Consider the following 54,609-nt stretch of genomic DNA (forward strand, 5'->3'; position numbering starts at 1 on the left):
CGCGGCAGCGGGTGAAAAACCTGTCGCGCCGCGCTATACTGGTCGCGCCATTCGGGGCGCATGGCTGGCCCGTGCGCGCCGGCCAACAGGGGTAAGCCATGTCCGGCACGATCAATCTGCGGCAGGTCCGCAAGCAGCGTCAACGCGCCAAAAAGCGGGCGCAGGCCGACGCGAACGCCGCAAAGTTCGGCGAGTCCAAGCCGATCCGCGCCGCGCGCGCGGCCGAATCGGCCCGCGCCGCGCGCGATCACGACGCCCACAAGCGCGATGACGACTGACCTGCCGCCGATGACCCCGCCGATCAAGCGATCCGTCACCATCGACGGGCATCGCACCTCGGTCTCGCTGGAGGATGCGTTCTGGGCGGCCCTGGGCCAGGCGGCGAAATCCCGGTCTGTCACGCGCGCGGTGCTGATCGGGCGCATCGACCACGCCCGCCCGCCCGAGGTCGGACTGGCCACCGCAATCCGGCTGTTCGTCCTGGCCGACATCCAGAAGACCGCAGGCCCCGCCAGCGGGTGACAGCCCGGACCCGGCCACTTTCCCCTGCCCCCGCGCCGGCCTAGGCTGGTGTCCGGATTGACAGTGAGGGACCGATGGGCGACCGCGAACCACCCCGCAGCCGCGCGGGTTATGCGGTGTTCCAGCCGATGCAGACGCGCTGGAACGACAACGATCAATACGGGCATCTGTATAACGCCACCTATGTCGAGCTGTTCGATGAGGCGATGAACATGAGCCTGCTGGATCTGGGCTTTCTGGATCATCGTGCGGGCGGGCCGATCCAGGTCGTGGTCGAGAATGGCTGCACCTATTTCCGCGAGGTCGCCTATCCCGACCGGCTGGAGATCGGTCTGCGGATCGCGCATGTCGGCCGCAGCTCGATCCGGGTCGAGTTGGGGATGTTCCGCGCGGGTGAGGAAACCGAGGCCGCGCGCGCCCATTTCACCCTTGTGACGGTGGACAACGCGACCCGCCGCCCCCTGCCCACGCCGCAGGCGCAGCGCGAGGCGTTGCAGGGTCTGCGCCGGCCGACCGACGGCTGATCCGGCCGCGCGGACCCTGCCGGGTCAATCCGGCGTCACCTCGGGCGGCACATGATCGCCGAACCGCTCGCGCAGGGTCAGCTTGCTGATCTTGCCGGTCGCGGTCAGCGGCATGTCCTCCACGAAGACCAGATCGTCGGGAAACTGCCACGAGGCCAGATGCGGGGCCAGCAGGTCGCGGATCTCGTCCAGTGTGGGCCGGTCGGCGTCATCCTCGGGCTTGACGACCAGCAGCGGGCGTTCGCCCCATTTCGGATGCGGCATCGCGATCACCGCGCATTGCGCGATCTTGGGATGCGCGATGGCCAGGTTCTCGACGTCGATGGAACTGATCCATTCGCCGCCGGACTTGATCAGATCCTTCGCCCGGTCGCGCAGCGTCAGATACCCGTCGGCGCTGATCGAGGCGATGTCGCCGGTGCCGAACCAGCCGTCCTCGTCGATCACCTTGCGGCTGGCTGTCTCGTTGTCGAAATACCCGCTGGCGACGGTGTTGCCGCGCACGAACAGCTCGCCCATCGCGTCGCCGTCATGGGGCAGCCGGCGGCCGTCCTCGTCCACGATCTTCAGATCGACGCCAAAGACGCGCCGCCCCTGCGTGGCCTTCAGCGCCATGCGCCGGTCGAACGGCAGGTCGCGCTTGTCTACCGGCAGCGAGCCGTGGCTGCCAAGCGGCGAGGTCTCGGTCATGCCCCAGGCGTGGTTCACGTCGATGCCCAGCTTTTCGAAACCTTCGGTCAGGCTGCGCGGCATCGCGCTGCCGCCGACGACGATATGGCGCAGCGCGGCGGGTTTGGCCCCGCGCTTGCGGATCTCGGCGAAAAGCCCCTGCCAGATGGTCGGCACGCCCCAGGCGCTTTCCACCCCCTCATCCTCGCAAAGCTGCCACAGGCTGGCACCGTCCAGGTTCGGCCCCGGCATGATCAGCGACGCGCCGATCAGCGGACCGGCGAATGGCAGACCCCAGGCGTTGACGTGAAACAGCGGAACGACGGGCAGGATGCGCGGCTGCGGCCCCAGATCCGGCGACAGCGAGGCCGCGATGCTGAGCGCGTGCAGCACGTTCGAGCGGTGGCTGTACAGCGTCCCCTTGGGATCGCCCGTCGTCCCCGAGGTATAGCACAGACCTGATGCGGTGGTTTCGGGAAATTCGGGCCAGTCGCGGTCGGTGGGGCGGCCCGCCAGAAGATCCTCGTAACACAGCGCATCGAGACTGTTGTCCGGCATGTGGTCGCGGTCGGTCATCAGCACATAGTGCATCTTCGGCAGATGATCCTTCAGCTTCTCGACCGCCGGCAGGAAGGTGAGGTCCAGAAACAGCACCTTGTCACCGGCATGGTGGGCGATGAAGATCAGCTGTTCGGCCGACAGGCGCGGATTGATCGTGTGGCAGATCGCGCCGATATTCGGGACGCCGTAATACAGTTCCAGATGGCGATAGCCGTTCCAGGCCAGCGTCGCCACCCGGTCGCCTGCGCCGATCCCCATCTCCTCCAGCGCGAATGACAGCTGCACCGCCCGCGCCCGCGTCCGGGCATAGCCCTGTCGGTGGATGTCGCCCTCGACCCGGCGCGACACCACCTCGGCGGCCGGAAAACTGTCGGCTGCGTAATCCAGAAGGCCGCTTTGCAGCAGCGGGCGATGCATCATCAGTCCGTCCATCGAACTCTCCCATTCGTTCGCGGACCAGAGTGCGGTCTTGTCAGCCGCCGATCAAGCGTCGCGTGCGGTGTTGGCGTGGCTGGAGGTCAGGTCCAGCAGCACGGTTCCGTCCTCGTCCGTGACCGTGGTGCGGACCGTCGCCACGCGCGGGCCGCGCCGCAGCCAGACCGCGCGCGCCGTCAGCGTGCCCTGCTGCCGGTTGGTCAGCATCTGCGCGGTCAGCGATTCCGCGACGGGAAAGCTGTCCATGCTTTCCTCGACCTGTTCGCCGCCCAGCACCAGACTGGTCGCCACCACATCGGCAAACCAGATCAGCGCGCCGGCATGGACGGTGCCCAACGGGCTGAGGATGCCGGGGCCGATCTGCATCTCGCCCTCGGCCTCGGTGTCGCTGAGCGAGACGATATCGAATTCTATCTGGCCGATCAGTGTCCTGTTGGACATCAGGATGCTCCTTTCCGGAACTTTTGCTGCCAGTCCGTTTCGGGTGCCGCGCCCGTCACCGGATCGCGATCCCATATGGCCAGCGGACAAGGCTGGCCCTCGCCCGTCTGCATGTCGGGGGTCGCGCCGCCGGGATAGGCCCCGACGACGCCGAAATCGGCCGACGATTGCAACCGCTTGTGCGCCAGCCCCGCCGGGATCACCAGCACGTCACCGGCCTCGATCCGGATGGTCCGCCCGCCCTCACCGCCAAGCTGTAGCACTGCCCAGCCCGCGAAACATCCAAGAACCTCGTGGGTTGTCATATGATAGTGATGCCAGTCGAAGACGCCGCCGCTCCATGCGCCCGTCCATCCGTTCGCGGCAAAGCGGTCCGTGAACCATGCCGGACCCGGATCGGGACAGACCGCGCGGTGCAGGACCGGATTCACCGGGTCAGCCGCGCAATCAGCGACGAGGTATCCCACCGGTTCCCGCCCATCGCCTGCACGTCCTTGTAGAACTGATCGACCAGGGCCGTGACCGGCAGCGGCGCGCCGATCTCATCGGCGGCGGCAAGACAGATCGCCAGATCCTTGCGCATCCAGTCCACCGCGAAACCGTGATCGAACTGGCCCGCCGCCATGGTCTTGTGGCGGTTGACCATCTGCCAGCTTCCGGCCGCGCCCTGACTGATCACCTCGACCACCTTTTCCACGTCCAGCCCGGCCTTCTGCGCGAAGGCCAGCGATTCCGACAGCCCCTGAACCAGCCCCGCGATGGCGATCTGGTTGCACATCTTGGTCATCTGGCCCGCGCCCACATCGCCCATGCGACGGCAGATCTTGGCATAGGCGTCGATCACCGGGGCGGCGAGGTCGAAATCCGCCTGCGCGCCGCCGCACATCACCGAAAGCTGGCCATTCTCGGCCCCCGCCTGCCCGCCCGAAATCGGCGCATCGACATAACCGATGCCCGCCCCGCCCGCTTCATCGGCCAGCTCGCGCGTCACGGCCGCCGACACCGTGGTGTGATCGACAAAGACCGCGCCTTCGGCCATGCCGGCGAATGCGCCGTCCTGACCCAGGCAGACCGACCGCAGATCGTCGTCATTGCCCACGCAGGCCATGACGAAATCGGCCCCGGCGACCGCCTGCCGCGGCGTGTCGGCCCGCGCGCCGCCATGATCGGCCACCCAGGCATCGGCCCGCGATGCGGTGCGGTTATAGACGGTGACATCGTGACCCTTGGCCTTCAGATGCCCGGCCATCGGATAACCCATCACCCCCAGACCCAGAAACGCCAGTTTCGCCATCATCTTGCCTCCAGTGTTGCCGCGTCCCGACAGTTGCGGCGGTTATGCCCTGCCGCGCCGCGCGCGCGTTGAAAAGCAACCGCGGCTGTCTTATGCAGCACCCCACCACCCGGGCGCGTGATGGTCAAGATGCATGCGCCCCCTTCAAGGCGCGCAGCCCGGCCCATGGACCAACTTCCGTCATGCTGACCCTTTTCCGCTGGCTGCTTCGGCTGACCGTCGCGCTGATCGTGCTGCTTGTGCTGGCGGCGGTGCTGGCGTGGTATTTCGCCGTCCGCTCGTTGCCCGATTACGGCGCGAAGTTCGAAATGCAGGGCCTGTCCGCCCCGGTCGAGATCGTGCGCTCCACCGAAAACGTCCCCCACATCTTCGGGCAAAGCGATGCCGACATGTTCTTCGCGCTTGGCGTCGCGCATGCGCAGGACCGGCTGTTCCAGATGACCATGCTGCGCCGCGCCGCGCAGGGCCGGCTGTCCGAGATCGCGGGCCCGCGCAGCTTTGCCGGCGATGCGCTGGCGCGGCGGCTGGAATTGTATCGCAACGCCTCGGCCTCGCTTGAGGCGCAGGACGCCGACACGCGCGCGGCGCTGGAGGCCTATGCCGCCGGGGTGAACCAGTGGATCGCCGAGGTGAACCGGAACGCGCGCGGACGTGGCGCGCCCGAGTTCTTCCTGTTCCCCGACCAGATTGCCTATTGGCAGCCGGCCGATTCGCTGGCGATCCTGAAACTGCTGGCCGCCGCCTCCAGCCATGCCGCCGCGGACGAGATCCTGCGCGCCCGCCTGTCGCTGGCCTGGCCGGATCACGGTCCCGAATTGCTGGACGGGGTCGGCGGACCCGCCCTGCCCGCCTATGCCTCGCTGTTTGAGGGCGTGCGTATGGGCGCGCCCGAATCCCACGCCGATCCGGCACCGACGCGCGATCCCATCGGGTTTCTGGCGCCGGGGGCGGGGCTGGGCGCGAACGCCTTTGCCGCGGCGCCCGACCGGACGGCGGCGGGCGGCGCGCTGCTGGCCAACGATCCGCATGTGCCGCTGACCGCGCCCTCGCTTTACTATCTGGCGCGCCTGCAACTGTCGTCGGGCGGCGTGATCGGCGCGACGATCCCCGGCATCCCGGCGATCCTGTCGGGCCGCAATCCGCGGCTTGCCTGGGGGATGACGCCCGCGCCGGTGGACGACGCCGATCTGGCGATCGAGGAAATCCAGCCCGGCAATTCGGGCCGCTATCGCGGTCGTGCCGGCTGGACCGACTTCCAGACCCGGTCCGAGGTGATCCGGGTTCTGGACGGCAACGCGCAATCGATCACCCTGCGCCGGACCGAAAACGGGCCGCTGGTGCCCGGTCTGGACCCGGCGCTGCGCGATGTGACCCCGCCCGGCCATGTCGCGGCGCTGCAATGGACGGGGCTGTCGCGCAGCGACACCACCATGTCGGCGCTGATCGGGGTGATGCGCGCGCCCGACACGCAAAGCGCGGCATCGGCGCTGTCGCGCGTGGTCGCGCCGGCGATGACGGTCACGCTGGCCGATGACGACGGCGTGCGCCAGCTGGTCGCGGGCACCGTGCCGCAGCGCGACGAGGCGCATCCGACCCGCGGCGCCATGCCCGCCGCCGGCTGGCTTGAGACCGCGGGCTGGGCCGACAGCGCCGGCGACATCCGCGACGCCGATGCCCGGGACGGCATCCTGATCGCGACCGAGGAACGCGGCCGGCTGGCGATGCGCGATCTGCGGCTGGAACGGCTGTTGCAGGATCGCGAGGTGCATTCGCGCGACAGCTTCATTGCCGCGCAGCTGGACACGGTCAGCCCGGCGGCGCGCGCGCTGCTGCCGCTGGTGGGTGCCGATCTGTGGTTCACGGGCGAGCCCGCCCCGGCCGGCACACCGCAGCGTCAGCGGCAGGATGCCCTTGATCTTCTTGCGGAATGGGACGGCGAGATGAGCGAGCATCTGCCCGAACCGCTGATCTACGCGGCGTGGATGCGGGCGTTGCAGGACCGGCTGATCCGGGACGAGCTAGGGCCGCTGGCCGATGACGTGCGGAGATTGCATCCGGGCTTCATCGACGCGGTGTTCCGCAACCGGCGCGGGGCGGCGCGGTGGTGCGACATCGTGCAAAGCGCGCCGGTCGAGGATTGCACGACCATCGCGCGACAGGCGCTGGACCGGGCGATCCTGGACCTTGGCGAACGCTTTGGCCCCAATGTCACAAGCTGGAGATGGGGCGACGCGCATCAGGCGCGCCACCTGCATCCGGGGTTGGGCGATCTGCCGGCGCTGGGCTGGATCGTGAACCTGGTCCAATCAGTGTCGGGCGGCGATTTTACCATTGCCCTCAGCGGGTTGCTGGGCGGCGGCGCGCAACCGTTCGAGGCCGCGACCGGGGCGGGATATCGCGGCGTCTATGATCTGGCGGACCCGGACAGCTCGGTCTTCATTACCTCGACCGGGCAATCGGGGCATCCGTTGTCACGCCATTACGACGATCTGGCGGGGCTGTGGCGGCGGGGCGAGTATATCGGCATGTCGCTGGACCCCGACCTCGCCCGCGCCGCGGCACTGGGCGTCACGCGGCTGTTGCCGGAGGGAGAGTGAGGCCCGCGCAACAGCGGCGCGCGTTGCGCGGCGCAACAGCGGCGGGGCCGGGCGGGCTGCGGCCAGCGTTTGCTGGGTTTCGGGCGGCACAGCGCGTGCACCGGGGCGGCACGGGATGTGCACAGGGCGTGCACAGGGTGCGGGCGGTGTGTTGCGGGGAAGAAGTGTCTATACGCGGAAGCGCATGCACTAAAAGGATCAAATTCTACTCGGCTTCCGGTCGGCGCTGGACCGTAAGAGGGAGGAGAAGGGATAACCGTATCAAACCTTAGTCACCTGCGATTGAAGTTACGTAAATGGCTTCGCCGCAGCGTCTGGCGCAAACCGAAATTCCAAATGATCATCGTCTTCATCGACACCAGCGCGGATAATTCTTGCACCACTGATCGTCAGGCCAGCATCTAGCAGCCCCGCAATAGACGGTCGATCCTCCCGGTCGCCTATGAAGTGGCGAAACTGCTTTTCGGTTATGCAGCCCGATAGAAAGTCCTGAAATGCTCGAGCTGAAATTCTATAGGTTGTTTCGCGACTATCAGTTGTCATAACTGAACCCAAATATTGTCCACGAGCGTTAGGAGAAAAAGCCCCTTGTCGAAATAGCGACCTAGCTTGCGGCCCCGAATAACGGGGTGACGGTAGCTGCGCCTTAAGTTCGATTAATCCCTCTTCTAGCTGCTTCCATACATGCGTGCTGAAAGGAACTACGGTCCAGGCTGCACTCTTATTCCTCCCGATGTGAAGGGGCTTCTGTCCAGGAGAGAAGACTACAACTGCGTCGACTCGATCAACTCTGTCTTTCAGGAATCTAGAAATGATTGCGCTCGCAGTAGCATTCGCCTCCGTGTCCGGGCCCCAGTTCCGTTTACCGATCTCAGCGAGAGTCCGCGACCCCACGTCAGCCAGAAAGATAATGCGTTTAGTGCCAGAAGGCGCTCTTTCTACCTGAGAGGCTTTCTTCTTTAGCAGGTTGTAAATGGAATTATTCGTTTCAGAGTATGTTCGCGGTGGACGAGAAGTCCAGAAGTTGTGAAATCTTATTTGCTTAAAGGGCTTCATCTCAATTACAACAGAAAGCCCGGCATCATCAATCACTAGCGGGATCTTGTGCGCATCATGTGATTTCAGCCACCGTCTAATCTCGATTTTTGCACTAGCTGATAGCTTGTAATTTTTTGGAGCGGCAATACCTCGAATGCTGCGCCCGCGCACCGACGATCGCGTTTCGGAAAACGAAAAGTATAAGAAATCTCCGCTGCCCTTCAATATTTTATTGGCAAAATCTATAACCTCTCTAACACATCCGTCCATAACGTCTTCACCAGAAATAGACTGATCGTTGGTTGCGGCAATTTCAACTACTGTGGGTGTATCTTTTATAAAGCCTTCAACGTAAATATCAGGTCTTTTCCCATCAACCCACCAATGAGGTTCGACCTCAAGACAGTCTAGGTCGCGCATCGCCCATATAAGAGCGAGTTCCATTTCTGCGGGCAAAGCCTGTTCGACGCGTTTGTTATTGAGACGACCAACAAGGTCAGCTCTTTTTGAAGCATCAAGCAGATGCTCTATGTCATCTAGCATAGTCTGCATCCGCCTTCGGCTGAACATTGCCATGGCAATTCTTACGCCTTACCTTCGAAGACAAAAAACCGGCCACTTCCGAGGCCGGTTTCCTCTCTCGCCAGTCACCTCACCTCAAAAATGGATCGCCCGCCCATAGGCGTCCAGCACCGATTCGTGCATCATTTCGGACAGGGTCGGGTGCGGGAAGACGGTTTCCATCAGTTCGGCCTCGGTCGTCTCAAGCGTGCGGCCGACGATGTAGCCCTGGATCAGTTCGGTCACCTCGGCGCCGATCATGTGGGCGCCCAGAAGCTCGCCGGTTTTGGCGTCGAAGACGGTCTTGATCATGCCCTCGGGTTCGCCAAGCGCGATGGCCTTGCCGTTGCCGATGAAGGGAAACTTGCCGACCTTGATCTGATAGCCCTGTTCCTTGGCCTTCGCCTCGGTCAGGCCGACGCTGGCGATCTGGGGCTGGCAATAGGTGCAGCCGGCGATGGAGGAGGGTTTGACCGGGTGCGGGTCGCCGCCATGGATCAGTTCGGCCACCATCACGCCTTCATGGCTGGCCTTGTGCGCCAGCCACGGCGCGCCGGCGACATCGCCGATGGCATACAGCCCCTCGACCCCGGTGCGGCAATATTCGTCGGTGACGATATGGCTGCGATCGACCTTGACGCCCATCTCTTCCAGGCCCAGCCCCTCGACATTGCCGACGATGCCCACGGCCGAGATGACGGTGTCGAATTCCATCTTCTCGGTCTTGCCGCCGGTTTCGACATGGGCGGTGACCTTGTCCTTGGCGCGGTCCAGCTTCTTGACCGTCGCCTTTTCCATGATCTTCATGCCCTGTTTCTGGAACGCCTTTTTCGCCATGCCGCTGATCTCGGCATCCTCGACCGGCAGGACGCGGTCCATCACCTCGACCACGGTGGTATCGGCGCCCAAGGTGTTGAAGAAGCTGGCAAATTCGATGCCAATTGCGCCCGATCCGATGACCAGCAGCTTTTTGGGCATATGCGGGGGTTTCAGCGCGTGCTTGTAGTTCCAGACCAGCTTGCCGTCGGGTTCCAGCCCCGGCAGTTCGCGGGCGCGCGCGCCGGTGGCGATGACGATGTTCTTGGCCGTCACCTCTTCGGTGCCCTTGTCGGTCTTGACGCTGACCTTGCCCTTGCCGGTCAGTTTCGCCTCGCCCATGATGGTGGTCACCTTGTTCTTCTTGAACAGATGGCCGATGCCGCCGGACAGCTGCTTGGCCACCCCGCGCGAACGGCCCACGACCTTGTCCAAATCATAGCCGATGCCGTCGGCGGACAGGCCGAAATCCTTGGCGCGTTCCATCAGGTGGAAAACCTCGGCGCTGCGCAGAAGGGCCTTGGTCGGGATGCAGCCCCAGTTCAGGCAGATGCCGCCCAGATGTTCGCGTTCGATGCAGGCGACCTTCATGCCAAGCTGCGCGCCCCGGATCGCGGCCACATAGCCGCCGGGGCCCGCGCCGATCACCACCAAGTCGAAATTCTGGGCCATTGCGTCCCTCGCCCCCGTTTGCTGAAACTAGTTCAGCGTTAAACGATTTGGCACGGGTCAGCAAGCGCGCGCGGGCGCGGCGATCAGGCGGCGGGCTGCGGATCGCCGTCGCCGCCCGAGGACTGGGCGTCGTCCAGGGCCGCCTCGACCGCAAGCGAGGTGGCACTGGGGGTGACGACGGCATAGTTGCCCTGATCGGCAGCCGGCATCGCGGCGCGCCGTGTCATGCGCCAGCCGGCATAGGCGCTGAGCATGGCCAGCAGCACGCCCATATAGATCCAGAACCCGTTCGGTCCGACCAGGCTCATCAGCCAGCCGGTGATCAGCGGCCCGCCCATCGAGCCCAGCCCGTTGATGAACAGAAGCCCGGCCGAGGCGGCGGCCATGTCCGCCTGGTCCAGATGGTCGTTGGTATAGGCCAGCAGCAGCCCGTAGACCGGGTTGGCGACGCCGCCGACCAGCGCGCCGGCCAGGGTCAGCCACAGGATGCCGGGCTGGGCCACGACCGTCGCCACGATCACCACCGTGCCCATGACCGACAGCGCCAGCACCAGCTTGCGCCGGTCCATGCGGTCCGACAGCCAGCCCAGCGGGAATTGCAGCATCAGCCCGCCGATATAGATCGCCGCCACGAAAACCGAGATGTCGCGCACCGTCATGTTCATCGCCGCCCCCCAGACCGAGGACATGCCGAACAGCGCCGAGAATACGCCGCCCATCAGGAAGATGCCGATGCATCCCAAAGGCGAAGCGCGATAGAGGCGCGAGAACGACATCCGCTTGATCGTGGCGAAGGCGGGGGCGGGCTGGGCCGACAGCAGGATCGGCGTGAAGGACAGCGACACCAGCACCGAGGGGATGACGAACAGCAGAAACCCCGCCGGATCGCCGGTGTTCAGCAGCAGTTGCGCCACGATGATCCCCAGCATCTGCACGATCATATAGGCCGCCAGCGCCTGGCCGCGCGTCTCGTTCGTGGCGCTGGCGTTCAACCAGCTTTCGGCGGTGATATAGACGCCGCAGAACGAGAAGCCGATCACGAACCGCATGATCGCCCAGAAGATCCAGTCCGGCGCGACCGCATACAGCACCAGCACCGCCGAGATCAGCGAGCCGAGCGCGGCGAAGACGCGGACATGGCCGACGCTTTGGATCATCCGCGGCACGACCAGGCTGCCCAGCAGGAAGCCGCCGAAATAGGCGGCCATGACGACCGACATCTGCGAGGTCGGAATCCCCTCGATCCCGCCGCGGATGCCCAGCAGCGTCCCCTGCATCCCGTTGCCGACCATCAGCAACAAGATCCCCATCAGCAGCGGCCATGTGCTGCGCATCACCGACGCCATTCCGGCACCTCGTCTCGTCTTGATTGTCCGCTCAGTCCGTCACCCAGCCCCTAGTCCCGATGGCGCCGGGATGCCAGCCGGATTCCGACCCTAAACCAGCAGAAGCGACGCATCGCCATAGCTGAAGAACCGATACTGCCCGGCGACCGCATGGGCATAGATTTCCTTGATCCTTTCGCGTCCCATCAGCGCCGAGACCAGCATCAGCAGGGTCGATTTCGGCAGGTGGAAATTCGTCATCAGCCCGTCGGTCACCCGGAAGTGATGGCCGGGATAGATGAAGATGTCGGTCGTGCCCTGGAAGGCGCGCATCGTGCCGTCCGCGGCGGCCGCCGATTCGATCAGCCGGAGCGCCGTGGTGCCGACGGGGATGATGCGCCGTCCGGCGGCGCGGGCGGCGTTGATGCGGGCGGCGGCGTCATCGGTCACCTCGCCCCATTCGGCGTGCATCCGGTGGCTGGTGACGTCATCGACCTTGACCGGCAGGAACGTGCCCGCGCCCACATGCAGCGTGACATGCACGAATTCGACCCCGCGCGCCGCCAGCGCGTCCAGCAGCGGGGCATCGAAATGCAGGCTGGCGGTGGGGGCGGCGACCGCGCCGCGATGGCGCGCCCACACCGTCTGGTAATCGTCGCGGTCCTGCGCGTCGGGGGCGCGCAGGCTGGCGATATAGGGCGGCAGCGGCATCGCGCCGACCCGGTTCAGCGCCGCATCGAACGCCTCGCCCATCGCGTCGAAGCGCAGGCGCAGGCCGGTGGTGCCGATCTCGGCCACCTCGGCCGACAGCGCGTCGCCGAAGCGGATCACCTCGCCCACCCGCAGCTTGCGCAGCGGTCGGGCCAGAGCCTGCCAGCCATCGGCGGCGGGTTCCAGCAGCGTCACCTCGATCCGGGCCGCCGCATCGCCCTGCGGGGTCGCGCGCGTGCGCGTGCCGGTCAGCCGCGCCGGGATCACCCGCGTGTCGTTCAGGACCAGCAGATCGCCCGGACGCAGGATCTGGGGCAGATCGCTGACCCGGCGATCCGCGATCGTGCCGGCATCGGCCACCAGCAGCCGGGCCGAGCTGCGCGGCCGGGCGGGGCGCGTGGCGATCAGATGTTCGGGCAGGTCGAAATCGAAATCGGACAGTTTCATGGTCGTGGCTTCTGCGCCGGCCCGGCGCACAAATCAAGCGCGGCTGACCCAAGCGTGAGGACGGGCCGAAAGCTTTTTCTTTACATGCCTGACAGTTTTGCTAGGTTTCGCGGCAACAGGGAGTCGCTTCATGATCGTCTGTCACTGCACGCAGATTTCGGACCACGAGATCCGGGCCGCCATCGACTGGATGCGGGCCTCGGACGCGCACACGATCATCACCCCCGGCAAGATATATCGCGCCCTTGGCAAACGCGCCGATTGCGGCGGCTGCATGCGCCTGTTTCTGGACACGATGCGCGGTTGCGATAGTGTGGGCGTCGCCCCGCCGATCCTGCGGGTGACATCGGACAAGACGAAAGGCGATGCGAATGAAGGGCGACGCGAAGGTCATCGAGTATCTGAACGCGGCACTGCGGTCTGAACTGACGGCGGTCAGCCAATACTGGCTGCATTACCGTTTGCAGGAGGATTGGGGTTACGGTCACGTCGCCGACAAGTCGCGCGCCGAATCCATCGAGGAAATGCACCACGCCGACCGGCTGATCCAGCGAATCATCTTTCTGGAGGGGCATCCGAACCTGCAAAAGCTGGACCCGCTGCGCATTGGCCAGAACCTCAAGGAAACGCTGGAGGCGGATCTGGCCGGCGAACACGACGCGCGCAACCTGTATATCGAGGCGCGCGATCACTGCGACAAGGTCGGCGACTATGTCAGCAAGAACCTGTTCGAGGAACTGATCGCGGACGAGGAAGGTCATATCGACTTCCTCGAAACCCAGCTTGAACTGCATGACACCATCGGCGGCGAAAGATACGGCCTGCTGAACGCAAAGCCCGCCAGCGACGCGGACTGAGCGCCGCGATCGCGCCCGCCCCGTCCCGACTGGCAGATCGGGCGGGGCGGAACGCGCCGCCTGGTCTGCGCACGGATGCCTCAACCCGCGCGCAGCGGAATGGTTAACCGCGATTCGTTAACGAAGGCTTAACGCGCGCGGGTCGGCGCGGGATTTTCTGGCGCTGACGTTCCGGCTTGTGTCGCCTGTCTCAGCCCAGCCAGCGCCGTGCCAGATCGGGCAATTCCTCGAAACCTCCGATCAGCGCGTCGGGCGCGAGGCGCGAAATCGCCTCGCCCTCGGGACCGAAGGACACCAGCGCCACGCGCACCCCTGCGGCCGACGCCGTGCGCCGGTCGGTTTCGGTATCGCCCAGCAGGAAGGATCGCGCGACCGTGCCGCCCGCCCCTTCGACCGCGGCGCGATAGGGTCGCGGGTCGGGCTTGCGCACCGGCAGCGTGTCGGCGCCGACCACCGCGCCGAAAAACCCGTCGATATCCAGTTCGCGCAGCAGGATCCGGGCCAGCGATTCGGGCTTGTTGGTGCAGATGGCCAGCCGGAACCCGTCATCCGACAATGCGCTCAGCGCTGCCCGCGCCCCCGGATACAGCCGCGTGTGCACGGCGATGTTGTCCCCGTAATGATCCAGCAGGGTCGCGTAATCCGCATCCTCGGCGTCGGGCGGCAGCAGCGTGTCGCCGTCCATCCGCGCATAGCCCGCGCGCAGCATGGCGCGCCCGCCGTGAAACGCGATCAGCGCATCCGCCACCGGGTCCAGCAACGCGCCAAGCCCGCGCGCCTGGAAACAGGCATTGGCCGCCGCGACCAGATCGCCCGAGGTGTCGGCCAGCGTGCCGTCCAGATCGAAAACCACCGTGCCCGTCATGCCTTGCCCCCTGTTCCGCGCCCGCGAAACGATCCGACACCAAAGGTGAACGCAACAACCCTTTTCGTCGCGCCCAGCCCCGACTAGAACGCCTGACAACAAGAGGAAACAGGCTTTGGGGGCAGAGATGGCGGAAATGGCGGTCGCGGTGGTGATCCTGGCGGCGGGACAGGGCAGCCGGATGCAGTCCGACCTGCCCAAGGTGCTGCATCGTCTGGCGGGGGTGCCGCTGGTCGGGCACGCGCTGCGCACCGCCGGGCAGTTGCAGCCGGAACTGACCATCGTGGTGGCCGGTCACGGCGCCGAGGCGGTCGGACGCGCCGTCACAAGGCTGGAGCCCGAGGCGCGGATCGTGTTGCAGAGCGAACAGCTTGGCACCGGCCACGCCGTGCGCCAGACCCTGACCGAGCTTGAGGGGTTCGAGGGCAAGGTGATCGTGCTGTATGGCGACACTCCCTTCATCGGCACCGACACGCTGGCGGCGCTGGCCGATCATCCCGCCGATCTTGTCGTGCTGGGATTCGAGGCCGCCGATCCGGGCCGTTACGGGCGGCTGGTCGTCACCGAACGCGGGCTGGAACGAATCGTGGAATACAAGGACGCGGACGAGGCGACGCGGCGGATCGGGCTGTGCAATTCGGGGGTGATGGCGCTGGATGCGGGGTTGCTGCGGCAACTGGTCGTGCGGCTGGGCAGCGACAACGCCTCGGGCGAGTATTACCTGACCGATCTGGTCGCGCTGGCCCGGGCCGAGGGGCGGCGCGCCGAGGTGGTGATCTGCGACGAGCGCGAGACCCTGGGCATCAACACCCGCACCGAACTGGCCGCGGCCGAGGCCGCGTTCCAGACCCGCGCCCGCCGCGATGCGATGGAAAACGGCGTCACGCTGTGCGATCCGGCGACGGTCTGGTTCGCGCTGGACACCTGGATCGGACGCGACGCGGTGATCGGCCAGAACGTCGTGTTCGGCCCCGGCGTGACCGTCGAATCGGGAGCCGAGATCCTGCCGTTCTGCCATCTCGAGGGCTGCCATGTCTCCTCCGGGGCGACGGTCGGGCCGTTCGCGCGGCTGCGCCCCGGCGCCGAGTTGGGCGGCGATGTCCATGTCGGCAATTTCGTCGAGATCAAGAACAGCGTTCTGAACCAGGGCGTCAAGGTCGGGCACCTGACCTATCTGGGCGATGCCAGCATCGGCGAGCACAGCAATATCGGCGCGGGCACCGTCACCTGCAACTATGACGGCGTCGGCAAGCACCGGACCGATATCGGCGCCCGCGCCTTCATCGGCAGCGACACGATGCTGGTCGCGCCGGTGCGGGTGGGCAACGACGCGCTGACCGGATCGGGATCGGTCATCACCCGGGACGTGCCCGATGGCGCGCTGGCCGTGGGACGGGCGAGACAGGAAAACAGGCCGGGACTGGCGGTGCGGATGATGGCCGCGCTGCGCGCAGAAAAGGACAGAAAATAATGTGCGGAATCATTGGCATCCTTGGCAATCATGAAGTGTCGCCGCAACTGGTCGACGCGCTGCGCCGGCTGGAATATCGCGGCTATGACAGCGCCGGGGTGGCGACGGTGGACGATTCCGGACGGCTGGACCGGCGGCGCGCGGTGGGCAAGCTGGTCAACCTGTCCGACCGGCTGGTCCAGGACCCGCTGCGCGGCCATGCGGGCATCGGGCATACGCGGTGGGCCACGCACGGCGCCGCGACCGAGGCCAACGCCCATCCCCATCGCCACGGCCCGGTCGCCGTCGTCCATAACGGCATCATCGAGAATTTCCGCGACCTGCGCGACGAGCTGATCGCCGCCGGGTTGCAGCCGCAATCGCAGACCGACACCGAGACCGTGGCGCTGCTGGCGGGGCGGTTCATGGCCGACGGGATGAACCCGGTCGAGGCGGCGCGCGCCACGCTGGCGCGGCTGCGCGGCGCCTTTGCGCTGGCCTTCCTGTTCGAGGGCGAGACCGATCTGATGGTCGTCGCGCGCAAGGGCAGCCCGCTGGCGATCGGTCATGGCGAGGGCGAGATGTTCGTGGGATCGGACGCCGTCGCCCTGTCGCCCTTTACCGACCGGATCACCTATCTCGAGGATGGCGATCACGCGGTGCTGACCCGCGCCGGCGTCCGCATCCACGACGCGGACGGCCAGCAGGTCGCGCGGACGCAGGCGCGCATCGACATCGGCGCGACGGCCATCGATAAGGGCGGCTATCGCCACTTCATGGCCAAGGAGATTGCCGAACAGCCGGCGGTGATCGGCGACGTGCTGAACCATTACATCAAGGACGACCGGATCGTCCTGCCCGAGGGTCTCGATTTCAGCGGCGTGGACCGGATCGCGCTGGTCGGCTGCGGCACCGCGCATCTGGCCGGCCACGTGGCCAAATACTGGTTCGAGCAGCTGGCCCATCTGCCCTGCGACATCGACGTGGCGTCGGAATTCCGCTATCGCGAGCCGCCCTTGTCGCCGTCAAGCTGGTTCGTCGCCATCAGCCAGTCGGGCGAGACCGCCGACACGCTGGCCGCGCTGCATTACGCGGGCCAGCATGTCGCGCAGACGGTCGGGCTGGTGAATGTGGGCACCTCGGCGATTGCGCGCGACAGCGACATCGCCCTGCCCACGCTGGCCGGGATCGAGGTCAGCGTGGCCTCGTCCAAGGCGTTCACCTGCCAGTTGACGGTGCTGGCGATCCTGGCGCTGAAGGCCGCGCATGATCGCGGCCGGCTGGACGATGCAGCGCTGGCCGCGCATCTGGCCGATCTGCGCCGGATTCCGGGCCTGCTGCAACAGGCGCTGGATCTGTCCGAGGACTGCCGCAGCCTGGCCGAATGGCTGAGCCAGGCGCGCGACGTTCTGTATCTGGGGCGCGGCGCGCTGTTTCCGGTGGCGCTGGAAGGCGCGCTGAAACTGAAGGAACTCAGCTATATCCACGCCGAAGGTTATGCATCGGGCGAACTGAAACACGGGCCGATCGCGCTGATCGACCGCGACGTGCCGGTGATCGTGCTGGCCCCGCATGACGCGCTGTTCGAAAAGACCATCTCGAACATGCAGGAGGTGATGGCCCGGCACGGTCCGATCCTGCTGGTGTCGGATGCGGCCGGCATCGCCGCCGGCGGCGAGGGGGTCGAGGCTGCGCTGCGCCTGCCCGAAGGCGGCGGTCTGTTCCAGCCGATCCTGTATGCGGTGCCGATGCAGTATCTGGCCTATCACACGGCGGTCGCCAAGGGCACCGACGTGGACCAGCCGCGCAACCTGGCGAAATCGGTGACGGTCGAATAAGCCGGTCCGCTGCGGCCGGTCGCGGCGGACCGTGTCGCGGCGGGTCGCGTGGCGGCGGATCGGATAATCGGGGAAAGCAGTGGCGCACCCAGTAGGATTCGAACCTACGACCTTCGCCTTCGGAGGGCGACACTCTATCCAGCTGAGCTATGGGTGCTGACTGCCTGCGCCGTGCTTACGCGATATTTTCGGCGGTTTAAAGCGGAGAATCGCGTCCACCGCCCGGTCAGCCGCGGCGCTGAACCGAAAATCCGGCCATGACCGCGTAACCCTTGACCAGCGCCTCGCGGTCGGCACGGGGCAGCACACTGTCGATCTCGTCGAAACCGGCGGGTGCCAGTTTCTCGACCGCGTCGATCACGCCTTCGGGGCCGCCCTTGCGGTTCTGGGCGACGATCCGGGCGGTCGTGGGAAGGCGGTCGGCCTCGTAATGCCACAAGGCCGCGCGGGGATGGGGCTGGGATTTCAGCGCGTCGGCCAGGCTGCGGGCGTCCAGAATCGCCTGGCTGGCGCCGTTCGAGCCGACCGGATACATCGGATGCGCCGCATCGCCCAGCAGCGTCACCCGCCCGAAGGTCCAGCGCGGCAGCGGATCGCGGTCGGCCATCGGATATTCGTAGATATCGGGGGTGGCGCGGACCAGCGCCTCGATATCGTAATTCGGCACGCGGAACCGGCGGGCATGGGGCAGCACGGTCGCATGGGCCACCTTGCGCGACCAGCTGTCGGGCGGCGGCGGGCTGACCGAGGGGTCCCTGGTGCGCACGTTCACGACCCAGTTCATCAGCTGCCGCCCGTCGCCCTGGGGCGGCGCGATCGGATACAGGACCAGCTTGGCGCCGAACCCGCCGCCGATGGCCATCACCGTGCCGTCGCGCCATGGCGGCGCCAGCGTCGCGCCGCGCCACATCGAGACGCCGTTCCAGGACGGCGCGCCCTCGGCCGGATAGAAATGCCGCCTGCCGACCGAATGGATGCCGTCGGCGCAGATCAGCACGTCGCCGCGCGCGATCGTGGCGGCGCCGCCCTGCGCCGCGTCGGTGAACTGCGCGGTCACGCCGCCCTCGTCCTGCACGAAGCCGGCCAGACGGCGTCCGCAGACCACCGCATCCGGCCCCAGCCGCCGGATCACCGCGTCGTGCAGCGCCTGTTGCAGGCGGCCGCGATGGACCGAGAATTGCGGCACGTCATGGCCCGCCGCCATGCCGCGCGGCTCGTCCCAGACCAGCTGGCCGCCGCGGGTGTAGTAGTAGAGATGCGAGGTGCGCACGGCCACGCGGTCCAGCGCGTCCATCAGGTCCAGCAGGTCCAGTTCGCGAATCGCGTGCGGCAGGATGTTGATGCCGACGCCGACCTCGCGCACCTGGCGCGCGGCCTCCCAGATCCGGCAGGGGATGCCGCGCGCGTGCAGCATCAGCGCCGTAGTCAGCCCGCCGATCCCCGCGCCCGCGATCAGGACCCGCATCAGGCCGGCTCCGCGTCTTGCGGGTCGGCATCCTCGGGGGGCGGCAGGAAATCGACCTCGTGCGCGGCCGAGACGGCCACCACCTCGGCCGGGTTCGCATCCGGCCCCAGATTGTGCAGCGCCCAGAACAGGTCGAACAGCCGGCGCGTGGGCGACACCCAGAACAGGCATTTGATGTCGGTGTCGGATTTGTTGAAGATGCCGTGCGGCACGCCCATCGGCAGGCGGACCAGATCGCCCGGCACCGCGCGGTGTTCGGCGCCGTCCAGCAGCAGGTCGAAACAGCCGTCGAGGATATACAGGAATTCGTCCTGCGTGGGGTGGATATGGGGCGGCACGAAGGTGCCCTGGGGAAAGGTCGCGTGCCACGACATCGCCGCGTCCGAGACCTGCTTGGGCACATAGATCTGGCCCAGGATATTCCAGCTGATTCCCTGCACCCCTTCGGTGGCGCGGGTGATTCCGGCGGTCATGGTCATCTGCGGTCCCCCTTCAGACATGCAGGAAGCGTTCCTTGATTTCGGGCGTGCCGCGCAGCGCATCGTTGTCGCCCGACCAGACGGTGCGGCCCTTTTCGATCACCACATGGCGGTCGGCAAAGCGGGTCAGCGCGTCCACGTTCTTGTCGATGATCAGGATCGATTCGCCCGCCGCCTTCAACTGCGTCAGACAGGCCCAGATCTCGTCCCGGATCAGCGGCGCCAGCCCCTCGGTCGCCTCGTCCAGCACGACGAGGCGGGGATTGGTCATCAGCGCGCGGCCGATGGCCAGCATCTGCTGTTCGCCGCCCGACAGCTGGTTGCCCTTGTGCGACATGCGTTCGCCAAGGCGTGGAAACAGCGCCAGCACCCGGTCCAGCGTCCATTGGCCGGGGCGCGCCATCGCGATCAGGTTCTCGCGCACGTCGAGCGTGGGAAAGACCTGCCGCCCCTCGGGGACCAGCCCCAGACCGGCGCGCGCGATCCGGTGGGGGGCGGCGTTCGTCATGTCGGTGCCGGCGATGGTCACGCGGCCCGCCCTGGCCGGCAGCAGGCCGAAGATCGTGCTGACGGTGGTGGTCTTGCCCATGCCGTTGCGCCCCAGAAGGGTCACGACCTCGCCCTCGGCCACGTGAAAGCCGATATCGTGCAGGACCTGGCTTTGGCCGTATGCCGCCTGAAGCCCCTCGACTGTCAGCATCACGCCCCCTCCTCCTCGCCCAGATAGGCGGCGCGGACCTGCGGGTCGTCGCGGATCGCGTCGGGGCTGCCGGTGGCGACGATGCGGCCATAGACCAGCACGCTGATGCGGTCGGCCAGCGAAAAGACCGCGTCCATGTCGTGTTCGATCAGCACCAGCGTCACGTCGCCCTTCAGCCCGCGCATGACCTCGACCAGGCGTTCGGCCTCGGCGCCCGAGGTGCCGGCCAGCGGTTCGTCCAGCAGCAGCAGGCGGGGCCGGGTCGCCAGCGCGATGGCCAGTTCCAGCTGCCGCTTTTCGCCATGCGACAGGCTGCCGGCGTGAAAGAAGGCGCGATCCGCGATGCCCACCCGGTCCAGCGCGGCCAGCGCCTGATCGTTCAGCCCGTGTTCCTCGGCCACGGGTGAGAAGAAGCGGAAACTGCTGCCCTGCCGCGCCTGCACGGCGGTCGCCACGTTTTCCAGCGCGGTGAAGTTCGGCAGGATCGAGGTGATCTGAAAGCTGCGCGAGATGCCGGCGCGCACCCGCGCATGCATCGGCCGGCCCATCATCTCGGCCCCCGCGAACCGCACCGAGCCGCAATCGGACCCGGCCTGCCCGGAAAGCTGCGCGATCAGCGTCGATTTGCCGGCGCCGTTCGGGCCGATGATGGCGTGCAGCTCGCCCTCTTCCACGGTCAGGTCCAGATCGTCGGTGACCTTCAACGCGCCATAGGATTTGCGCAGGTTGCGGACCTTCAGCAGGCTCATGGACGCCTCCGGAACAGGCCGGACAGGCCGTCGCGCGAATACAGCACCACCAGCACCAGGATCAGGCCGAACAGCAGCGGCCAGTGATCGGTCAGCAGCGCCAGCCATTCCTCGAGCAGCAGGGCGATGGTGGCGCCGGCGACCGCGCCCAGCAGGTTGCCGATGCCGCCGAAGACGACCATCACCACCAGCTCGCCCGAGCGGTGCCAGTTCATGAAGGCGGGCGAGACATAGCTGGTCTGGTTGGCCAGCATCACCCCGGCGATGGCGGCCATGCAGCCCGAAATGACGAAGGCCGTCAGCTGATAGCGGAAGGGCGAGAACCCGATGGCCTGCATCCGCACCGGGTTTTCCCGCGCCCCGGTCAGCACCCTGCCGAACCGCGACCGGGTGATGGCCACGGCCAGCAGATACAGCCCCACCAGCAGGGTCAGCGCGGTATAGTAAAGGGCCGTATCATCCTCCAGCACGTTGTGGCCGAACAGGGTGGATCGCGCGTCCAGCGCCACGCCGTCATCGCCGCCATAGGCCGACAGCGAGATGAAGAAGAAATAGGCCATCTGCGCGAAGGCCAGCGTGATCATGATGAAATAGATGCCGCGCGTGCGCAGCGAGATCGCGCCCGTGACCAGCGCAAAGATCGCGGCGCCGGCGATGGCGGCCAGCATGTGCAGGCCCAGATCGGTAAAGCCCGCGCGCGACAGGATCGCGACCGAATAGGCGCCGATGCCCAGATAGGCGGCGTGGCCGAAACTGACCATGCCGCCATAGCCAAGGATCAGGTCCAGCGCCAGCGCGGCGATGGCATAGGCCAGGATGCGCGTGGCAATCACGATCAGATAGCTGTCGTTCAGTCCGACCGCGATCAGCGGCAGGATCGCGAAAGCCGAAAACAGGATCGTGGCGGCCCAGGCGCGGGTGGGGATCAGCCTCATGTCTTCGCCCCGAACAGCCCGGCGGGCCGGACCGCCAGAATGACGGCCATCAGGATATAGACCAGCATCGGCGCCAGCACCCTGCCCGCCTGCCCCGCCGCCGCCGGGTCCATCAGCGCGCGCAGCAGGATCGGGCCGAAGCTGCGGCCCAGCGTGTCCACCAGCCCGACCAGCAGCGCGCCCGCGAACGCGCCCTTGACCGAGCCGATACCGCCGATCACGATCACCACGAAGGCCAGGATCAGCACGCTTTCGCCCATGCCCGGATCGACGGTCAGGATCGGCGCGACCATCGCGCCCGCAAACCCGGCCAGCATCGCCCCGAAGGCGAAGATGATCGTGAACAGCTTGCGGATATCGACGCCCAGCGCCGAAACCATCGCGCGGTTCGTGGCCCCCGCCCGCAGCCGCATCCCGATCCGCGTGCGGGTGATGACCAGCCACAGCCCGATCGCCGTGGCCAGCCCCGCGCCGATCACCACCAGCCGGAACACCGGATAGCGCAGATGCCCGACCAGCGGCACCGACCCGGACAGCAGATCGGGCATCTGCACCGACAGGGGGGCTGCGCCCCACACGATCTCGACCGTCTCGGTCACGATCATCACCAGACCGAACGTGGCCAGCACCTGATCCAGATGCGGCCGGTCATACAGCTTGCGAAAGACCAGCAGTTCCAGCACCAGCCCGATCAGCAGCGTGGCAGGCAGCGTCAGCAGCAGGCCCAGCCCATAGCTGCCGGTCATCTGGGTGAACGTCACCGCCAGATAGGCGCCGACCATATAGATCACGCCATGGGCGAGATTGACGAAATCCATGATCCCGAACACCAGCGTCAGACCGGCGGCGATCAGGAACAGCAGGATGCCGAACTGCATCCCGTTCAGAAGCTGAAGCAGAAACAGGTTGGTCATGCGGAGATTCCCGTGGAAAGGGGCGGCGCGCCCCTTTCCCGCAGGATCAGTTCATCTGGCATTCGCCGACATAGTTGTCGGCGTAATCGTCGAAGATCTTCTTCACGACGGATGTGGCATAGTTGCCATCCTCGCGCCGCACGACCTCGGTCAGATAGAAATCCTGCACCGGATAGTGGTTCGGACCAAAGCTGAAATCGCCGCGCACCGAGGTGAAGGGGGCTTTTTCCAGCGCCGCGATCAGCGCGTCCTTGTCGCCCACCCCGCCGGCCTCGCGGATGGCGCCGTCGATCAGATGCGCGGTGTCATAGGCCTGCATCGCATAGGTCGCGGGAACCTTGCCGTATTTCGCCTCGTAGGCTTCGACGAATTCCTTGTTCTGCGGGTTGTCCATGTCGGGCGCCCAGTTCGACCCGGCGAAAAAGCCAAGGGCTGCGTCCTGCTGCGCGGGCAGCGTCGATTCGTCCACGGTGAAGGCCGACAGGAAGGGAATGGTCTCAAGCCCGGCCTGACGATATTGCTTGACCAGATTGACGCCCATGCCGCCCGGCATGAACGCGAAGACCGCATCGGGCTGCATGGCGGCGATCTGCGCCAGTTCGGCGGAATAATCCAGCTGGCCAAGCTGGGTGAAGATCTCGCCCGCGACATTGCCCTTGTAGCTGTGCTTGAACCCCGCAAGGCTGTCCTTGCCGGCCTGATAGTTCGGCGCCAGCAGGAACACGTTGTCATATCCCTGTTCCTGCGCATAGGCGCCCATCACCTCGTGCATCTGGTCGTTCTGATACGAGGTGACGAAGAAGTTCCGGTTGCACTCGGCCCCGGCAAAGTTCGAGGTGCCGGCATTCGGGCTGATCAGGATGGCGCCGGAATCGGTTACCGGCTTCATGATCGCGCCGAGGATGTTGGAAAAGATCGGGCCGACGACGATGTCGACCTCGTCGCGCTCGACCAGTTCGCGGGCCTTGTTGGCGGCGATATCGGGTTTCTGTTCGTCATCGACGACCACGATCTGGGTCGTCATGCCGCCGATCTCGCCGATCTGGTCAGCGGCCAGCAGAAACCCGTCGCGCCCCATCTCGCCCAGAACGGCGCCGGGTCCGGACAGGGTGAAGATCAGGCCGATCTTCAGCGTGTCGTCGTCCTGGGCCATGACCGGCCCGGCAAGGCAGGTCGTCGCGGCCATCAGGGCCAGAATTTTGCGTGAATATGACATGGGCACCTTCCTGTTGGAATCCGCCGCGTTGATCGCGGCATGCGTTCTGCGTTCAATCTAGAACGCATCAACAGCAGGCATCGAGTCAAGAAATTATTTTGGACTTAAAACATTTTTGCGCGTGGGCAGAGGCGCGGGTATCGTTCAGAACCCGAACGAAAACCGGCGGATGACGCCAAGCCGCAGCGAAGGCTGGTAATCGTCCTGCACGATGGGCGAATCCGCCGCATCGCCGATCAGCTTGCCGTAACGCACCTCGCCCAGGATCGCGGTCGTGGGGTTCAGCGCATAATGCGCCTCGAAGCTGATGGCGGCTTCGTTGATGCCGCCGCCGGGGGCGAAGCTGTCATATCCGCCGGCCGCGCTTTCGGCCGGCGTCACGCCGAAATAGGTGTCGTTGAAATCAGCGTCGCCATAGCCAAGTTCCAGCCCCGACCACAGCGTGACACGCTCGCTAAGCTGCGTGCGATATTTCGCCCCGATCTCGCCGGTCAGCCCTTCGTGTCCGTCGAACCCCTTGCGGACCGAGCCATAGGCCGTGATCGGACCCGCGCCATAGCTGACCTTCAAACCCAGCTCATAGGCGCGGTCGATATCGGTCAGCCCGGCCAGATCGGCGTCGTCCGAGGATTTGCGCGGCCCGACCATCCCCAGCGAGGGAGACAGCGAGAATCCCAGCCCGTCCTCGGCCCCGCCGCCGGGTCCAAGGCTGAAATTGCGCCAGATCAGCGAGGGCGAGGTTTCGACATCGTCGGACCCCGGATAGACCGGCCCGATCTCGGCCGACAGACCCAGATCGAAGCTCAGGCTGCGCGACCCGGAAAGGCCGAAATCCTGCGCCGAAGCGGTGGTGGTGACGCAGGCGGCGACAAGGGCGAGGGCCAGGATGCGGGTCATCGGCAGAATCCGGATGCGGGGACGTGATGACGTTTCCTTTAGGGCCGAATCGCGGTCCGGCACAAGATGCCGCCTGCGTCCTGCCGACGACGATCAGGTGATCGCGCATCCGCGCCACGGATCACCCCTTGTCGGCGCCTTCCAGCTTTTCCAGCGCGCTGAGCCACAGCGTCTCTGCGCGCCCCATCGCCTCGACCGCCTCGGCCCGTTTGCGGGACCATTTCTTCGCCTCGTGCGGGTCGTTGTAAAGCGCGGGATCGGCAAGCTTGACGTCCAGCTTTGCCAGCATCTCGGCCAGTTTCTCGACCCGTTCCTCGGATCGCCGCGCCTCGGATCGCAGCGCCAGCAATTCGTCGCGCGCGGGCCGTTTCGGCGCCGGTTTGGCGGCCGGGGCGTCGGCCTTGGGCCGTGGCGCCTCGTCGCCCTGCAACAGGAACCGGCGGTAATCGTCCAGATCGCCGTCATAGGCGGTCACCGCGCCGTCATTGACCAGCCACAACCGGTCCGCGACCAGCCCCAGCAGATGCATGTCGTGGCTGACCAGCACGACCGCGCCCGTATAGTCGTTCAGCGCCTCGGACAGCGCCTCGCGGCTTTCGATGTCCAGATGGTTCGTCGGTTCGTCCAGCACCAGCAGATGCGGCGCGTCGATGGTCGCGATCAGCAGCGACAGCCGCGCCTTCTGCCCGCCCGACAGCTTGCCGACCTTTGTCTCGGCCTGCGCCTCCATCAACCCGAACCCGGCCAGCCTTGCCCGCAGCCGGGCCGGCGCCTCGTCCGGGCGCAGGCGGCGGACATGGTCGATGGGGGTCTCGTTCAGCGACAGCTCATCGACCTGATGCTGGGCGAAATATCCCACCCGCAGCTTGCCCGACCGCGCGATCTTGCCGTCCATCGCCGCAAGCCGTTCCGCCAGCAGCTTGGACAGCGTCGATTTGCCCTGCCCGTTGCGGCCCAGCAAGGCGATCCGGTCGTCCTGGTCGATCCGCAGGTTCAGCCGCCGCAACACCGCGCGGTCGCCATAGCCGACGGCAACATTCTCCATCGCGATGATGGGCGGCGACAATTCCTCGGGCTGGGGAAAGCCGAAGCGGTGGAACCGGGCCTCTTCGGGGGCGGTGATCGGCTGCATCCGTTCCAGCATCTTCACCCGCGCCTGCGCCTGCCGGGCCTTGCTGGCCTTGGCACGGAACCGGTCGATGAAGCCCTGCAGATGGTCGCGGCGGGCCTGCTGTTTCTTGGCCTCGGCGGATTGCAGGGCGCGTCGTTCCGCGCGCAGACGCGCAAAGCTGTCATAGCCGCCGGTATACAGGGTCAGCTTGCGGTTCTCGACATGCAGGATATGGCCGACGGCGCGGTTCAGCAGGTCGCGGTCATGGCTGATGATGATGACCGTGTGCGGATAGCGCGCCAGATAGGTTTCCAGCCACAGCGCGCCTTCCAGATCCAGATAGTTCGTCGGCTCGTCCAGCAGCAGCAGGTCGGGCTGTGAAAACAGCACACCGGCCAGCGCGACGCGCATCCGCCAGCCGCCGGAAAAATCGCTGGTGGGCCGGGCCTGATCGGCGGGCGAAAAGCCCAGACCGTCAAGGATCGAGGCCGCCCGCGCCTCGGCCGACCAGGCGTCGATATCGGCCAGCCTTGTCTGGATCTCGGCGATGCGGTTGGGGTCGGTGGCGCTTTCGCTTTCCGCCATCAGCGCGGCGCGTTCGCGATCCTCGGCCAGAACGGTCGCCAGCACGGAAATATCGGTTCCCGGCGCCTCTTGCGCAACGCCGCCGATGCGGGCGCGCGAGGGCAGGACGATTTCGCCCCCGTCCAGGCTCAGCTCGCCCCGCAGCAGCCGGAACAGAGTCGTCTTGCCGGCACCGTTGGGTCCGACCAGACCGACCTTGTGGCCATCGGGAATCGTGGCCGAGGCATGTTCGAACAGCGGGCGGCCCTGAATGGCGAAGGAGATGTCGTCAATACGCAGCATGCGCGGGGCATGGCGCAACCGGGTCGGCCCGTCAATGGGCGCCGCAGCGATCTGCGGCGCCGATGGGTTTGAGGGCGGATGCCGCCCGCCCGGTCGCAGCCTCTATCTGACGGTAATGCGGCCATCCAGGCGGGGCGCGTATTCGGCCCCCTGCGCGGCCAGATACTCGGCCAGAACCTCGGCCAGATCGGGCCCGAAATCATAGACATTCGTTGCATTGGTCGCGAAGACCTGATACCCGTCGCCGCCATTGCGCATATAGTTGTTCGACACGACGCCATAGATGGCCTGCGGATCGATCGCGGCCCAGTCGCCGTCGCGTTCGACCATCACGTCGCTGATCCGGCTGCCCGACGGCGCCGCGGGATCGACGGTGTATTTCAGCCCCGCGACCTGCGCGAAGCGTCCGGCCTGCTCCTCATACTGGCTGGCTCCGTTTTCCAGCGCGGCGATCACGTCCGCGCCTGTCAGCTGAAACGTCGCCAGCGTATTCTGGAACGGCAAAACGGTATAGACCTCGCCCATCGTCACCGGCCCGGCATCGATCGAGGCGCGCAGCCCGCCGCCGTTCAGGATGGCGATGGTGATGCCCTGATCCCTGACCCGGTCCAGCATCGCGTCGGCGACCAGATCGCCCATCTCGCATTCGCGCGCCCGGCAGTTCACCCGGTCGCCGTCGATCGGGGCCGATGTCTCGGCCACCACCTTCTGGCGCAACTCCTGGATCGGGGCGGCCATTTCCCGGACCCGGTCCAGCGTGTCGCTGTCGGGTTCGACCGAGGCATCCATCAGGATCGGTTCCCCCTCGGCCTTCAGGACGTTTCCGTCATCGTCGAAGGTCAGTTTCAGATGACCCAGATATTTCGAATAGGCATAGGCCTGAACGACCGGAACCTCGGCACCGTCCGCCCCGGCGACCACGGTCGGATAAGGCCCTTCGGCATTCTCCATCTCGCCCAAGGGGCTGTGGGAATGTCCGCCCACCACCGCATCCAGCCCGGCGACCTGCGCGGCCAGTTCCTGATCGCGGCGATAGCCTTCGTGGGTCAGCGCGATGATCCGGTTCACCCCCTGATCGGTCAGGTCCTGGACATCCGCCCTGATGCTTTCGATGTCGTCCATGAAGATCACGTCGTCGCCGGGGGACGAGATTTCGGGCGTGTCCAGCGTCGTGCCGCCGACGATGCCGATCCGTTCGCCGCCGACCTCGACGATGGTGTGGCCGACCAGCTTGTCATGCAACGCCTTGTTCTGCGATGCGTCGATATTGGCGGAAATGACCGGGAAATCGACGCTGTCCATGAACGCGGCCAGCGTCTCGGGGCCGTCGTCGAATTCGTGGTTGCCGACCGCCATCGCGTCATAGCCAAGCCGGTTCATGAACTCGGCGGCGGCCTTGCCCTTGTAGGTGGTATAGAACAGGCTGCCCTGAAACTGATCGCCGGCATCCAGCAGGATCACCGGCTCGCCCGCGTCCTCGAATTGCTGGCGCAGCTCGGCGATCTTGGTGACGAACCTGGCCGAGCCGCCGAAACATTCCTGCGCGGCTTCATCTTCCTCGCTGCAGGTGCTGTCGTATTTGTTGATCGATTCGATGCGGCTGTGAACATCGTTCGTGTGCAGGATGTGCAGCATCGATTCGGCCTGCGCGGCGCCTGCGAACAATGCGGCGACCGACACCGCCGTCAGAAAGCGGATTGTCATCCGTGATTCCTTTCTATCCCAGATGGATGTCAGGAACAGATTGGCGCAGGGAAGGAAGCCGGTCAAACGCTGTCTGACGGCGCCCGGCAACGGCGCACGTTCGTGTGCCCTATCGGGCCTTGACCCACGGCCCGATGCCGCGGCAAATGCCGCCATGCTGATCTACAAGATATTCCGCGCGGAGGAATGGGCCGCGATGCAGACGCAGGGCCGGACGGACGGCGCGCCGGTCGATGTGGCGGACGGTTTCGTGCATCTTTCGACCGCGGCGCAACTGCCCGTCACCCTGGCGAAACATTTCGCCGCCGAGACCGATCTGATCCTGCTGGCCTGCGAATCGGACGCGTTGGGCGATGCGCTGCACTGGGAACCCTCGCGCGGGGGCGATCTGTTCCCGCATCTCTATCGCCCGTTGAGCATGGACGATCTTCTGTGGACACGCCCGATCCGCCGCGACGCGAACGGTCATGTCACCGGTCCGCTGGAATGAGGACGGTCGAACGGCTTGGGCTGGCCGTGCTGCACCGCCTGAACCCCGAGCGTGCGCACGATCTGTCGATCCGGGCGCTGGCGGCGGGTCTGGTGCCCCTGCCCGGCGCACCTGTCACATCGGATCGCCTGCGCAGCACGCTTGCCGGTCTGGCTCTGCCCAATCCCGTTGGCCTTGCGGCCGGATACGACAAGAATGCGCGTGCGGTCGCACCGCTGATGCGCGCCGGTTTCGGCTTCATCGAACTGGGCGCGGCGACCCTGCGTCCCCAGCCCGGCAATCCCAGACCGCGCCTGTTCCGTCTGCGCAACGACCGCGCCATCATCAACCGCTTCGGCTTCAACAACGACGGCGCCGAGGCGATCGCCGCGCGGCTGTCGGCGCGGCCTGCGGGGATCCCCGTGGGGCTGAACATCGGAGCGAACAAGGACAGCGTCGACCGCGCCGGCGATTTCGCCGATGTGGTCCGGATCGCCGGGCTTGCGGCGGATTTCCTGACGGTGAACGTGTCCTCGCCCAATACCGAAAAACTGCGCGACCTGCAGGGCGCCGCGGCGCTGGAGGCTTTGCTGGACGGCGTGATGCGGGCGCGCGATGCGCTGCCCGAACGCCGGCCCGTGTTCATCAAGATCGCGCCCGATCTGGACGACGATGCCTTGCGCGACATCGCGGCCGTTGCCTGCAACGCGCGTGTCGATGCGATCATCGCCACGAACACGACGCTGTCGCGCGACGGGCTGACCGATGCGCAACGAAGCGAAGCGGGTGGACTGTCGGGCGCGCCGCTGTTTGCGCGCGCGACCACGGTTCTGGCCCGGCTCTACCGCGAAACGAAGGGACAGGTTCCGCTGATCGGCGTCGGCGGAATCGGGACCGGCGCGCAGGCATGGGACAAGCTGCGCGCCGGGGCGTCGGCGATCCAGATCTATTCGGCCTTGGTCTATCAGGGGTTCTCGCTGGCCACGCGCATTGCCGAGGATCTGGACGACAGGCTGACGCGCGCCGGCATGACGCTGCCCGAGGTCACGGGCAGCGGCGCGGACGACTGGCTTCAGAAATAATCGTCGATCCCAAGCAACTGGTTCATGCTTTGCGACGGTTCGGGACAGCCTGCATCCCCGACCACACGCGCCGGAACCCCCGCCACCGTCTTGCAACCCGGCACCTCGTGCAGAACGACCGAGCCTGCCGCGATCCGCGAGTGCGCACCCACGCGGATATTGCCCAGCACCTTCGCCCCCGCCCCGATCATCACGCCATCGCCGATCTTCGGGTGCCGGTCGCCATCCTCCTTGCCGGTGCCGCCAAGCGTCACGGAATGCAGCATCGACACGTCGTTTCCGACTGATGCCGTCTCGCCGATGACGATGGAATGGGCGTGATCTATCATCACCCCGGTGCCGATCGACGCGGCAGGATGAATATCCACCCCAAAACATTCCGAACAACGCATCTGCACGAAATAGGCGATATCGTGCCGTCCGCGCTGATACAGCCAGTGCGCCATGCGATAGGCCTGCAGCGCCTGAAAACCCTTGAAGAACAGGATCGGCTGGATCAGCCGGTGCGTTGCCGGATCGCGGTCATAGACCGCCAGCAGATCGGCGCGCGCGGCGTCGCCCAGTTCGGGCGTTGCGGCATAGGCCCGGTCCGCCAGTTCTCGCAGGATCTGCTCGCTCATCTCGCCCGATGCCAGCTTCATCGAGAAACGGTAGGCCAGCGCCGCTTCCAGGCTGTGATGGTGCAACAGACCGGCATGGATCAGCGATCCCAGCAACGGCTCGTCGTGGACAGCCGTCGCCGCTTCGTCGCGAACCTGCGCCCAGATCGCATCCCGGTCCAGGTCGACAGGCGTCTTGCCATCTTGCATGTTCATCAGAACCACCCGCGTCTTTTCGAGCCCCTGTCTTAGCCCAGATCCGGCGCCGGGAAAAGTCGCGGATGGTAAGCGTCTTCATATCAACCCGGCAGACGCAGCGACAGCCAGTGCACCGCCACGATCACGCGACCATCCGTGAACTCTCCGCCCTCGGCGGTCATGCGAAGCGTTTCGGACTGGTAATAGGTCATCGGTGTGCTCAGCATGCCCCGCGCCCACGATCCGGTGGCGTTGCCCAGACCCTTCCCGAACCGGTTCTCGGCGCCCGGCGTGCCCAGGCGCCAGCTTGTCAGACTGCCGCTCAGCGCCTGCGTGACCCGCGCCACGGCTCCGATCACCAACGCACCCGCCGGGATCGCAACGCCCGTATCGACACTGCTGCCTGCGGACACCGTCACCTCTGCCTCGGCCATGCCGGCGTTCAGCGCCGAGCCGTATCCGCCAAGCGAGATTGCCCCCCCCGCCCAGCCCGCCCCGTCGTGGATCGCGGTCACGCCCTGATCCGCGATGAACGCCCGCATCCCGGCCGCGGGCGAGGCGAAAACCCATCCGCCGTTGCTGCCGATGGCGATCTGGCCGATCTGTCCGCTCCACCCGCCGGTCGCGCCGTCCGGCACCCCCCAGCACTCACCGTCGATCACCTGCGCGGGCGGGTCCTGAGTGGTGACGCTGCGCAACACCGGGTTGACCAGACCGTCAAGCCGCATCAGCGCCTCGTTAACGGTGACGTGCTTCTGCGCCTGCGCGGCCTGCAACAGCGGCATCGCCAGCCGCGCGGTTTCATTCATCGGCATTGAAGATCCTCCTGAGAAACGGGCCGGGTCCGAACTGGTCCGACAATTGCGCGACGGCGACGGTAAAGGCGCCGCCGCCGGCGACGATCTGCCAGATATCCGGCGGGATCACGTATTCCGGCTGCGTCAGCTGCGCCTCAAGCAGCCGCGCGCCGAACTGGACGATGCGCAGCAGATAGGCTTCGCGGCTTTCCCCGACCGGCACATCCAGCCCCTCCCAGCCATCGCCGTCGGTCCGGGTTCGGCGGATCCAGCTCAGCCTGCGATCCTGAAGGCGCAGATGACATGGCGCATAGGGCCGCAGCCCGATCCCCCGCGCCTCGGTTTTCAGGGCGCGAAAGCTGGCATCGTCGGGCGCCCGCGACGCCGGTCCGATACGCCAGAAACGCTCTTGCCCGCGGGCGGCGGGCGACAGCCTCACCTGTTCCTGCGCACCGTCAAGCAGCACCGCCATGCTGCCCGCAGGCCACATATCCGGCATCACCGCATCGGTGCCGGCCTGCCCCCGCAAACGCTCGCTGATCTGCCAGACGCCGCCGCCAAGCGGCTCGGCCTTGCGGAACTGGATGATCTCCCAGTTATCGACCGAACCGTCACCGATCGCCATCGCATTCGCCCCGGCCAACAGGGCACGATGGGTAATCGACCCCATGTCGGCCGTCTTGACGCGAATCCGCAGCGGCACGCCCCGATCAAGGACGCCTGGCCGTGCAGCCGGCAGCGCGTCCAGGGTCCGGCCGATCACGGCAGGGCGATCCAGCATCCGGTTCAGCTGGTATCCGCCCTCTTCCTCGACCGAGACATAGGCCGCGACCTTCCCCGGCCACGGGCGCGCGGCCACCGCCAGATAGGGCGCATGCGCCACCTCATCCCCGCGCAGCAGCGGCAGGTCCAGAAACACCGGCATGACCGGCATCGGCGGGACATATCGCCTTATCGTGGGGTCGTCCGCATTCGTCAGCGCCGGCCGATAAACGCCCGGCTCGACCCGCACAGCATCGACGGTCACCGCCCCCGCCCGCTCGACCCGGTCGATCCGCCACCGCCGAGGCTCGTCGCCTCCCTGACGCAGGCGCACGACATCGCCCGGTCCCAGATGCGACAGCGACGGCGGCAAGGCAAAACGCGCCGTATCGCGCGCGACGCCTGCCTCGGACAACCACCGTTCGGCGATCTCGCGGCCTTCGGCGCGGGTCAGCAGCATGGCGAACTCGCTGTCCGTTACCGTCTCCTGATCGGCATCGGGCAGGCTGGTTTCCGCGGTCGCGACGGCATAATCCGCCCCCGCCTCGACATGCGTCAGGCGAAGCCGGCCCGTCAGTTCCGGCTCGGGCGCGCGCACCGTTTCCAGACCGGAAAGCCCGTCCGCGATAACCAGATCGTCCGGACCCAACTGAGCCCGGCTGATCCCGTCGCGGCTCACGAACCGCAGAACGCCGTCTCGCTCGACCGCGTCGAATCCGTGCGCCAGCATCAGCGGCTGCAACGCCGCCCGCCCGCTTTCGCCGCCTTGCAGGCAATAGCCGCGCACCACGCCGCTGAGGGAGGTGGCGTCATGTTCGGCCACGCCCGCCATCCGGCAGATATCGCCCACCACGGCCGGCAACGCGACCGCGCCCGCGCGACCGTTCAGCCAATGCCCGCGCTCCCATGCAGGACCGTCCGACCACAGATCCGAACGCGCCGGAAATGCCGGGTACGGGCGCGCGTCCCAGCACCAGACATGGGCGCGGTTCAGGTCCAGCATGCGTTTGCCGTCCCCGTTGACCGGGTTGTTCGCGGGCTTCGACCAATACGACATGACCGCCCGCACATAGGCGGCCTGAATCGCATCGTCGCGCTGACCGGTCGAAAAATAAGGCAGCACGCTTTCCGAACTCATCGCGTCCAGGAACTTGTTGGGCTGGTTCGTCGCCTTGTCCAGCGCCGCACAGCCGAACTCGGTGAACCAGATCGGCTTCGATCCGGGCACCCAACTGGTCGCCTGTCGCGAACGCCGACCGCCGGGGCGGTTGAAATGCAGGTTCTGCCACCAGCTGGCGATATCCTTGTAACGCCAGACCCACGCCTCGTCATACTTGCCGTCCGTGATCGGCGTGCGGATCTGGGCGTCGCGGTCGGCCTCGCTGGCGTAGAACCAGTCAAACCCTTCGCCGCCGCAGACATTCGCCTCAAGATAGGCCGGATTTGCGATGCGCCCCCAATGCGCGTCCAGATGATCTTCCCCGTCGCGCCAGTCCGACAGCGGCATATAATTGTCGATGCCGATGAAATCGATGTTGTCGTCCGACCACAGCGGATCGAGATGAAAGAACAACTCGCCATTCCCCGGATGATGGCCGAAATATTCCGACCAGTCGGCGGCATAGCCGATCTTTACCTCTGGCCCCAGGATTGCACGCACATCCGCGGCCAGCCGCTTCAGTTGCGCCACCGACGGATAGCTGTTCTGCGGCCCCCGGATCTGCGTCATCCCGATCATCTCGGACCCGATCAGAAAGGCGTCGATGCCCCCCGCAGCCGCGCAAAGATGCGCGTAATGCAGGATGAACCGCCGATACGACCATTCGGGCGCCCCGTGATAGGAGACGCGGTCGCCGTCGCGGACGAAATCGTCCGGCGCGGCCGAACCGAAAAACGCCGCGACCTCATCGACCGCAAGCTGCGTGCCGTCGGGCGATCCTGCACGGCCCGCCGCGATAGAGGACGTGATGCGTCCGCGCCAGGGCATCACCGGCTGTTCGCTGCGGCCATGCGGATCGGGCAGGCCATTGCCGGCCAGTTGTTCCATCAGGATGAACGGATAGAACACCGCCTTCCGCCCCGACTGGGCGATGGCCTGCAACGCCTCGACCACCGACTGGTCCGAAGGCGTGCCGCCATAGATGGGCCGGTCATCGACCCGCGCGACCTCAAGTGCCGTGCTGCGGTCGATGCCGCCCGACCGCCACGGCATCTCGCTGCCGTCGATCTGCCGCTGCTCGACCTTGGGCCGGACGCCGCAGCGGCCGATGCGCAGATCGTCGCCGAACCATGACACCACCAGCGACACGGACCCGACATTCGGCAACTCGCGCCCCATGATGTCCATCGAGGCGCTGAAATCCGTCCCGCCCATCGGCGTGTTGACGTTGATCGAATGAACCTCGCCCAGACCCAGATCCTGCGTCACCGGCGTGGTCGCCAGCGAATATTCGCCCGTGCCCGGGATCAGGGCGAGGGCACGAACGTCCCGGCACAGCCCGGTGCCGTCCTGCGCCGCGCAGGTCACCTCGAAACCCAGCTGCGGCATCCGGTTGCCCCAGCGTTCCAGGTTCAGATCCTCCAGCACGACATAGGCGACGCCGCGATAGGCCGGCGCCTCCTGACCCTCGCGGGCTGCGATGGCAGGGTCGGGCATCTGCGTCTCGTCGCCGCAATAGACGCGCATGTTCAGATCCGATGCGGCAATCTCCTCGCCATCCGCCCAGACCCGACCGACGCCCAGAATCCGACCCTCGCACAGCGCCAGCGCCACCGACAGGCGATAGCTGATCTGCGTCACCCTGGGCTGCGGCGCACCCTTGCCGCCGCCCTGCACGCTGCCCGTTTCCTCCAGCGGACCGGCCCAGATGACATGGCCGGGGATGCGCATCTGCCCCCAGATGCGCGGGATCGGCGCCCCCTCTCCGGCGGTTTGCAGGCGCAGCCGGTCGATCCGGCCGGTCTCGACCGCCCTCGATCCCGCGCCCAGCAGACGCTGATCTATCGCTCGCCCGACCGTCGCGCCGATCGCGCGGCCGATCACGGCACCCGACAATCCCAGAAAGGCGCCGCCAAACCCGCCTCCGATGGATGCACCAACTGCGGACAACACGATCGTGGCCATCGCGGCCTCCTTTCCAAAGCCTCTACGGAAAGCGGAACCGGGCAGCGATCCGGTTCCGCCACGGCGTCGTCAACGGGCTTTCGATGACACCGTGATGGGTATAGGCATGAACAAATCTGGGCGCGTCGCCTGCCTGCGCGACGACGCCAAGGTGCTTCGCAACCGCGCCCTGACGCATGCGGAACAGCAATATCTGACCGTCTTCCAACGGCTCGTCGCGCAAGACCGGCAGCAGATGCCGCATGGCCCCGGCCAGCAGCAGTTCCGACGCCCCGCACTCGCCCCAATCCGGGGTATAGGCCGGGGCGGCTTCGGGCTCTTTGCCGTAAAGCGTGCGCCAGACTCCGCGGATCAGCCCCAGGCAATCCGCGCCCGCACCCTGCGAACTTGCCTGATGCACATAGGGCGTTCCGATCCAGTCCCGCGCAATCGCGACGACCTGCGCACCCTCAGCCATGACGGCCCCCCGCGCCCGGCGCCATCAGCCAGTCTTCTCCCGGCAGATGCGGAAAGCCGCGGAAATTGACGAAGTTTCCGAATTTCTCCCGACAGGTTTCGGCGCGCTTGTCGCACCCCGCGATCAGCCGCAGCCGGTCACCCGTCTGCGGCAGGATACCCAGTTCCTGCCACAGCTCGATCTCGCGTCCGCCGTTCGGCAGGGCGACATCGTTCTTGATCGCGCCGTGCAGCCCTTGGGCCGCGCCATCCAGCACCAGCAGCGATCCACGCTCGAACCAGCCGGCATCGAACGCCCCGAAACGCGAAAAGCGGAACCTGACGCCGTTCTCAAGCCCCTCGACCACCGGTTCGTGGCAGAACGCGGCGTCAGCCAGATCCAGCCCGCAGGACCGATCCCCCAGCCTGGCCGAACAGCGCGGATGATAGACGCGGCCCTGCGGCATGTTCAGCGCCTCGGACAGGCCGCGCAACTCGGCGCGAAACGCGCCGCCCGACCGCGTCACCTCGCCCAGACCGCCGGAAAAGATCAGCTTGCGGCGCACCGGGTCGGTCCAGTCGACCTCCCACATATTCAGGCTTGCGCGGTCCCATCGCCCGGCCATCAGATCGCGTTCGGTGATGGCCTCGTCCGACAGCGCGCCTTCCGCCTCGGAATTGTCGACCGCAAGCCCCGATCCCTGCACCAGCGCACGCGCGCTCATGCCGTGATCGGGACGAAACTCGGTGCCATCGAAACGCAGGCTGGTATCATGGTCCGTGAAGCCCAGGCGGAACCCGTCGGCGCGCTGGATCAGCCAAGCCCGGCAAAGCGTTGTCGCAGTCATATCCGCACCTCTATCACCGGAATCTGCGGCATCTCGCCGGCCTGAAACGACGCCACCGACACCGCGATCCGGTCGGTGTCGAACCGCACCGGCACGTCGAACTCGAACCCCGCGGTGACGCGCGCGCCGGGTTCGGGCGGTTCGCGAAAGGTCACCGTGCCGCGGTCATGGTCGACCGCGTAATCGGCGTCGGGATAAAGCTCGATCCCGCCCAGCCCCGCGCGCACCGTTCCCTGCACCGGTTTCGTCACCGGCCGGCGATAGCGGCCCGGCCCCGAGACATAGGATTTCGTCAACTGGAAGCTGACCGTATTGCCGTCACCGCGGGCGATCTCCTGATCGTCGAAGGCGGGCGGCTGCGACGGCGCGCAGCTTTTGAAGTCGGACCAATCCTTCCATCGAAACCCGTGCAACTGGCCGGCCCGCGCCTCGAAGAACGCGACCAGCGCCGCCAGATCGTCCAGCGATCTCAGCCCCATCCCGGCGTCAAAGCGGCGTCGCGCATGGCTCCAGGGCGTGTTCCGCTCCTCGAAGCCGCTGGCAAGCGTGACGATCTCGGTCCGCCGCTCGGGGCCGCCGATCGACCCGAACGACAGGTTCGTCGGAAATCTGACCTCGTGAAAAGCCATCTGCGTCTCCTTGCGTTCAGGCGTTGCGATCGCCGCGCGCCAATGCGCGGCCCAGCTGCGCGGCGATCTGCGACTGGCTGCGCTGGAAGCCGGCGACATCAGGCGTGGTGACGTTCACGGTGACATTGACCGCGCGCGCGCCCCCCGCCGCGGCGACGCCAAGCCGGCCGTCCGCACCGCGGCGCAGCGGCATGATCGCCTCGGGTCCGGCTTCGCCCATCAACCCGGTGCCGCCGCGCATCGGGAAATGCGTAGGCTCGGCCACCACGCCGCCCTTGGCGAACGGCATGACCCGGCCCTGCACGAATGCGCCGCCCTGCGCGAATGGCAGCGCCGAACCCATCATTCCGGCAACGCCGTTCGCGAACGATCCCGCCAGGGCGCTTTCCACCGGCTTCATCGCGATCGAGAATACCGTGTCCGCGATCTGACGCCCGATGCCCTTCAGCGTCTCGGACAGCTTCTGCCCGTCAAAGACCAGACCGTCGAAGGCACGTCGCAACCCGCCCTCGATCCCTGAACACAGCGTGCCCACCTCGCGCGAGGTGAACAGCATCGACTGTCGCAACCGCGCCAGTTCGGCCTCGAACTCGGCCGTCATCCGGCTGGTCTGTCCCAACCCTTCATCCACCTGGTCCAGCGTGGTGCCGAACCCGTCCTTGTTCGCCATGATGATGGCCCCCGCTTGTCAGTTGTCCTTAACCCGGCTGCCGGTCGGGAAACCGCGCCGCCAGCGCGGCCAGCCGCTCGCGCGTCATCGCGCGCGACCCCGGCTCGATCCCCAGCATCAGCGCCAGTTCGGCCGGCGTCAGCGACCAGAACTGATCGGGCCGCAAGCCCAGGCCGTGCAGCCCGGTCCGCATCAGGCCGGGCCAGTCCAGCCCGCCCTGCGCCCGCTCGCCGCCGCTCACGCGTCGATCCGGAACGCCCGCGCCAGCAACTCGGCGGCGGCGCGACCCGCCGCCGCCGGGCCGCCGCCGATCCGCGTCGTCAGCAGGTCGGGCGCGCGGCCCTGCCACCCGCCGCCGCGCAGCCCCGCGACCAGCACCGACAGCACGTCGCGGCTTGAGAAACGGCCAGTCTCGAACCGTTCCGCCACCGCCAGCAGGCTGTCGGCACCCAGATCCTGTTCCAGTTCCGCCAGCGCGCCCAGCGTCAGGCGCGCGACATGCGGCTGCCCGTCCAGCACCAGCTCGACTTCGCCACGCATGGGGTTCACCATCACAGCGCCGTAAAGCTCAGCGCGCCGGCCGACGCCATGGCCATCTCATAGGTCGCCTCGCCGTTATAGCTGCCGGCATATTCCAGCGCGGTGATCTGGAACGGCCCCTCGATCGTGCCGAAATCCGGGATCACCACCTGGAACTGCGGCACCTCGCCATCGAAAAAGGCCTGCCTGGCGCGGGCATCCGTATCGGCATCGCGGAACACCCCCGACCCCGAGACCGAGGCGCTGCGCACCCCCGCACCGCCCAGCAATTCGCGCCACCCACCCTCGCTTTCCAGCGAGGTGACATCCACCGTTTCGGCGTTGAAGGACAGCCGGCTTGCGCGCAGCCCGGCCACCGTCTCGAACGCCCCGTTTCCAGTCATGTCCATCTTGATCAACAGATCGCGCCCGTTCTGTACCGCCATGAATCCGTCTCCTCAGCCCAGATCAATGCGCGCACGAAAGGTCAGATCGACCCGCCGCGCCGCCCCGTTTTCCACCCGTCGCGCTTTCGCGCGCAGGAACCACAATGCCGCCAGTCGCCCCCGTTCCAGCGTCACGGAACCGTCTTCCAAAGCCTCGCTGACCGCCGCCGCGACCGCCTTGACCGTGGCAAATCCCGCGCCGCCCTCGGTCCCCGACAGCACCGAGACGATGAAATCGTGGCGCGAGCCGGCGCCCGTCGCATCGCCCGCATCCCTGACCTCTTCCGGGCCCAGCGAGACAAAGACCCCGCCGGGCGCATCGACCGGCATGGCGTCAAAGATCGCATCCCCGATCAGCGCCGAAAGCGTCGGATCGCCGCGCAGATGCTGATAGACCGCCGATTGCAGCGCGGTCGCTGCCGCATAGCTCATGTCGCCTCCTCCTCTTTCGCGAAACAGACCAGCCAGCGGCCCGCCAGATCGCGCTCGGCCACCGCCTCGATCCGGAACAGCCGGTCCTGAAGGCGCAGACGCTGGCCCGCCTGCGGCCTGCGCGGATCGCCCGCAGGCGCGCCGCGCACGGTGATCCGCCACGACACGACGCTTTCCGGCCCGACCTGCGCCAGACGTTCACGCCCGGACCCGGCATCCATCTCGGCCCAGATCGTGCCCAGCTGCCGCCAGCCAATGCGATGCCCGCCCATCCCGTCGCCCTGGCGCTCGGGCGTCTCCAGCCCAAGGGGCACATTCAGCCTCGGCGCGGTCATCGGCGCAGCTCCCGGTTTCCCCGGCCGGCAAGCGTGCGCACCTGTCGCCAGCGTTCGATCAGCGCGCTGACACCGAAGGGCATCGCGCCCCGGCTGCCCTCAAAGCTGCGATCCTCGTAATACCGCGCCGCCAGCATCAGCACCGCCTGCGCCAGATCCGCGGGCACCGCGTCCCAGCTGTCGCCGAAACCGGCCGTGAAGGTCACCGTGACGCTGCCGCGACGCGGCACATGCGGCAGGATCACCCCGGTCGGCAGGATCATCGGGCGCTGCCCGTCGGGCAGCAGCCGCCAGCTTTCGACGGGCAAATCGGTCAGCGTGCCCGCACCGTCATCCAGGGCGATGGCATCGACCGACACCACCGGAGCCAGTGGCAGCGGCTGACCAAGCCTGTCGCGCCAGTCGTCCAGCTGCATCCGAAAGCGCCGCGTCAGCAGCACCTTTCCGGTCCGCGCCTCGATGGTCGCGACCGCCGCGCGCAGAAACCCGGTCAGCGCGGCCGTCTCGGCGCTGTCGTCGGCAATGCGAAAGCCCGACCCCAGGCGCAAATGCTCGCGCAGCGCGGCGACCGGCAGCGCCTCCGCCGCCGGCGCCGTTTCCTCAATCAGCATCATGTCGCGAACCTCCCGTGCCACCGTCCGCTTCGTCGTTCCACATCGGCGGGGCCACAGCGGCCCCGCCCGTTCCCGCTTTCGGAAAAAGGGGTCGCGCCCGCGCGCAGGCCATCAGCGCGCGCGGACAGTTGCAAAGCCGGCATGACCAGCGTCCCGCGCGCGACCCCCTCCCTCGCCCGTCCCGGTCAGGGGTCAGGCGAATTTCATCAGCTTGACGGCACGGAAATCGGTGATGCCGCCGCCCACGCGCTTGGTCGCATAGAACAGCACATGCGGCTTGGCGCTGAACGGATCGCGCAGCACGCGCAGATCGGGACGCTCGACGATGGTGTATGCGGCGCGGAAATCGCCGAACGCGACAGCGGTCGCCTCGACGTCCATATCGGGCATGTCCTCGCTGATCAGGACCGGATAGCCCAGCAGCTGCGGCGCCTGTCCCGACGACAGCGCATCGGTCCACAGGAACCGGCCATCGGCATCCTTCATCTTGCGGATGCGCGCCGCGGTTTTCGAATTCAGCACGAAGCTCGCGTTGGCCCGATACTCGGCGCCCAGCGCATAGACCAGGTCGATCAGCACGTCGGCAGGTGCGGCGGCGTCGAAATCGCCCAGCGCACCGCTGAGTACCGTCCCGATCTGGCCCTCGGTCGCACTGCCGTTCGGCGCGGTCGGATAGGACAGGATGCCGCGCGGCTTGGCCACGCCGTCGCCGCGGATGAAGGCCGCCGCCTCGGACCGGGCGAACTTGTCCGCGATCCGCTCGGCCAGCCAGGCTTCGACGTCGAAGGCCGCATCGTCCAGCAGCCGCTGGCTGGCCTTGGGCATCGCCGACAGTTCATGGACGGGGATCGAGATGCGCTCGATGCCGCCGGGCACGGTCTCGGCCATGTCGGCCTCGCTGGCCCAGCCGGCCCCCATGTCGCCCTTGTCGACCAGCACCTCATAGGCCGAGGATTCGACGGCGACGACATTGGCCAGCCGCCGCAGCGACGCACCCGAGCGCAGCACGTTCTGCACCGTCTCGGCCACCTGCGGGGCGGCCAGGAAGCCGCCGTCGCTGGCGACCGTCAGACCCTTCTCCTCGATGACCAGACCGCGCAGCCCGTCGTCATCGCCGCTGCGCAGATAGGCGTTGAACGCCTTCTGGTGCGGAACCTCGGTCTCGGCGGTGGTCGACAGGGGCGCACGGCCCCGGATGGCGGTCTTGCGATCAAGCATGTTCATGCGTTCTTCCTGTGCTTGCAGCTTCTTCTGGATGTCGTCGCGAAAGCCTCTGAGTTCGCCGACGAACCCCAGCATGGCCCCCTTCAAATTTGCGGGCGCGTCCCCGCCGCCCGCGGTCTTCACCTCGGTCATGGTCTTCTCCTCATCGCGATGATCGGGGCCGACCCGCCCCGTGTTGCCGGACCGTGCGCCCCGCCCGGTCCGATCCCGCAGGATGCGCCCGCGCGCATCACCTGCATTGCAAGGCGCATGTGGCGCCTCGCATCCTCAGCCGTCGCGCAACGCCTCGGCCGCCGCGTCGAACAGCGCCGCCACCTCGCGCAGATCGTCAGCCTCCTTGCGACCCACCCTGGCCTCGGGCAGCATCGGAAACGTCACCAGCGACACCTCCCACAGCTCGACCTCCGCCAGCGCGCGCCGCCCCTTGCGATCGCGTTCCGCCCGCAGTGTGCGATAGCCGATGGACAGCCCTTCGATCGCGCCCGCCTGGATCAGCGCCGCCGCCTCGCGCGCCTGCGCCACCTCGGGCAGCAGCCGCCCCTTAACCCACAGCCCCTTCGCGTCCTCGCGGATCTCGTCCCAGACGCCGATGGGCCTTGTCGGGTCGTGCTGCCACAGCATCCGCACCCGGTCGCCCTTGCCCGCCAGCCGCGCCAGCGAGGCGGAAAACGCCCCCGGCAGCACCGCGTCGCCCCCCTGATCGGTCAGCCCGAACAGGCTGGCATAGCCCTCGATCACGTGCCCCTCGGACAGGATCGGCGCCCCGCCCGCGAATTTCACCTCAAGTCCCGGTATCATCCCTCAGCCTCCTTTCGGCGCATATTCCAGAATGCCCTGCACCGCCTGCGTCAGGATCACCGCAACGACGCCATAGACGGTCATCCACAGCCGCCGCTCCAGCCCCTCGATCAGCGCCTCGATCCGCTCCAGCCGCTTTTCCATGGTGCCGAATTGCAGCGCCATGATCCGCTCCTGCGCGTCGAAACGCTGATCGTGCCAGCCGAAGCCATCCTTGACGAAGCGCGATCCCTCCATCGCCTCACCCATCGGCCAGCGGCGGCAGTCCCAGCAACGCCCGCTTCTCGGCATCGGTCAGAAACCCGGCCTCGCTGATCCGCTTCCACTGCTGGTCACGCTCATCCGACAGCGCCGGGACGCGATCCGGATCGGGCCGCAACTCGATCTCGGCGCCCAGGTGCTCGGACAGCCACCAGGCGACCGACGCCGTGACCCGGCTGGCCAGCGGCAGCACCGTCAGCCGATAGAACGCCCGATGCGCCTCGGCATAGTTCGCATAGGTCGCGTCCCCCGGAATCCCCAGCAGCATCGGCGGCACGCCAAAGGCCAGCGCGATCTCGCGCGCGGCGGCCATCTTGGTCTCGTGGAACTCCATGTCGGACGGGCTGAACCCCATCGGCTTCCAGTCCAGCCCACCTTCCAGCAGCATCGGCCGCCCGGCATTGCGCGCGCCCTGATGGTTCATCTCGATCTCGCCCACCAGCCGGTCATACTGCTCGGGGCTCAGAACGCCCTGCCCGTCGGCGCCCTTGTAGACGATCGCCCCACTGGGCCGCGCGGCATTGTCCAGCAACGCCTTGGACCAGGCCGAGGCGCTGTTGTGGACATCCAGCGCCACCGCCGCCGCCTGCATCGGCGACAGGCCGTAATGGTCGTCCTGCGGATGGAAACTTCTGATATGGCAGATCGGATCGGGGCTGCCCGCCATGTCGAAACGGTGCTTGCGCCCGCCCACCGCATATTCATAGGCCACGGGCCAGCCATCCGCGCCGGGAACGATGCTCATCCGGTCGGACCGCAGGACATGCAACTCCTCGGGCAGCCCGGCCGCCGACAGGCCCACGGCCTCGACATATCCGTTCCCCGACAGCAGCATCTGCCCGAACAGCGCCTCGAACAGTTCCGCGCGTCCCTGCCCCGGATTGGGCCGCCGCAGCAGATCCATCACCGGATGCGTGTCGAAACGGCGCGCGCGATCCTCGCAGACCAGCGGCACCGCCGCCGCCGCCTCGGCGATCAGCTTCACGCAGCGAAAGCCCACCGGATTGCCCACAAATCCGCCCCGCGTCAGCGACCCGGTATCGCGCGCCGACCACACCGGCCGCCCCGAGCCGGCGGCGAAAGCCACCACGCGGCCGGTCGCGCTGGCCTTCCTTTCTGGTGCAGAAGCAGACTTCTCCTCCCGCGAAAACAATCGAAATGCCATGCTCGCCTCCATCATCCGCCGATGACAAAAGCCGTCCCCCCGGGGACGGCCTCTTTGCCTTGGTTCAAATATCCTCGGGGGGTCCGGGGGGCGGAACGCCCCCCGGCTGCATCGTCACAGCCGCCGCATCTGCGGCCGCCGCCAGCCCGCCGCCGGCTCGATCATCAATTCGTGGATCGCCCAGACCAGCGCATCCAGCCGGTCCGGTGATCCGCGCCCCTCGAAGCCGCGCACCGTCATCTGGCACATCTGGTCCTCCAGCGCGCCCAGATCGCCCGACCGCACATGCCGGATCCGCCCCTGCTCGTACAGCGCCGCCACCGGCTCGGCCCGCAGCCCCTTGCCGCGCGCCGCCCGCAGCGCCTTGAACGCAACCAGCGGATCGACCTGCCGGATCACGGACTCGACCAGATCGCCGCCCTGGTTCACCTCGGCCACCAGCTTCTCGGCGCCGTGCCGGTCCATCGCCGCGATGGCGGCACGCGCCCATTCGGTCGGCCCGCCGCGCACCGTCGCATCCTCCAGCACGAAGCCGCGCCAGTCACGCGGCTCGCCCTCGGTCACGACCCCGGCCACCACGATCCCGCATTCGTCGCTGGCCCGGCCCGCCGTCACCGCCGGATCGACGGCCACGACGACACGGCTCAGCCGCGGCGCGGCCTCGACCCGCGCACCCTCCAGCATTGCGGTCGTCCACAGCGCACCCTCGACATCGTCCAGCAGCACGCCCTCCAGCTCCTGCCGTCCCAGCCGCGTTCCGCCATAGCGCGCCTCGACCTCGGCCAGAAAGCTTTCCGCCAGATAGGCGCGGTTGGCCTCGGTCGGCGCATGGGTCGTCACCGTGCTGGCATTGCCCAGGATCCGTTTCAGCACCCCCACGTTGCGCGGCGTGGTCGTGACCACCTGCTGCGGATGCGCGCCCAGGCGCAGCGCGAATTGCAGCATGTCCCACACCTCCTCCGCCTTCTTCCACTTGGCCAGCTCATCGGCCCAGGCCGCGTCGAATTGCGGCCCGCGCAACGCCTCGGGCTCATGGGCGCTATAAACCGTCGCCGTCGCGCCATTGGCCCAGACCAGCCGCCGCCGCCCGGCCTCCCAGACCGGCCTGCGGTCGGGCGGCGAACAGGCCAGAATGCCGCTGTCGCCCATCACCATCACCTCGCGCGCCTGATCGAACGTCTCGCCCACCAGCGCCACGCGGCGACAGCGTCCGGGTGCGGCGGCGGTCGGCCCCTCGACCATCCGCCGCACCCATTCGGACCCGGCCCGGGTCTTGCCCGCGCCGCGCCCGCCCATGATCACCCAGCTTTTCCAGTCGCCCTCGGGCGGCAGCTGGTGCGGCAGCGCCCAGAACTCGAACAGCCACGGCAACGCCATCAGCGCATTTTCGGACAGCCCGCCCAGAAATGCGTCAACCTCCTGCGGCGTGGCGGAGGCAAGCCAGGCGGCGCCCGATTTCATCTCGTGCCGCGTCAAGGTCGAGGCAGCCTCCTCCGACCCCGCCGGCGATATCCTTGCGAAGTTTGTCAACCCTGTTCCTTTCCGCCATCAGATGATTGACCGCATCCCGGACGATCTTCGCGCTCTGAACCGCTTCCTTCAGGTCGGCCGGGTCCAGCACGCCGCTTTCGCGTGCATCCAGCGCGGCCTCGTGCCGCTGCAGACCCTTGATGCAGGACCACAGATGGCCCGTGGCCACCGCAATCGCCTCATCGGGATCGACCTCGGCGGCACCGTTAGCCTCATCGTCGCGTCGTCCGTCCCGGTCGGCGGCGCCGTCGGCACCGTCCGATCCGGGCACGATCAACCCTTCGGGATCGCCGATCCCGCCCCATTCCATATCGTTCATGCAAACTGTCCCGCCTCGTGTCCTGTCCGCACGAGCCGAGAAACGAAAAAGCGGCCCAGGGGTCGCCCCCCGGCCGCTTGCCCATTTCTCCCAGCATGCATAGGTTCTACTTCAGGGCGTTCGCCAAGTCAATCGCTAAACCTGCGGCAGAGCCGCACATCCGAATTTCTCCAAGCCGAACAACCGCTTGCCCCGCGCAACACCCGTTGCGCACGCCCCGCAACACCCCGCCTGTCGGCGCAAAAAACTGCCGCGCCGCACATGAAATCGCCCGCCGCATCGCTGCAACGGGCGCAGAATCGCGCTGCGGCGATTCTCAGCCTTTCTTCTTCTTTTTATCCTCGGCGCGCGCCTCGGTCGCTGCGGCGATGGCGTTGCTGGCCTCGTCCTGCATCTTCTGCGCGAACGACACCATCTGCGCGGCATAGGCTTCGGCCCAGTCGGGGAACTGCCCGCTTTTCTTGGCCTGCTCGCGCATCTCCTCGCCCTTTTCCTGCATCTTGCGGAACTGGTCTTCCCAGGCTTTCTGCATCGTCTGCCACTGGCTGCGGACATTCTCGTTCGCCTGCTCGAAATAGCCGCGAATCTGCCTGTTCATCTCTTCCTGGCGCTGCATGGCCGTTTCCTGCCATTTGCGGGCGCTGGCCGTCATCTCGTCATTGCGGGACGACATCTCGTCCTGCCATTCGCTGGCCCGCTTCTCGAACATGCGGGCGTTATCGGCGAGGGTCGAAAACATGTCGGACAGTTTCATCACGCATCCTCCTTTTTGTCAGAAGGGTGCGGGCCCGCGTCACCTGCGCCATTGAAAACCCGCCCCATTTCCGCAGCCTGCTGCCTGGGACGGGCTTTGTCAAACCCCTGAAACCGCCGGTCAGCCGTCGCCCTGCACGGGCGTGTCGGTGGGTTCGCCGCGCTGCGCCTCGATTTCGCGCCAGCGCGCGACATTGGCGTTATGCTCTTCCAGCGTGCGGGCAAAGGCGTGGCCGCCCGACCCGTCGGCGACGAAAAAGACATAATCCGTCTGCGCCGGGTTCAATGCCGCATGGATGGCCGCGCGGCCCGGATTGGCGATCGGTGTCGGCGGCAGCCCGTCAATGCGATAGGTGTTATACGGCGTCGCCGCGTTCAGTTCGGACCGCCGCAAGCCGCGATCCAGAACCTCCCGCCCGTTGGTGACGCCATAGATCACCGTCGGGTCGGTCTCCAGCCGCATCCCTTGTTCCAGCCGGTTCACGAACACGCTGGCCACCTGCGGACGCTCCTCCGGCACCCCAGTTTCCTTCTCTACGATCGAGGCCATGATCAGCGCCTCTTCGGGGCTGTCATAGGGCAGGCCAAAGGGCCGCGCATCCCATTCCTCCGCAAGGATGCGGGCCTGCCTGCGCGACATCTCGTCCAGCAACGCCTGCCGGGCCGAGCCCTTCTTCACCTCATAGGTGTCGGGCGCAAGGCTGCCTTCGGCCGGCACGTCCGCAACCTCGCCCTCAAGGAAATCGGCGTCGTTCAGCCCTTCGACGATCTGCCAGCTTGTCACCCCCTCGGCCACCGCCACCCGCAGCCGGGCATCGGGCTTCTGTTCGGCGGCAAGGATCGCCTCGGGCGCTTCCTCGGTCGCGGGGTTGAACCGCGCCATTTCCTCGAACGCGCCGGTTTCCTGGTTCATGTCGCGCAGCAGGATCGTCGTCTCGCGCACGCCGACGCGCAGGATCACCTCGGTGCCGCAGGTCGACGGCCCGCCGGCGGTGATCGCGCCCACGATCTCCTCCATGCTGGCGCGCGGCGGAACCAGATAGCTGCCGAATTTCAGATCGCGCGACTTTTCCATGTAATCGGCACCGGCCCGGAACAGATAGGCGCTGCTGACCGCGCCCTGCGCTGCCAGTTGCTGGCTGACCGCGTTCAGGCTTGCGCCCGGCGCGATCTGCACGCATTGCGCCACCTCGCTTGGCCCCGGCCCGCTGAACTCGTGTCTGGCCCATGCCACGGCGGCCGCGACGGCAATCAGCAGGACGATCAGAAGGGTCAGGAAGTTCGAGGCGATGTTGCGCCAGATCATCCCTCGACCTTCCCAAGCACCAGACTGGCATTCGTGCCGCCGAACCCGAAGCTGTTGGACAGGACCAGCTCGACCTTGCGGCGCACGGCGGCATTGGCGGCCAGATCCAGCCGGGGCTGCACCGCCGGGTTGTCCAGGTTGATGGTCGGCGGGCAGATCTGGTCGCGGATCGCCAGGATGCAGAAAATCGCCTCGACCGCGCCGGCCGCGCCCAGAAGATGGCCGATGCTGGACTTGGTCGAGGACATGACGATGTTGTCCGCATGATCGCCCAGCAGGCGTTCGACCGCGCCCAACTCGATCGTGTCGGCCATCGTGCTGGTGCCGTGCGCGTTGATATAGTCGATCCGCTCGGCCCCGATCCCGCCATTGCGCAGCGCGTTCTGCATGGCGCGGAACCCGCCATCGCCATCCTCGCTTGGCGCGGTGATGTGATAGGCGTCGCCCGACAGCCCGTAACCCAGCACCTCGGCATAGATCGTCGCGCCGCGCGCGCGCGCATGTTCGTATTCCTCCAGCACGACGCAGCCCGCGCCCTCGCCCATCACGAACCCGTCGCGGTCCACGTCATAGGGGCGGCTGGCCGCCTGCGGATCGTCGCCGCGCTTGGTGGACAGCGCCTTGCAGGCGTTGAAGCCCGCGATCCCGATCTCGCTGATGGGCGCCTCGGCACCGCCCGCGACCATCACATCGGCATCGCCCAGCATGATCAGCCGCGCCGCGTCCCCGATGGCATGGGCGCCGGTCGAACAGGCGGTCACGACCGCATGGTTCGGCCCCTTGAAGCCAAAGCGGATGCTGACCTGACCCGAAATCAGGTTGATCAGCGCGCCGGGAATGAAGAACGGGCTGACCCGCCTGGGGCCGCGTTCCTTGATCAGCACGGCGGTCTCGGCGATGCTGGTCAGCCCGCCGATCCCCGATCCGATCATCACGCCGGTGCGCAGCCGCCCCTCTTCATCCTCGGGCTGCCAGCCCGAATCCCTCACCGCCTGCGTGGCCGCGGCCATGCCGTAAAGGATGAAGTCGTCCACCTTGCGCCGCTCTTTCGGCTCCATCCAGTCGTCGGGGTTGAAGCTGCCGTCGCTGCCATCGCCGAACGGGATCTCGCAGGCATATTTCGTCACCACGTCCTTGGGATCGAACCGCGTGATCGGGCCGGCCCCGGACGAGCCGGCCAACAATCGCTGCCACGTCGCCTCGACGCCCGAGGCCAGCGGCGTGACCATTCCCAGCCCGGTGACAACAACCCTGCGCATGTCCATGTCCTTGCCTGATCAGTTTCGCGCCGTGATACACGCCCGAAACCTGCCACGCAACGCATCAGGCGGCCGCCGCCCGCCCCGAAACCCCGCGACTGGGCGGGGGTCCGCGCAGCAATGCCGGGCGATTGCGGCAGCCAGGCTGACAGATTCGGCCGGCCGCCCCGTCAACGGGCCGGCCGCGCGATCAGACGCCGCCGATGACCGATTTGTCATTCTGCAAATGGCGCTGCGCCAGCCTGCGGCCCTGCCGCCCCGCGATCAGCGGACGCACCGGATGCGGCGTCTCCATCTCCTCGCCCAGCCCGGCCAGCGCCGGGAACAGCGCGACGATCTCGGCCCGCGCGGCCTCGGACACGCCTTTCAGCGCCTGCGGCCCGGTGAACAGCGATTCGGACATGACGCCGTTCGACGTCACCAGCTGGTGCCGGTCGAACAGCAAATGGACATAGACCACCTCGGTCGCGTCCTGCGCAATCTCGATCCCCGGCAGCGCGACCAGCTGCTTGGCCGCCACCAGAACCTCGTCGGTGCCGAACATCCGCTGCGCGATGGCCGAACGCACCAGCACCCGATGCTGCGGCGACACCATCAGATCGGCTTCCGGCAGCCCCTGCCCCAGCGCCCCTTCCCTGATGCGGACAGGTTTCAGATTGTCGGACATGCCCACATCCAGGCTGCGCGCACCGACCCAGCGCAAAGGCTGCGCGCCCTCATCCACGGTCAGCACAAGATCGCCGGCGCGCAGATCCTCGACCGCGCGCGGACCATCCGGCGTGGCGATCATCGTGCCGGCCACGAAACAGGTGATGAAATCGCTGGCGTTGCGGTTGGCGCCCAGATCCGTCTGGTTCGTGACCAGCCCGTCGATCCGCAGCGAGACGATGGGCTTGCTTTGATAAAGCTGCGCATCGTCGTTGTTGCCGAGTTCGGGCGCCAGAAACGCATTGCCGGCGTCGTCCTGAAAGATCACCGCCGTCACCGTGCCTTCGCTGCCATCGGCAAAGGTCACGGTCGCATCATAGACCGCGATTCCGTCGAAAATCTCGTTCCGGGGTCCGGACCCGTCGCCAAGATCATACTGAACCCGGTCGGGATTGCCCGGATTCAGGTTCGTGTCCAGCGCACCGCTCCTGCCGGAATTATCCACCGCCGTCACGCTGACGATGCGTTGGAACAACGGATCCTCGGTGCCGCCGGCGGTCACGCCGATGGCCATGGCCGCATTCTCGCTGACCGAATTGCCCTCGGTGGGATCGAGGGGGGGCGAGAAATTGCCCAGATAGATCGCGTTCCACGTCGTCGGCATGTCTTACCCTTTCCAGATCACTCTTGACTGTCGCATCGCGGACCCGACGGCGACGGCCGCAGAGTTCCTGTCGCGATTTTTGCGGAGATGCAGTCACGAAGTAAAGTGAAAATCACGCCTTCGCCGCGCGGGCCAGTGACCTTCCGGGCGCAAACGACATTGCGTCAAATCAGCCCCTCGGCCCGGAAATCGTCGCGCAGATCGCGCGCCGGGCGCGGGCCGACATGGCCGATCACCTCGGCCGCGGCGATGCATCCCATCCTGCCCGCCGCCTCCAGCGGCGCGCCCCGCGCCAGACCGAAAATCAGCCCGGCGGCGAACTGATCGCCCGCGCCGGTCGCATCCACCGGCACGATCCGGTGAACCGGCGCGCTGACCCGGACGCCGTCGCGGATCAGAAACGCGTCCTCGCCCGAACGGGTGCAGATGACGGTATCGCAATCGGCCACCGCAAGCGCCAGCGCGGCCTCCAGATCCTCGGTCTGATACAGCGACATCCATTCATGCATGTTGCCGATCACGTAATCCATCGGCCCGGCCACCAGCTTGCGGAAATCGGCGCGGTGCCGGTCCACGCAGAACGGGTCGGACAGCGCGATACCGGCCTGCCCGCCGGCGTCGTGACAGCATCTTGCGGCCTTCAGGAACGCCTCCTTGCCCTTGGGCTTGTCGAACAGATAGCCTTCCAGAAACAGCCAGCCAGCCCCCTGAAAGACCGACGGGGTCACGTCGTCCGGCCCCAGTTCCGCCGAGATGCCCAGATAGGTGTTCATCGACCGTTCGCCGTCGGGCGTCACAAAGATGATGCTGCGCGATGTCGGCAGATCCTGGCCCGCCACCGGCGGATTGACGAACACCGTGCCGCCCGCCTCGGTCTGTTCGGCATAGGACAGGCCCAGCGCATCCTCGGCCACCCGGCCGATGAAGGCGGTCTTCAGACCCAGCGCCCCGATCCCGGCCAGCGTGTTGGCCACCGACCCGCCCGGCAGCATCTGCGCCTGCGCGCCCGGCGCGTCGCCATCCTGCGCCTGCGCGGCCATCAGCTGTTCGGCCCGCTCGCGCTCGATCAGCTGCATGATGCCCTTCTGCACGCCCAGGCCCGCAAGTCGGGCATCCTCGATGGGTGCGATCACGTCCATCACCGCGTTGCCGATGCCGATTACATAGGGGGTCGTCATGCAGTCTTCTCCGGAAAGCGGCACAGATCGTTGATGGGACAGACGGGGCAGCGCGGCCTGCGCGCCTGACAGATATAGCGCCCGTGCAGGATCAGCCAGTGATGGGCGTGCTGCTGGAACCGGGCGGGCACGTTGTCCTCGATGGCGCGCTCGACCGCCTCGACATCGCGGCCCGGCGCGATATGGGTGCGGTTCGCGACGCGGAAGATATGCGTGTCCACCGCCTGCGCGGGCTGCCCGAACGCAGTGTTCAGCACCACATTGGCCGTCTTGCGCCCCACGCCCGGCAGGCTCATCAACGCCGCGCGGCTGTCGGGAACCTCGCCGCCATAATCCTCGACCAGGATCCGCGACAGGGCGATGACGTTTCTGGCCTTCTGCCGGTAAAGCCCGATGGTCCTGACATGTTCGGTCACCCCCTCAAGCCCCAGATCCAGCATCTTCTGCGGCGTGTCGGCCACGGCGAACAGCCCCTTGGTGGCCTTGTTCACCCCCAGATCGGTCGCCTGCGCGGACAGCGCCACCGCCACCACCAGCGTATAGGGGTTCACGAAATCCAGTTCCGTCTCAGGCTGCGGGTCGGCCTGTTGCAGCCGCGAAAAGATCGCGACCTGATCGGCGAACGGCAGCGCGGGGGGAAGACGCAGTGATTTGGCCATGATGCCCCGGTTCTGACCGGCCCGCCCGCGCTTTGCAAGCGGGACCGGCACGCCGCGCGGCAAGGCGCCGCGAAAACCGCCCATGCCCGGAATGTGACGCGATGTCAGCGCATTCGGGCCGGTTGGCGCTTTCCTTTGTGGCGGAACCGGGCCAGCCTGCGGGACGTTCCAGAACCGGCCCGGAATCGGACGCGCCATCCCCGGCTGCCATCCCGTCCGGCATATCAGAAGGAAAGGGACACAGATGAACCTCCGGATGACTACCATGTTCGCCGCCTCGGGGCTGATCGCCCTGGGTGCCTGCACCGATCCCTCGACAAACGCCACCGGCATGTCGCGCACCCAGCAGGGTGCGCTGGCCGGGGCCGCCGTGGGTGCCGTGCTGGGCGGCACGCGCGACGACGACAAGAACAACCAGGGCCGCGACGCGGCACGCGGCGCGATCCTTGGCGCGGCGGCCGGCGCGATCGCGGGCAACATGCTGGACCGTCAGGCACAGGCACTGAAACAGTCGGTCTCGTCCAATGTGCAGGTGGTAAACCACGGCTCTTACCTGCAGGTCGTGCTGCCCGAGGGCATCCTGTTCGCCACCGATTCGGCCGCCGTGTCGGGTCCGGCGCAAAGCGATCTGTATGCGGTCGCGCGCAACCTGAACCAGTATCCGAACAGCCGGATCGAGGTCGTGGGCCACACCGACAACACCGGTGCCGCCGCCTATAACCAGGATCTGTCGCAGCGCCGCGCGCAATCGGTCGCGGGCATCCTGACCGCCGCCGGCGTCGCCCCCGGCCGCGTGGTCGCCATCGGCCGCGGCGAAAGCCAACCCGTGGCCTCGAACGGGACCGCCTCTGGCCGGGCGCAGAACCGCCGGGTCGAGATCCTGATCCGCCCGACCGGCTGATCCTCGACGCACATCGCCACCGGGGCCGGCATCCGCCGGCCCCTTTTTCGTGCCGTCCTGCGGCCCGGCCGCGCGTGACCGCCACACCCGGTTTTCCGCCCGCAGGACATGAAAGACCCCCGGCCTTGCAGCCGGGGGTTTCCCCGTCCCTCGGTTCTTCGTTGCGCGGCGGATGCCGCGCGCCCCGCGTCAGTTCAGCCGGCGCGATACTTCTTCGATGGCATCGTCGATCCCTGCCGAACGCTTGCCGGCCTGCACCTGCGCTGCCAGGATTTCCGACGCGGCGGCGATGGCCGTCCGCACGGCGCGGTCGCGCACGGCGCGCACGGCATCCTTCTCGGCGCTGGCGATCTGTTCCTCGGCGCCCTTCAACCGACGCTCGATCGAGATTTTCAGATCGTCCTGCGCCTTGGCGGCCTGCGCCTCGGCCTCGCGCTTGGCGTTGGCGACGATCTCGTCGGCCTGCGTCTTCACGTCGCGCTGGCGGCGTTCATAGCTGGCATAAATTTCTTGCGCTTCCTCGCGCAGGCGCCGTGCCTCGTCCAGATCCTTGCGGATGCCCTCGGCGCGCTTGTCCAGCATCCCGCCCAGGATCGTCGGAACCTTGTAATAGACGATGATGCCGCAGAACAGCAGGAAGGCCAGCAGCACGATGAAGTTCGTGTTGTGCAGCGAGAAGAACGGACCGGTGGCCGCGACGGCGGGTCCGGCGCTCAGCGAAAGCAGCGCGATGGCAGCCAGTCGTTTCATTGCACGGCCCCCTTGATGCGTTTGTCCACGGACTGATCGACCGCAGCCTGATCGACATTGCCACCGAACGTGCGAACCAGCTCGGCCGTTACCTCGCGGGCGACCTCGCGCGCGTCGGCGGCGGCGGAATCGCGGATCTCTGCGATGCGCTTTTCCGATTCGGCGGTGCGGGCGGCGATTTCCGCGTCGGCCCTGGCGATGGCGGCGTCCAGATCCTTCTGGATCTCGGCCCGGTTGGCGGCGACGATCTTCTGCGCCTCGCCACGCGCGTCGACCAGCGCCTGTTCATAGGCGGCCTCGGCCTCCTTGGCCTTCTGCTTGAATTCCTCGGCGGCCATCAGATCGCCGGTGATCGCGCCCTGACGGTCGGAAATGACGGCGGCGATCCGGGGCAGCGCGATGCGCGACAGGATCCAGTACAGAACCCCCAGCGCAACGATCAGCCAGAAGATCTGGTTCGGGAACGTCGCGAAATCAAGCTGCGGCATGCCCGTGGCGCTTTCGGCACCCGGCGCAACCGTCTCGCCGTGCTGCGCCGCGACTGCGGCGTCTTCGGTGTGTTCGACCGCGGTGGT

General features: G+C 66.9%; 57 protein-coding genes and 1 tRNA gene (1 of these 58 only partly in view). 11 read left to right on the forward strand and 47 right to left on the reverse strand.

Annotated elements, in window-relative coordinates; translation table 11 throughout:
* Nucleotides 1-98: 98 nt before the first annotated feature.
* The 3 genes from JHW45_RS09605 (at nt 99) to JHW45_RS09615 (ending at nt 1,046) form a co-directional block, all read left to right on the forward strand.
* Nucleotides 99-278, forward strand: a complete 180-nt coding sequence (locus tag JHW45_RS09605) for a DUF4169 family protein (RefSeq protein WP_272857484.1) — start codon at nt 99-101, stop codon at nt 276-278.
* 10 nt (nt 279-288) lie between these two features.
* Entirely contained in the window at nt 289-522 is a 234-nt protein-coding gene (locus JHW45_RS09610) for a ribbon-helix-helix domain-containing protein (protein WP_272857485.1), read from the forward strand.
* Nucleotides 523-596: 74 nt separating this feature from the next.
* Nucleotides 597-1,046 carry an acyl-CoA thioesterase gene (locus JHW45_RS09615; RefSeq protein WP_272857486.1) on the forward strand — a complete coding sequence of 150 codons (450 nt, stop codon included), beginning with the start codon at nt 597-599 and terminating at the stop codon, nt 1,044-1,046.
* Between the two features lie 24 nt (nt 1,047-1,070).
* On the opposite strand, the gene JHW45_RS09620 is transcribed toward JHW45_RS09615, so the two are convergent.
* The 4 genes from JHW45_RS09620 to JHW45_RS09635 are packed head-to-tail and all read right to left on the reverse strand — an operon-like array spanning nt 1,071 to nt 4,446.
* The gene (locus JHW45_RS09620; protein WP_272857487.1) at nt 1,071-2,708 is read right to left on the reverse strand and encodes a long-chain fatty acid--CoA ligase; all 1,638 of its coding nucleotides are present in this window, start codon (nt 2,706-2,708) and stop codon (nt 1,071-1,073) included.
* Nucleotides 2,709-2,759: 51 nt separating this feature from the next.
* Nucleotides 2,760-3,152: a PaaI family thioesterase gene (locus JHW45_RS09625; RefSeq protein ID WP_272857488.1), complete on the reverse strand. Its 393-nt coding sequence runs from the start codon at nt 3,150-3,152 to the stop codon at nt 2,760-2,762.
* Nucleotides 3,152-3,583, reverse strand: a complete 432-nt coding sequence (locus JHW45_RS09630) for a cupin (protein WP_272857489.1) — start codon at nt 3,581-3,583, stop codon at nt 3,152-3,154. Before JHW45_RS09630 ends, JHW45_RS09625 begins: the two co-directional genes overlap by 1 nt.
* Complete coding sequence (locus JHW45_RS09635) at nt 3,580-4,446, reverse strand: NAD(P)-dependent oxidoreductase (RefSeq protein ID WP_272860589.1); 867 nt, start codon at nt 4,444-4,446, stop codon at nt 3,580-3,582. The genes JHW45_RS09630 and JHW45_RS09635 overlap by 4 nt, the downstream gene beginning before the upstream one ends.
* A 182-nt stretch (nt 4,447-4,628) precedes the next feature.
* Between JHW45_RS09635 and JHW45_RS09640 the strand changes: the two genes are divergently transcribed.
* Nucleotides 4,629-7,043, forward strand: a complete 2,415-nt coding sequence (locus JHW45_RS09640) for a penicillin acylase family protein (protein WP_272857490.1) — start codon at nt 4,629-4,631, stop codon at nt 7,041-7,043.
* A gap of 288 nt (nt 7,044-7,331) precedes the next feature.
* Here the strand turns inward: JHW45_RS09640 and JHW45_RS09645 are convergent, their stop codons facing one another.
* The 4 genes from JHW45_RS09645 to queA form a co-directional block, all read right to left on the reverse strand.
* Nucleotides 7,332-8,657 (reverse strand): hypothetical protein, encoded by a 1,326-nt coding sequence (locus tag JHW45_RS09645; RefSeq protein ID WP_272857491.1) that lies wholly within the window; start codon nt 8,655-8,657, stop codon nt 7,332-7,334.
* An 81-nt stretch (nt 8,658-8,738) separates the two neighbouring features.
* Complete coding sequence (lpdA, locus tag JHW45_RS09650; protein WP_272857492.1) at nt 8,739-10,130, reverse strand: dihydrolipoyl dehydrogenase; 1,392 nt, start codon at nt 10,128-10,130, stop codon at nt 8,739-8,741.
* Nucleotides 10,131-10,213: 83 nt separating this feature from the next.
* Complete coding sequence (locus JHW45_RS09655; protein WP_272857493.1) at nt 10,214-11,476, reverse strand: MFS transporter; 1,263 nt, start codon at nt 11,474-11,476, stop codon at nt 10,214-10,216.
* A 90-nt stretch (nt 11,477-11,566) separates the two neighbouring features.
* Entirely contained in the window at nt 11,567-12,613 is a 1,047-nt protein-coding gene (queA, locus tag JHW45_RS09660; protein ID WP_272857494.1) for a tRNA preQ1(34) S-adenosylmethionine ribosyltransferase-isomerase QueA, read from the reverse strand.
* 130 nt (nt 12,614-12,743) lie between these two features.
* Here queA and JHW45_RS09665 point away from each other — a divergent pair, with 130 nt between their 5' ends.
* The gene (locus JHW45_RS09665) at nt 12,744-13,037 is read left to right on the forward strand and encodes a (2Fe-2S)-binding protein (protein WP_272857495.1); all 294 of its coding nucleotides are present in this window, start codon (nt 12,744-12,746) and stop codon (nt 13,035-13,037) included.
* Nucleotides 12,985-13,470, forward strand: coding sequence for a bacterioferritin (gene bfr, locus JHW45_RS09670; RefSeq protein ID WP_272857496.1), 486 nt, complete (start codon nt 12,985-12,987; stop codon nt 13,468-13,470). The genes JHW45_RS09665 and bfr overlap by 53 nt, the downstream gene beginning before the upstream one ends.
* Nucleotides 13,471-13,660: 190 nt before the next feature.
* Here bfr and JHW45_RS09675 read toward each other — a convergent pair whose 3' ends face one another.
* Nucleotides 13,661-14,335, reverse strand: a complete 675-nt coding sequence (locus tag JHW45_RS09675) for an HAD-IA family hydrolase (protein ID WP_272857497.1) — start codon at nt 14,333-14,335, stop codon at nt 13,661-13,663.
* 127 nt (nt 14,336-14,462) lie between these two features.
* Between JHW45_RS09675 and glmU the strand changes: the two genes are divergently transcribed.
* Both glmU and glmS read left to right on the forward strand, forming a co-directional pair.
* Complete coding sequence (glmU, locus tag JHW45_RS09680) at nt 14,463-15,806, forward strand: bifunctional UDP-N-acetylglucosamine diphosphorylase/glucosamine-1-phosphate N-acetyltransferase GlmU (protein WP_272857498.1); 1,344 nt, start codon at nt 14,463-14,465, stop codon at nt 15,804-15,806.
* Entirely contained in the window at nt 15,806-17,623 is a 1,818-nt protein-coding gene (gene glmS, locus JHW45_RS09685; RefSeq protein ID WP_272857499.1) for a glutamine--fructose-6-phosphate transaminase (isomerizing), read from the forward strand. Before glmU ends, glmS begins: the two co-directional genes overlap by 1 nt.
* Before the next feature lie 80 nt (nt 17,624-17,703).
* Here glmS and JHW45_RS09690 read toward each other — a convergent pair.
* From JHW45_RS09690 to JHW45_RS09740, 11 genes are all read right to left on the reverse strand, one after another.
* Nucleotides 17,704-17,780, reverse strand: a tRNA-Arg gene (locus JHW45_RS09690).
* 69 nt (nt 17,781-17,849) lie between these two features.
* Complete coding sequence (locus JHW45_RS09695; protein WP_272857500.1) at nt 17,850-19,088, reverse strand: flavin-dependent oxidoreductase; 1,239 nt, start codon at nt 19,086-19,088, stop codon at nt 17,850-17,852.
* Nucleotides 19,088-19,567: a cupin domain-containing protein gene (locus JHW45_RS09700; RefSeq protein ID WP_419181792.1), complete on the reverse strand. Its 480-nt coding sequence runs from the start codon at nt 19,565-19,567 to the stop codon at nt 19,088-19,090. The genes JHW45_RS09695 and JHW45_RS09700 overlap by 1 nt, the downstream gene beginning before the upstream one ends.
* A gap of 13 nt (nt 19,568-19,580) precedes the next feature.
* Nucleotides 19,581-20,267: an ABC transporter ATP-binding protein gene (locus JHW45_RS09705; protein ID WP_272857501.1), complete on the reverse strand. Its 687-nt coding sequence runs from the start codon at nt 20,265-20,267 to the stop codon at nt 19,581-19,583.
* Complete coding sequence (locus tag JHW45_RS09710; protein ID WP_272857502.1) at nt 20,267-21,016, reverse strand: ABC transporter ATP-binding protein; 750 nt, start codon at nt 21,014-21,016, stop codon at nt 20,267-20,269. Before JHW45_RS09710 ends, JHW45_RS09705 begins: the two co-directional genes overlap by 1 nt.
* Nucleotides 21,013-21,951 carry a branched-chain amino acid ABC transporter permease gene (locus JHW45_RS09715; RefSeq protein WP_272857503.1) on the reverse strand — a complete coding sequence of 313 codons (939 nt, stop codon included), beginning with the start codon at nt 21,949-21,951 and terminating at the stop codon, nt 21,013-21,015. The genes JHW45_RS09710 and JHW45_RS09715 overlap by 4 nt, the downstream gene beginning before the upstream one ends.
* Nucleotides 21,948-22,865 carry a branched-chain amino acid ABC transporter permease gene (locus JHW45_RS09720; protein WP_272857504.1) on the reverse strand — a complete coding sequence of 306 codons (918 nt, stop codon included), beginning with the start codon at nt 22,863-22,865 and terminating at the stop codon, nt 21,948-21,950. The genes JHW45_RS09715 and JHW45_RS09720 overlap by 4 nt, the downstream gene beginning before the upstream one ends.
* 46 nt (nt 22,866-22,911) lie before the next feature.
* Complete coding sequence (locus JHW45_RS09725; RefSeq protein WP_272857505.1) at nt 22,912-24,081, reverse strand: ABC transporter substrate-binding protein; 1,170 nt, start codon at nt 24,079-24,081, stop codon at nt 22,912-22,914.
* Between the two features lie 144 nt (nt 24,082-24,225).
* Nucleotides 24,226-24,978: a MipA/OmpV family protein gene (locus JHW45_RS09730; RefSeq protein WP_272857506.1), complete on the reverse strand. Its 753-nt coding sequence runs from the start codon at nt 24,976-24,978 to the stop codon at nt 24,226-24,228.
* A gap of 121 nt (nt 24,979-25,099) precedes the next feature.
* On the reverse strand, nt 25,100-26,956 hold the full coding sequence (locus tag JHW45_RS09735; protein ID WP_272857507.1) for an ABC-F family ATP-binding cassette domain-containing protein: 1,857 nt from the start codon (nt 26,954-26,956) through the stop codon (nt 25,100-25,102).
* A gap of 102 nt (nt 26,957-27,058) precedes the next feature.
* A complete protein-coding gene (locus JHW45_RS09740; protein ID WP_272857508.1) occupies nt 27,059-28,660 on the reverse strand; it encodes a bifunctional metallophosphatase/5'-nucleotidase in 1,602 nt (533 codons plus the stop codon).
* Between the two features lie 154 nt (nt 28,661-28,814).
* On the opposite strand from JHW45_RS09740, the gene JHW45_RS09745 reads away from it, so the two are divergent.
* Both JHW45_RS09745 and JHW45_RS09750 read left to right on the forward strand, forming a co-directional pair.
* Complete coding sequence (locus JHW45_RS09745) at nt 28,815-29,150, forward strand: DUF952 domain-containing protein (RefSeq protein ID WP_272857509.1); 336 nt, start codon at nt 28,815-28,817, stop codon at nt 29,148-29,150.
* On the forward strand, nt 29,147-30,211 hold the full coding sequence (locus JHW45_RS09750) for a quinone-dependent dihydroorotate dehydrogenase (RefSeq protein WP_272857510.1): 1,065 nt from the start codon (nt 29,147-29,149) through the stop codon (nt 30,209-30,211). Before JHW45_RS09745 ends, JHW45_RS09750 begins: the two co-directional genes overlap by 4 nt.
* Here the strand turns inward: JHW45_RS09750 and cysE are convergent.
* The 25 genes from cysE to nth form a co-directional block, all read right to left on the reverse strand.
* On the reverse strand, nt 30,202-31,026 hold the full coding sequence (gene cysE / locus JHW45_RS09755; RefSeq protein ID WP_272857511.1) for a serine O-acetyltransferase: 825 nt from the start codon (nt 31,024-31,026) through the stop codon (nt 30,202-30,204). The genes JHW45_RS09750 and cysE overlap by 10 nt on opposite strands.
* 83 nt (nt 31,027-31,109) lie before the next feature.
* Entirely contained in the window at nt 31,110-31,823 is a 714-nt protein-coding gene (locus tag JHW45_RS09760) for a DUF2793 domain-containing protein (protein WP_272857512.1), read from the reverse strand.
* Nucleotides 31,810-35,691 (reverse strand): baseplate multidomain protein megatron, encoded by a 3,882-nt coding sequence (locus tag JHW45_RS09765; protein ID WP_272857513.1) that lies wholly within the window; start codon nt 35,689-35,691, stop codon nt 31,810-31,812. The genes JHW45_RS09760 and JHW45_RS09765 overlap by 14 nt, the downstream gene beginning before the upstream one ends.
* Before the next feature lie 22 nt (nt 35,692-35,713).
* On the reverse strand, nt 35,714-36,148 hold the full coding sequence (locus tag JHW45_RS09770) for a C40 family peptidase (protein ID WP_272857514.1): 435 nt from the start codon (nt 36,146-36,148) through the stop codon (nt 35,714-35,716).
* Complete coding sequence (locus tag JHW45_RS09775; RefSeq protein ID WP_272857515.1) at nt 36,141-36,974, reverse strand: DUF2163 domain-containing protein; 834 nt, start codon at nt 36,972-36,974, stop codon at nt 36,141-36,143. The genes JHW45_RS09770 and JHW45_RS09775 overlap by 8 nt, the downstream gene beginning before the upstream one ends.
* Complete coding sequence (locus JHW45_RS09780; protein WP_272857516.1) at nt 36,971-37,603, reverse strand: DUF2460 domain-containing protein; 633 nt, start codon at nt 37,601-37,603, stop codon at nt 36,971-36,973. Before JHW45_RS09780 ends, JHW45_RS09775 begins: the two co-directional genes overlap by 4 nt.
* A 16-nt stretch (nt 37,604-37,619) precedes the next feature.
* Nucleotides 37,620-38,273: a phage tail tape measure protein gene (locus tag JHW45_RS09785; RefSeq protein ID WP_272857517.1), complete on the reverse strand. Its 654-nt coding sequence runs from the start codon at nt 38,271-38,273 to the stop codon at nt 37,620-37,622.
* Between the two features lie 28 nt (nt 38,274-38,301).
* Nucleotides 38,302-38,466 carry a phage tail assembly chaperone gene (locus tag JHW45_RS09790; protein ID WP_272860591.1) on the reverse strand — a complete coding sequence of 55 codons (165 nt, stop codon included), beginning with the start codon at nt 38,464-38,466 and terminating at the stop codon, nt 38,302-38,304.
* A 44-nt stretch (nt 38,467-38,510) separates the two neighbouring features.
* Nucleotides 38,511-38,825, reverse strand: a complete 315-nt coding sequence (locus tag JHW45_RS09795) for a gene transfer agent family protein (RefSeq protein ID WP_272857518.1) — start codon at nt 38,823-38,825, stop codon at nt 38,511-38,513.
* Nucleotides 38,825-39,238 (reverse strand): phage major tail protein, TP901-1 family, encoded by a 414-nt coding sequence (locus JHW45_RS09800; protein WP_272857519.1) that lies wholly within the window; start codon nt 39,236-39,238, stop codon nt 38,825-38,827. The genes JHW45_RS09795 and JHW45_RS09800 overlap by 1 nt, the downstream gene beginning before the upstream one ends.
* A gap of 12 nt (nt 39,239-39,250) precedes the next feature.
* A complete protein-coding gene (locus tag JHW45_RS09805) occupies nt 39,251-39,670 on the reverse strand; it encodes a DUF3168 domain-containing protein (RefSeq protein WP_272857520.1) in 420 nt (139 codons plus the stop codon).
* On the reverse strand, nt 39,667-40,005 hold the full coding sequence (locus tag JHW45_RS09810) for a head-tail adaptor protein (RefSeq protein ID WP_272857521.1): 339 nt from the start codon (nt 40,003-40,005) through the stop codon (nt 39,667-39,669). The genes JHW45_RS09805 and JHW45_RS09810 overlap by 4 nt, the downstream gene beginning before the upstream one ends.
* The gene (locus JHW45_RS09815; RefSeq protein WP_272857522.1) at nt 40,002-40,619 is read right to left on the reverse strand and encodes a head-tail connector protein; all 618 of its coding nucleotides are present in this window, start codon (nt 40,617-40,619) and stop codon (nt 40,002-40,004) included. The genes JHW45_RS09810 and JHW45_RS09815 overlap by 4 nt, the downstream gene beginning before the upstream one ends.
* Before the next feature lie 192 nt (nt 40,620-40,811).
* Complete coding sequence (locus JHW45_RS09820; RefSeq protein WP_272857523.1) at nt 40,812-41,975, reverse strand: phage major capsid protein; 1,164 nt, start codon at nt 41,973-41,975, stop codon at nt 40,812-40,814.
* Nucleotides 41,976-42,110: 135 nt separating this feature from the next.
* Nucleotides 42,111-42,641: an HK97 family phage prohead protease gene (locus JHW45_RS09825; RefSeq protein WP_272857524.1), complete on the reverse strand. Its 531-nt coding sequence runs from the start codon at nt 42,639-42,641 to the stop codon at nt 42,111-42,113.
* 3 nt (nt 42,642-42,644) lie between these two features.
* Nucleotides 42,645-42,878, reverse strand: a complete 234-nt coding sequence (locus JHW45_RS09830; protein WP_272857525.1) for a GTA head formation protein, RCAP_rcc01685 family — start codon at nt 42,876-42,878, stop codon at nt 42,645-42,647.
* A gap of 4 nt (nt 42,879-42,882) precedes the next feature.
* The gene (locus JHW45_RS09835; RefSeq protein WP_272857526.1) at nt 42,883-44,067 is read right to left on the reverse strand and encodes a phage portal protein; all 1,185 of its coding nucleotides are present in this window, start codon (nt 44,065-44,067) and stop codon (nt 42,883-42,885) included.
* Between the two features lie 114 nt (nt 44,068-44,181).
* Nucleotides 44,182-45,528, reverse strand: a complete 1,347-nt coding sequence (locus tag JHW45_RS09840; RefSeq protein ID WP_272857527.1) for a DNA-packaging protein — start codon at nt 45,526-45,528, stop codon at nt 44,182-44,184.
* Complete coding sequence (locus JHW45_RS09845; protein ID WP_272857528.1) at nt 45,479-45,907, reverse strand: permease; 429 nt, start codon at nt 45,905-45,907, stop codon at nt 45,479-45,481. The genes JHW45_RS09840 and JHW45_RS09845 overlap by 50 nt, the downstream gene beginning before the upstream one ends.
* A gap of 325 nt (nt 45,908-46,232) precedes the next feature.
* Nucleotides 46,233-46,670, reverse strand: a complete 438-nt coding sequence (locus tag JHW45_RS09850) for a hypothetical protein (RefSeq protein WP_272857529.1) — start codon at nt 46,668-46,670, stop codon at nt 46,233-46,235.
* A gap of 120 nt (nt 46,671-46,790) precedes the next feature.
* Nucleotides 46,791-47,975, reverse strand: a complete 1,185-nt coding sequence (gene mltG / locus JHW45_RS09855) for an endolytic transglycosylase MltG (protein ID WP_272857530.1) — start codon at nt 47,973-47,975, stop codon at nt 46,791-46,793.
* Nucleotides 47,972-49,234, reverse strand: coding sequence for a beta-ketoacyl-ACP synthase II (fabF, locus tag JHW45_RS09860; protein WP_272857531.1), 1,263 nt, complete (start codon nt 49,232-49,234; stop codon nt 47,972-47,974). Before fabF ends, mltG begins: the two co-directional genes overlap by 4 nt.
* Nucleotides 49,235-49,424: 190 nt before the next feature.
* Nucleotides 49,425-50,546, reverse strand: coding sequence for a Hint domain-containing protein (locus JHW45_RS09865; protein ID WP_272857532.1), 1,122 nt, complete (start codon nt 50,544-50,546; stop codon nt 49,425-49,427).
* A 164-nt stretch (nt 50,547-50,710) separates the two neighbouring features.
* Complete coding sequence (locus JHW45_RS09870; protein WP_272857533.1) at nt 50,711-51,724, reverse strand: adenosine kinase; 1,014 nt, start codon at nt 51,722-51,724, stop codon at nt 50,711-50,713.
* The gene (nth, locus tag JHW45_RS09875; protein ID WP_272857534.1) at nt 51,721-52,383 is read right to left on the reverse strand and encodes an endonuclease III; all 663 of its coding nucleotides are present in this window, start codon (nt 52,381-52,383) and stop codon (nt 51,721-51,723) included. Before nth ends, JHW45_RS09870 begins: the two co-directional genes overlap by 4 nt.
* Nucleotides 52,384-52,627: 244 nt before the next feature.
* On the opposite strand from nth, the gene JHW45_RS09880 reads away from it, so the two are divergent.
* A complete protein-coding gene (locus tag JHW45_RS09880) occupies nt 52,628-53,284 on the forward strand; it encodes a YiaD family glycine zipper/OmpA-like lipoprotein (protein WP_473087547.1) in 657 nt (218 codons plus the stop codon).
* 189 nt (nt 53,285-53,473) lie between these two features.
* On the opposite strand, the gene JHW45_RS09885 is transcribed toward JHW45_RS09880, so the two are convergent.
* Nucleotides 53,474-54,034: a F0F1 ATP synthase subunit B gene (locus JHW45_RS09885; RefSeq protein WP_272857536.1), complete on the reverse strand. Its 561-nt coding sequence runs from the start codon at nt 54,032-54,034 to the stop codon at nt 53,474-53,476.
* Nucleotides 54,031-54,609, reverse strand: the 3' portion of a protein-coding gene (locus tag JHW45_RS09890; RefSeq protein WP_272857537.1) for a F0F1 ATP synthase subunit B'. Its footprint extends 27 nt past the window's final position; only the last 579 of its 606 coding nucleotides appear in the window; the start codon falls outside the window, past its right edge; the stop codon is at nt 54,031-54,033. The genes JHW45_RS09885 and JHW45_RS09890 overlap by 4 nt, the downstream gene beginning before the upstream one ends.

This window comes from Paracoccus stylophorae, assembly GCF_028553765.1.
GTDB classification, from domain to species: domain Bacteria; phylum Pseudomonadota; class Alphaproteobacteria; order Rhodobacterales; family Rhodobacteraceae; genus Paracoccus; species Paracoccus stylophorae.

Excerpts from the sequence above, each read along its gene's own strand:
- JHW45_RS09605 (WP_272857484.1), top strand. The coding sequence starts at position 99 with ATGTCCGGCACGATCAATCTGCGGCAGGTCCGCAAGCAGCGTCAACGC.
- JHW45_RS09610 (WP_272857485.1), top strand. The coding sequence starts at position 289 with ATGACCCCGCCGATCAAGCGATCCGTCACCATCGACGGGCATCGCACC.
- JHW45_RS09615 (WP_272857486.1), top strand. The coding sequence starts at position 597 with ATGGGCGACCGCGAACCACCCCGCAGCCGCGCGGGTTATGCGGTGTTC.
- JHW45_RS09620 (WP_272857487.1), bottom strand. The coding sequence starts at position 2,708 with ATGGACGGACTGATGATGCATCGCCCGCTGCTGCAAAGCGGCCTTCTG.
- JHW45_RS09625 (WP_272857488.1), bottom strand. The coding sequence starts at position 3,152 with ATGTCCAACAGGACACTGATCGGCCAGATAGAATTCGATATCGTCTCG.
- JHW45_RS09635 (WP_272860589.1), bottom strand. The coding sequence starts at position 4,446 with ATGGCGAAACTGGCGTTTCTGGGTCTGGGGGTGATGGGTTATCCGATG.
- JHW45_RS09640 (WP_272857490.1), top strand. The coding sequence starts at position 4,629 with ATGCTGACCCTTTTCCGCTGGCTGCTTCGGCTGACCGTCGCGCTGATC.
- JHW45_RS09645 (WP_272857491.1), bottom strand. The coding sequence starts at position 8,657 with ATGGCAATGTTCAGCCGAAGGCGGATGCAGACTATGCTAGATGACATA.
- lpdA (WP_272857492.1), bottom strand. The coding sequence starts at position 10,130 with ATGGCCCAGAATTTCGACTTGGTGGTGATCGGCGCGGGCCCCGGCGGC.
- JHW45_RS09655 (WP_272857493.1), bottom strand. The coding sequence starts at position 11,476 with ATGGCGTCGGTGATGCGCAGCACATGGCCGCTGCTGATGGGGATCTTG.
- queA (WP_272857494.1), bottom strand. The coding sequence starts at position 12,613 with ATGAAACTGTCCGATTTCGATTTCGACCTGCCCGAACATCTGATCGCC.
- JHW45_RS09665 (WP_272857495.1), top strand. The coding sequence starts at position 12,744 with ATGATCGTCTGTCACTGCACGCAGATTTCGGACCACGAGATCCGGGCC.
- bfr (WP_272857496.1), top strand. The coding sequence starts at position 12,985 with ATGAAGGGCGACGCGAAGGTCATCGAGTATCTGAACGCGGCACTGCGG.
- JHW45_RS09675 (WP_272857497.1), bottom strand. The coding sequence starts at position 14,335 with ATGACGGGCACGGTGGTTTTCGATCTGGACGGCACGCTGGCCGACACC.
- glmU (WP_272857498.1), top strand. The coding sequence starts at position 14,463 with ATGGCGGAAATGGCGGTCGCGGTGGTGATCCTGGCGGCGGGACAGGGC.
- glmS (WP_272857499.1), top strand. The coding sequence starts at position 15,806 with ATGTGCGGAATCATTGGCATCCTTGGCAATCATGAAGTGTCGCCGCAA.
- JHW45_RS09695 (WP_272857500.1), bottom strand. The coding sequence starts at position 19,088 with ATGCGGGTCCTGATCGCGGGCGCGGGGATCGGCGGGCTGACTACGGCG.
- JHW45_RS09700 (WP_419181792.1), bottom strand. The coding sequence starts at position 19,567 with ATGACCATGACCGCCGGAATCACCCGCGCCACCGAAGGGGTGCAGGGA.
- JHW45_RS09705 (WP_272857501.1), bottom strand. The coding sequence starts at position 20,267 with ATGCTGACAGTCGAGGGGCTTCAGGCGGCATACGGCCAAAGCCAGGTC.
- JHW45_RS09710 (WP_272857502.1), bottom strand. The coding sequence starts at position 21,016 with ATGAGCCTGCTGAAGGTCCGCAACCTGCGCAAATCCTATGGCGCGTTG.
- JHW45_RS09715 (WP_272857503.1), bottom strand. The coding sequence starts at position 21,951 with ATGAGGCTGATCCCCACCCGCGCCTGGGCCGCCACGATCCTGTTTTCG.
- JHW45_RS09720 (WP_272857504.1), bottom strand. The coding sequence starts at position 22,865 with ATGACCAACCTGTTTCTGCTTCAGCTTCTGAACGGGATGCAGTTCGGC.
- JHW45_RS09725 (WP_272857505.1), bottom strand. The coding sequence starts at position 24,081 with ATGTCATATTCACGCAAAATTCTGGCCCTGATGGCCGCGACGACCTGC.
- JHW45_RS09730 (WP_272857506.1), bottom strand. The coding sequence starts at position 24,978 with ATGACCCGCATCCTGGCCCTCGCCCTTGTCGCCGCCTGCGTCACCACC.
- JHW45_RS09735 (WP_272857507.1), bottom strand. The coding sequence starts at position 26,956 with ATGCTGCGTATTGACGACATCTCCTTCGCCATTCAGGGCCGCCCGCTG.
- JHW45_RS09740 (WP_272857508.1), bottom strand. The coding sequence starts at position 28,660 with ATGACAATCCGCTTTCTGACGGCGGTGTCGGTCGCCGCATTGTTCGCA.
- JHW45_RS09745 (WP_272857509.1), top strand. The coding sequence starts at position 28,815 with ATGCTGATCTACAAGATATTCCGCGCGGAGGAATGGGCCGCGATGCAG.
- JHW45_RS09750 (WP_272857510.1), top strand. The coding sequence starts at position 29,147 with ATGAGGACGGTCGAACGGCTTGGGCTGGCCGTGCTGCACCGCCTGAAC.
- cysE (WP_272857511.1), bottom strand. The coding sequence starts at position 31,026 with ATGAACATGCAAGATGGCAAGACGCCTGTCGACCTGGACCGGGATGCG.
- JHW45_RS09760 (WP_272857512.1), bottom strand. The coding sequence starts at position 31,823 with ATGCCGATGAATGAAACCGCGCGGCTGGCGATGCCGCTGTTGCAGGCC.
- JHW45_RS09765 (WP_272857513.1), bottom strand. The coding sequence starts at position 35,691 with ATGGCCACGATCGTGTTGTCCGCAGTTGGTGCATCCATCGGAGGCGGG.
- JHW45_RS09770 (WP_272857514.1), bottom strand. The coding sequence starts at position 36,148 with ATGGCTGAGGGTGCGCAGGTCGTCGCGATTGCGCGGGACTGGATCGGA.
- JHW45_RS09775 (WP_272857515.1), bottom strand. The coding sequence starts at position 36,974 with ATGACTGCGACAACGCTTTGCCGGGCTTGGCTGATCCAGCGCGCCGAC.
- JHW45_RS09780 (WP_272857516.1), bottom strand. The coding sequence starts at position 37,603 with ATGGCTTTTCACGAGGTCAGATTTCCGACGAACCTGTCGTTCGGGTCG.
- JHW45_RS09785 (WP_272857517.1), bottom strand. The coding sequence starts at position 38,273 with ATGGCGAACAAGGACGGGTTCGGCACCACGCTGGACCAGGTGGATGAA.
- JHW45_RS09790 (WP_272860591.1), bottom strand. The coding sequence starts at position 38,466 with ATGCGGACCGGGCTGCACGGCCTGGGCTTGCGGCCCGATCAGTTCTGG.
- JHW45_RS09795 (WP_272857518.1), bottom strand. The coding sequence starts at position 38,825 with ATGGTGAACCCCATGCGTGGCGAAGTCGAGCTGGTGCTGGACGGGCAG.
- JHW45_RS09800 (WP_272857519.1), bottom strand. The coding sequence starts at position 39,238 with ATGGCGGTACAGAACGGGCGCGATCTGTTGATCAAGATGGACATGACT.
- JHW45_RS09805 (WP_272857520.1), bottom strand. The coding sequence starts at position 39,670 with ATGAGCTATGCGGCAGCGACCGCGCTGCAATCGGCGGTCTATCAGCAT.
- JHW45_RS09810 (WP_272857521.1), bottom strand. The coding sequence starts at position 40,005 with ATGACCGCGCCGAGGCTGAATGTGCCCCTTGGGCTGGAGACGCCCGAG.
- JHW45_RS09815 (WP_272857522.1), bottom strand. The coding sequence starts at position 40,619 with ATGATGCTGATTGAGGAAACGGCGCCGGCGGCGGAGGCGCTGCCGGTC.
- JHW45_RS09820 (WP_272857523.1), bottom strand. The coding sequence starts at position 41,975 with ATGACCGAGGTGAAGACCGCGGGCGGCGGGGACGCGCCCGCAAATTTG.
- JHW45_RS09825 (WP_272857524.1), bottom strand. The coding sequence starts at position 42,641 with ATGATACCGGGACTTGAGGTGAAATTCGCGGGCGGGGCGCCGATCCTG.
- JHW45_RS09830 (WP_272857525.1), bottom strand. The coding sequence starts at position 42,878 with ATGGAGGGATCGCGCTTCGTCAAGGATGGCTTCGGCTGGCACGATCAG.
- JHW45_RS09835 (WP_272857526.1), bottom strand. The coding sequence starts at position 44,067 with ATGGCATTTCGATTGTTTTCGCGGGAGGAGAAGTCTGCTTCTGCACCA.
- JHW45_RS09840 (WP_272857527.1), bottom strand. The coding sequence starts at position 45,528 with ATGAAATCGGGCGCCGCCTGGCTTGCCTCCGCCACGCCGCAGGAGGTT.
- JHW45_RS09845 (WP_272857528.1), bottom strand. The coding sequence starts at position 45,907 with ATGGAATGGGGCGGGATCGGCGATCCCGAAGGGTTGATCGTGCCCGGA.
- JHW45_RS09850 (WP_272857529.1), bottom strand. The coding sequence starts at position 46,670 with ATGAAACTGTCCGACATGTTTTCGACCCTCGCCGATAACGCCCGCATG.
- mltG (WP_272857530.1), bottom strand. The coding sequence starts at position 47,975 with ATGATCTGGCGCAACATCGCCTCGAACTTCCTGACCCTTCTGATCGTC.
- fabF (WP_272857531.1), bottom strand. The coding sequence starts at position 49,234 with ATGCGCAGGGTTGTTGTCACCGGGCTGGGAATGGTCACGCCGCTGGCC.
- JHW45_RS09865 (WP_272857532.1), bottom strand. The coding sequence starts at position 50,546 with ATGCCGACGACGTGGAACGCGATCTATCTGGGCAATTTCTCGCCCCCC.
- JHW45_RS09870 (WP_272857533.1), bottom strand. The coding sequence starts at position 51,724 with ATGACGACCCCCTATGTAATCGGCATCGGCAACGCGGTGATGGACGTG.
- nth (WP_272857534.1), bottom strand. The coding sequence starts at position 52,383 with ATGGCCAAATCACTGCGTCTTCCCCCCGCGCTGCCGTTCGCCGATCAG.
- JHW45_RS09880 (WP_473087547.1), top strand. The coding sequence starts at position 52,628 with ATGAACCTCCGGATGACTACCATGTTCGCCGCCTCGGGGCTGATCGCC.
- JHW45_RS09885 (WP_272857536.1), bottom strand. The coding sequence starts at position 54,034 with ATGAAACGACTGGCTGCCATCGCGCTGCTTTCGCTGAGCGCCGGACCC.